Source organism: Enterococcus sp. BWB1-3 (genome assembly GCF_016745275.1).
In the GTDB taxonomy this organism is placed as follows: domain Bacteria; phylum Bacillota; class Bacilli; order Lactobacillales; family Enterococcaceae; genus Enterococcus_L.
Genome location: NZ_JADOEP010000002.1, coordinates 115,343 through 168,927 on the forward strand (window position 1 = coordinate 115,343; position 53,585 = coordinate 168,927).

Annotated in this window: 55 protein-coding genes (1 of these 55 cut by a window edge); 8 read left to right on the forward strand and 47 right to left on the reverse strand. The window is 37.0% G+C overall.

The genetic code is table 11. The annotated features are described in order from the left end of the window. Positions 1 to 997, reverse strand: the 5' portion of a protein-coding gene (locus IW492_RS02075; RefSeq protein ID WP_202064617.1) for a hypothetical protein. 395 nt of this gene lie to the left of the window's left edge; the window shows 997 of its 1,392 coding nt (coding positions 1-997); it begins with the start codon at positions 995 to 997; its stop codon lies beyond the left edge, outside the window. Positions 998 to 1,055: 58 nt separating this feature from the next. Here IW492_RS02075 and IW492_RS02080 point away from each other — a divergent pair, with 58 nt between their 5' ends. After that, on the forward strand, positions 1,056 to 1,940 hold the full coding sequence (locus IW492_RS02080; protein ID WP_202064618.1) for a DNA-methyltransferase: 885 nt from the start codon (positions 1,056 to 1,058) through the stop codon (positions 1,938 to 1,940). A 16-nt stretch (positions 1,941 to 1,956) separates the two neighbouring features. Here IW492_RS02080 and IW492_RS02085 read toward each other — a convergent pair whose 3' ends face one another. From IW492_RS02085 to IW492_RS02130, 11 genes are all read right to left on the reverse strand, one after another. Further along, positions 1,957 to 2,238: a helix-turn-helix domain-containing protein gene (locus tag IW492_RS02085; RefSeq protein WP_202064619.1), complete on the reverse strand. Its 282-nt coding sequence runs from the start codon at positions 2,236 to 2,238 to the stop codon at positions 1,957 to 1,959. Between the two features lie 304 nt (positions 2,239 to 2,542). Next, a complete protein-coding gene (locus tag IW492_RS18265) occupies positions 2,543 to 2,671 on the reverse strand; it encodes a hypothetical protein (protein WP_269160904.1) in 129 nt (42 codons plus the stop codon). 24 nt (positions 2,672 to 2,695) lie between these two features. Then, positions 2,696 to 2,860: a hypothetical protein gene (locus IW492_RS02090; RefSeq protein WP_202064621.1), complete on the reverse strand. Its 165-nt coding sequence runs from the start codon at positions 2,858 to 2,860 to the stop codon at positions 2,696 to 2,698. A gap of 544 nt (positions 2,861 to 3,404) precedes the next feature. After that, entirely contained in the window at positions 3,405 to 6,197 is a 2,793-nt protein-coding gene (locus IW492_RS02095; protein ID WP_202064622.1) for a MucBP domain-containing protein, read from the reverse strand. A 66-nt stretch (positions 6,198 to 6,263) separates the two neighbouring features. Continuing rightward, entirely contained in the window at positions 6,264 to 6,467 is a 204-nt protein-coding gene (locus IW492_RS02100; RefSeq protein WP_202064623.1) for a preprotein translocase, SecE subunit domain protein, read from the reverse strand. Positions 6,468 to 6,491: 24 nt separating this feature from the next. After that, positions 6,492 to 6,632 carry a hypothetical protein gene (locus IW492_RS02105; RefSeq protein ID WP_202064624.1) on the reverse strand — a complete coding sequence of 47 codons (141 nt, stop codon included), beginning with the start codon at positions 6,630 to 6,632 and terminating at the stop codon, positions 6,492 to 6,494. 67 nt (positions 6,633 to 6,699) lie between these two features. Then, the gene (locus IW492_RS02110) at positions 6,700 to 6,960 is read right to left on the reverse strand and encodes a hypothetical protein (RefSeq protein WP_202064625.1); all 261 of its coding nucleotides are present in this window, start codon (positions 6,958 to 6,960) and stop codon (positions 6,700 to 6,702) included. 288 nt (positions 6,961 to 7,248) lie between these two features. Beyond that, a complete protein-coding gene (locus IW492_RS02115) occupies positions 7,249 to 7,878 on the reverse strand; it encodes a recombinase family protein (protein WP_202064627.1) in 630 nt (209 codons plus the stop codon). A gap of 490 nt (positions 7,879 to 8,368) precedes the next feature. After that, on the reverse strand, positions 8,369 to 8,899 hold the full coding sequence (locus tag IW492_RS02120; protein WP_202064636.1) for a hypothetical protein: 531 nt from the start codon (positions 8,897 to 8,899) through the stop codon (positions 8,369 to 8,371). A gap of 680 nt (positions 8,900 to 9,579) precedes the next feature. Continuing rightward, entirely contained in the window at positions 9,580 to 10,746 is a 1,167-nt protein-coding gene (locus IW492_RS02125) for a spr1629 family repressor/antitoxin (RefSeq protein WP_202064638.1), read from the reverse strand. Between the two features lie 27 nt (positions 10,747 to 10,773). Further along, positions 10,774 to 11,496: a spr1630 family ClpXP-sensitive toxin gene (locus IW492_RS02130; RefSeq protein WP_202064640.1), complete on the reverse strand. Its 723-nt coding sequence runs from the start codon at positions 11,494 to 11,496 to the stop codon at positions 10,774 to 10,776. Positions 11,497 to 12,161: 665 nt separating this feature from the next. Here IW492_RS02130 and IW492_RS02135 point away from each other — a divergent pair. The 3 genes from IW492_RS02135 (at position 12,162) to IW492_RS02145 (ending at position 15,831) form a co-directional block, all read left to right on the forward strand. Further along, positions 12,162 to 13,562, forward strand: a complete 1,401-nt coding sequence (locus IW492_RS02135) for a TrkH family potassium uptake protein (protein WP_202064642.1) — start codon at positions 12,162 to 12,164, stop codon at positions 13,560 to 13,562. Positions 13,563 to 13,820: 258 nt separating this feature from the next. Further along, positions 13,821 to 15,173: a Mur ligase family protein gene (locus IW492_RS02140; protein ID WP_202064644.1), complete on the forward strand. Its 1,353-nt coding sequence runs from the start codon at positions 13,821 to 13,823 to the stop codon at positions 15,171 to 15,173. Beyond that, positions 15,166 to 15,831, forward strand: coding sequence for a type 1 glutamine amidotransferase (locus tag IW492_RS02145; protein WP_202064646.1), 666 nt, complete (start codon positions 15,166 to 15,168; stop codon positions 15,829 to 15,831). Before IW492_RS02140 ends, IW492_RS02145 begins: the two co-directional genes overlap by 8 nt. A 276-nt stretch (positions 15,832 to 16,107) precedes the next feature. On the opposite strand, the gene IW492_RS02150 is transcribed toward IW492_RS02145, so the two are convergent. From IW492_RS02150 to gnd, 8 genes are all read right to left on the reverse strand, one after another. Further along, positions 16,108 to 16,401 carry a hypothetical protein gene (locus tag IW492_RS02150; RefSeq protein ID WP_202064648.1) on the reverse strand — a complete coding sequence of 98 codons (294 nt, stop codon included), beginning with the start codon at positions 16,399 to 16,401 and terminating at the stop codon, positions 16,108 to 16,110. Between the two features lie 236 nt (positions 16,402 to 16,637). Continuing rightward, a complete protein-coding gene (gene manA, locus IW492_RS02155) occupies positions 16,638 to 17,606 on the reverse strand; it encodes a mannose-6-phosphate isomerase, class I (protein ID WP_202064650.1) in 969 nt (322 codons plus the stop codon). 62 nt (positions 17,607 to 17,668) lie between these two features. Next, entirely contained in the window at positions 17,669 to 18,682 is a 1,014-nt protein-coding gene (locus tag IW492_RS02160; protein WP_202064652.1) for a serine hydrolase domain-containing protein, read from the reverse strand. 24 nt (positions 18,683 to 18,706) lie between these two features. After that, complete coding sequence (locus IW492_RS02165; protein ID WP_202064655.1) at positions 18,707 to 19,516, reverse strand: VOC family protein; 810 nt, start codon at positions 19,514 to 19,516, stop codon at positions 18,707 to 18,709. Positions 19,517 to 20,761: 1,245 nt separating this feature from the next. Further along, the gene (locus IW492_RS02170; RefSeq protein WP_202064658.1) at positions 20,762 to 21,355 is read right to left on the reverse strand and encodes a guanylate kinase; all 594 of its coding nucleotides are present in this window, start codon (positions 21,353 to 21,355) and stop codon (positions 20,762 to 20,764) included. Positions 21,356 to 21,674: 319 nt separating this feature from the next. Further along, positions 21,675 to 21,857 carry a hypothetical protein gene (locus tag IW492_RS02175; RefSeq protein ID WP_202064660.1) on the reverse strand — a complete coding sequence of 61 codons (183 nt, stop codon included), beginning with the start codon at positions 21,855 to 21,857 and terminating at the stop codon, positions 21,675 to 21,677. Positions 21,858 to 21,935: 78 nt separating this feature from the next. Next, positions 21,936 to 22,109 (reverse strand): hypothetical protein, encoded by a 174-nt coding sequence (locus IW492_RS02180; protein WP_202064662.1) that lies wholly within the window; start codon positions 22,107 to 22,109, stop codon positions 21,936 to 21,938. A 423-nt stretch (positions 22,110 to 22,532) separates the two neighbouring features. After that, positions 22,533 to 23,432, reverse strand: coding sequence for a phosphogluconate dehydrogenase (NAD(+)-dependent, decarboxylating) (gnd, locus tag IW492_RS02185; protein ID WP_202064670.1), 900 nt, complete (start codon positions 23,430 to 23,432; stop codon positions 22,533 to 22,535). Between the two features lie 189 nt (positions 23,433 to 23,621). Here gnd and IW492_RS02190 point away from each other — a divergent pair, with 189 nt between their 5' ends. Continuing rightward, positions 23,622 to 24,431, forward strand: a complete 810-nt coding sequence (locus tag IW492_RS02190; protein ID WP_202065039.1) for a MurR/RpiR family transcriptional regulator — start codon at positions 23,622 to 23,624, stop codon at positions 24,429 to 24,431. Positions 24,432 to 24,666: 235 nt separating this feature from the next. Further along, positions 24,667 to 25,287 (forward strand): FMN-dependent NADH-azoreductase, encoded by a 621-nt coding sequence (locus tag IW492_RS02195; protein ID WP_202064672.1) that lies wholly within the window; start codon positions 24,667 to 24,669, stop codon positions 25,285 to 25,287. A gap of 272 nt (positions 25,288 to 25,559) precedes the next feature. On the opposite strand, the gene relB is transcribed toward IW492_RS02195, so the two are convergent. The 23 genes from relB to IW492_RS02310 form a co-directional block, all read right to left on the reverse strand. Next, positions 25,560 to 25,772 carry a type II toxin-antitoxin system RelB family antitoxin gene (gene relB / locus IW492_RS18490; RefSeq protein WP_202065041.1) on the reverse strand — a complete coding sequence of 71 codons (213 nt, stop codon included), beginning with the start codon at positions 25,770 to 25,772 and terminating at the stop codon, positions 25,560 to 25,562. A 345-nt stretch (positions 25,773 to 26,117) separates the two neighbouring features. Beyond that, positions 26,118 to 27,299 carry an AI-2E family transporter gene (locus tag IW492_RS02205; RefSeq protein WP_202064674.1) on the reverse strand — a complete coding sequence of 394 codons (1,182 nt, stop codon included), beginning with the start codon at positions 27,297 to 27,299 and terminating at the stop codon, positions 26,118 to 26,120. Between the two features lie 13 nt (positions 27,300 to 27,312). After that, a complete protein-coding gene (locus IW492_RS02210; RefSeq protein WP_202064676.1) occupies positions 27,313 to 27,666 on the reverse strand; it encodes a PTS glucitol/sorbitol transporter subunit IIA in 354 nt (117 codons plus the stop codon). Positions 27,667 to 28,226: 560 nt separating this feature from the next. Continuing rightward, positions 28,227 to 28,403, reverse strand: a complete 177-nt coding sequence (locus IW492_RS02215) for a DNA-directed RNA polymerase subunit beta (protein ID WP_202064678.1) — start codon at positions 28,401 to 28,403, stop codon at positions 28,227 to 28,229. A 17-nt stretch (positions 28,404 to 28,420) separates the two neighbouring features. Further along, complete coding sequence (murA, locus tag IW492_RS02220; RefSeq protein WP_202064682.1) at positions 28,421 to 29,719, reverse strand: UDP-N-acetylglucosamine 1-carboxyvinyltransferase; 1,299 nt, start codon at positions 29,717 to 29,719, stop codon at positions 28,421 to 28,423. Between the two features lie 102 nt (positions 29,720 to 29,821). Next, complete coding sequence (locus IW492_RS02225; RefSeq protein WP_202064683.1) at positions 29,822 to 30,058, reverse strand: DUF1146 family protein; 237 nt, start codon at positions 30,056 to 30,058, stop codon at positions 29,822 to 29,824. Positions 30,059 to 30,272: 214 nt separating this feature from the next. Continuing rightward, the gene (locus IW492_RS02230; protein ID WP_202064685.1) at positions 30,273 to 30,695 is read right to left on the reverse strand and encodes a F0F1 ATP synthase subunit epsilon; all 423 of its coding nucleotides are present in this window, start codon (positions 30,693 to 30,695) and stop codon (positions 30,273 to 30,275) included. A gap of 12 nt (positions 30,696 to 30,707) precedes the next feature. Further along, on the reverse strand, positions 30,708 to 32,114 hold the full coding sequence (gene atpD, locus IW492_RS02235) for a F0F1 ATP synthase subunit beta (RefSeq protein WP_202064686.1): 1,407 nt from the start codon (positions 32,112 to 32,114) through the stop codon (positions 30,708 to 30,710). A gap of 45 nt (positions 32,115 to 32,159) precedes the next feature. After that, positions 32,160 to 33,074, reverse strand: a complete 915-nt coding sequence (locus IW492_RS02240; RefSeq protein WP_202064687.1) for a F0F1 ATP synthase subunit gamma — start codon at positions 33,072 to 33,074, stop codon at positions 32,160 to 32,162. Positions 33,075 to 33,088: 14 nt separating this feature from the next. Next, the gene (atpA, locus tag IW492_RS02245) at positions 33,089 to 34,648 is read right to left on the reverse strand and encodes a F0F1 ATP synthase subunit alpha (RefSeq protein WP_202064688.1); all 1,560 of its coding nucleotides are present in this window, start codon (positions 34,646 to 34,648) and stop codon (positions 33,089 to 33,091) included. A 31-nt stretch (positions 34,649 to 34,679) separates the two neighbouring features. Then, entirely contained in the window at positions 34,680 to 35,222 is a 543-nt protein-coding gene (gene atpH / locus IW492_RS02250; protein WP_202064689.1) for an ATP synthase F1 subunit delta, read from the reverse strand. Next, the gene (atpF, locus tag IW492_RS02255) at positions 35,209 to 35,736 is read right to left on the reverse strand and encodes a F0F1 ATP synthase subunit B (protein WP_202064690.1); all 528 of its coding nucleotides are present in this window, start codon (positions 35,734 to 35,736) and stop codon (positions 35,209 to 35,211) included. The genes atpH and atpF overlap by 14 nt, the downstream gene beginning before the upstream one ends. Positions 35,737 to 36,270: 534 nt before the next feature. After that, a complete protein-coding gene (atpE, locus tag IW492_RS02260; RefSeq protein WP_202064692.1) occupies positions 36,271 to 36,492 on the reverse strand; it encodes a F0F1 ATP synthase subunit C in 222 nt (73 codons plus the stop codon). Positions 36,493 to 36,545: 53 nt separating this feature from the next. Beyond that, positions 36,546 to 37,265, reverse strand: a complete 720-nt coding sequence (gene atpB / locus IW492_RS02265; protein ID WP_202064693.1) for a F0F1 ATP synthase subunit A — start codon at positions 37,263 to 37,265, stop codon at positions 36,546 to 36,548. A gap of 443 nt (positions 37,266 to 37,708) precedes the next feature. Beyond that, the gene (gene smpB / locus IW492_RS02270; RefSeq protein WP_202064699.1) at positions 37,709 to 38,173 is read right to left on the reverse strand and encodes an SsrA-binding protein SmpB; all 465 of its coding nucleotides are present in this window, start codon (positions 38,171 to 38,173) and stop codon (positions 37,709 to 37,711) included. A 17-nt stretch (positions 38,174 to 38,190) separates the two neighbouring features. Next, the gene (gene rnr, locus IW492_RS02275; protein ID WP_202064707.1) at positions 38,191 to 40,575 is read right to left on the reverse strand and encodes a ribonuclease R; all 2,385 of its coding nucleotides are present in this window, start codon (positions 40,573 to 40,575) and stop codon (positions 38,191 to 38,193) included. Then, positions 40,572 to 41,321, reverse strand: a complete 750-nt coding sequence (locus IW492_RS02280; RefSeq protein ID WP_202065044.1) for an alpha/beta hydrolase — start codon at positions 41,319 to 41,321, stop codon at positions 40,572 to 40,574. Before IW492_RS02280 ends, rnr begins: the two co-directional genes overlap by 4 nt. 366 nt (positions 41,322 to 41,687) lie before the next feature. After that, positions 41,688 to 41,924, reverse strand: coding sequence for a preprotein translocase subunit SecG (secG, locus tag IW492_RS02285; protein WP_202064718.1), 237 nt, complete (start codon positions 41,922 to 41,924; stop codon positions 41,688 to 41,690). 847 nt (positions 41,925 to 42,771) lie between these two features. Further along, positions 42,772 to 43,047, reverse strand: a complete 276-nt coding sequence (locus IW492_RS02290) for a GNAT family N-acetyltransferase (protein WP_202064720.1) — start codon at positions 43,045 to 43,047, stop codon at positions 42,772 to 42,774. A 2-nt stretch (positions 43,048 to 43,049) separates the two neighbouring features. Next, a complete protein-coding gene (locus tag IW492_RS02295) occupies positions 43,050 to 43,322 on the reverse strand; it encodes a (4Fe-4S)-binding protein (RefSeq protein WP_202064722.1) in 273 nt (90 codons plus the stop codon). 355 nt (positions 43,323 to 43,677) lie between these two features. Then, entirely contained in the window at positions 43,678 to 44,505 is an 828-nt protein-coding gene (gene nadE, locus IW492_RS02300; RefSeq protein WP_202064731.1) for an ammonia-dependent NAD(+) synthetase, read from the reverse strand. A gap of 606 nt (positions 44,506 to 45,111) precedes the next feature. Then, a complete protein-coding gene (locus IW492_RS02305) occupies positions 45,112 to 46,584 on the reverse strand; it encodes a nicotinate phosphoribosyltransferase (RefSeq protein WP_202064733.1) in 1,473 nt (490 codons plus the stop codon). A gap of 328 nt (positions 46,585 to 46,912) precedes the next feature. Next, positions 46,913 to 47,323, reverse strand: a complete 411-nt coding sequence (locus IW492_RS02310; RefSeq protein WP_202064735.1) for a GtrA family protein — start codon at positions 47,321 to 47,323, stop codon at positions 46,913 to 46,915. Positions 47,324 to 47,533: 210 nt separating this feature from the next. On the opposite strand from IW492_RS02310, the gene IW492_RS02315 reads away from it, so the two are divergent. Next, entirely contained in the window at positions 47,534 to 48,292 is a 759-nt protein-coding gene (locus IW492_RS02315; RefSeq protein ID WP_202064737.1) for a MerR family transcriptional regulator, read from the forward strand. 226 nt (positions 48,293 to 48,518) lie between these two features. Here the strand turns inward: IW492_RS02315 and IW492_RS02320 are convergent, their stop codons facing one another. Beyond that, entirely contained in the window at positions 48,519 to 49,376 is an 858-nt protein-coding gene (locus tag IW492_RS02320; RefSeq protein ID WP_202064738.1) for a Cof-type HAD-IIB family hydrolase, read from the reverse strand. A gap of 517 nt (positions 49,377 to 49,893) precedes the next feature. Between IW492_RS02320 and IW492_RS02325 the strand changes: the two genes are divergently transcribed. Beyond that, positions 49,894 to 50,652, forward strand: coding sequence for a TraX family protein (locus tag IW492_RS02325; protein ID WP_202064739.1), 759 nt, complete (start codon positions 49,894 to 49,896; stop codon positions 50,650 to 50,652). 103 nt (positions 50,653 to 50,755) lie between these two features. Here the strand turns inward: IW492_RS02325 and IW492_RS02330 are convergent, their stop codons facing one another. The 3 genes from IW492_RS02330 to IW492_RS02340 all read right to left on the reverse strand — a co-directional run bounded on the left by IW492_RS02330 (position 50,756) and on the right by IW492_RS02340 (position 53,373). Next, a complete protein-coding gene (locus IW492_RS02330; RefSeq protein ID WP_202064741.1) occupies positions 50,756 to 51,721 on the reverse strand; it encodes a D-2-hydroxyacid dehydrogenase in 966 nt (321 codons plus the stop codon). Between the two features lie 5 nt (positions 51,722 to 51,726). Continuing rightward, a complete protein-coding gene (locus IW492_RS02335) occupies positions 51,727 to 53,040 on the reverse strand; it encodes an APC family permease (RefSeq protein ID WP_202064743.1) in 1,314 nt (437 codons plus the stop codon). Positions 53,041 to 53,166: 126 nt separating this feature from the next. Further along, positions 53,167 to 53,373 (reverse strand): hypothetical protein, encoded by a 207-nt coding sequence (locus tag IW492_RS02340; RefSeq protein WP_202064744.1) that lies wholly within the window; start codon positions 53,371 to 53,373, stop codon positions 53,167 to 53,169. Positions 53,374 to 53,585 lie beyond the last annotated feature (212 nt).

The window sequence follows — 53,585 nt, forward strand, 5'->3', positions numbered from 1 at the left end:
CTGCTTCCTTTAAACCTAAGAATTTTGATATTAGATTAGGGAAGAAGACAGTCAAACAATCAATTCTTTGAGCCTCTTTATTTGATAAACTACTTAACTTATTTTCAATTACTTCATATTCTAACATCCACTTACCTGCTTGTTTTATTGCATTTAGAATAGTTTTATCTTTACTATTTTCTGATGATTCAAGCACTGTAGTCACATAAAACAAATATAACTGATAATCTGATACGAAATGATTTTGATAGAGAACCAAATTTACTTCTTTTAACTTTTCTCCAAATTCTTCCACTATCATTGGATTATAAGGAATACCACTTACATTTTCTAAAATAGGAATTAAACGTTTTTCTTCTTGCTCTCTCCATAAAACAATATAATAAGTAATACTTAAATACGTTTGATACTTCTTCCATGCTTGTTCCAATTCTTTTCCTTCTTTATGGGCAATTGGAACCCTAAATTTATCTTCCAAATGTTGTAAATCTTGATTTAATAACAAAAGATATCCTTCTTTAGTAATCTCTTCTTGAACATTATCAACTTTGATTGTTTGATTACTCTTTTTAAAAAAGGTTCTTGTTGAATATGCTTTTCTGTAAAATCTTAATAACCGTTTTCTAACCTCATAATCTACATACCTCATAGATAATAATCCGAAAATATCATACAATTTATTTTTATCTGAAGTATCTAACCCTAAATACCTCATTGATAAATTTTGAATAGTATATGTATCTTCTACTTGATATCGAGATAAAAGAAAGGCAACATCCCAATTTTTTTGAACAGATTCTTCATCACTTATCCATATTTTTACTAATTCAATTGCTTCTTGTTTATCCTCTAATCCTTCAAATCTTAATTCAATTCTTTGTTCTACAGTTTGAATTGCATTATTTAGGTTTAAAATTCTTCCATTCACTTCTACTGCTGAACAAAATTTTATCAACTCATTAGTAATTTTTTCTGCTTTTATTTTTAATTCATCCATAACAATTCTCCATGTTATAATTCTTCTAAGACAAGTATATCAGAAAAGGAACTTACTTATGAAAAATCTCTTAAACACAATTACATATGGAAACTCTTTTGAGTTAATTCATCAAATAGATGACCACTCTATAGACTTAATCCTAACTGACCCTCCATATTTTCTTAACAGTTCTGGAGGTTTCAAGGGAAAAGAATGGGATTCTTCTAAAAGTTTGTTAGATGTTGAAACAACCAATAAAATTGAATATGGAACCCTGACTAAAAAGCAAGCAAGAGAAGAATATTTAAACGCAGTAGAAAACTATTTTATTCATATGACCAATGTTCTTCTCCCTAAATTAAAAGTAGATGGTACTTTAATTATTTTCAATAGAAAACATAATCTTGATACCATCAATAATGTTCTTCAAAAAGATACTTTCACACTAGAAGAATGGCAACGATTTCCACTTTCTAATCAACAATCTGAACCCAATTCACGATGGTATACTACTTATCTTGAGTGGAAAAAGACAAATCCTAACACTAAAATCCATAAAAGGGATTGGTCTGAATATGCATTGATTGCCAGTAATATGACTAAATCTAATCCAGAAAAAATTGCACAGATTCCACAGTATTGGGATGATAATCTTAATTCTGATAATCAATATTATGCAACGTCTCCTTATAAATCTAAAACGATATTTTATGAAAAATCAAACCATGTTTCTCCTAAACCTATCAGCTTATGGGCAGATTTAATTAAGCGTTTTACTAATCCAAATGATATAGTTCTTGATATATACTCTGGTTCTGGTACCACTGCAATGGTAGCAGAGGATTTAAATAGACAATATATTGCCTTTGAATATGAACAAGAACAAGTAGAACGCAGTTTAGACCGTTTGAAGAAATTTAAAGAGAATATGCCCCACTCGGTTTTTCCATTTAAAAATTAGATAATTTATTAAGGTATTAGTCTTCTAATGCCTTAAATCTTCTTCTAACTGTACGTTCACTGACTCCCCAATTGTCTGCAATTTCTTTCTGAGTTATTTTCTTTTGCTTCCATAGACTATAAGCACGATTCACCATTTCATCAGATATTTTTGTCGGTCTTCCTACATTCTTTAAAGAAGAATTTAGTCCTCGACTAATATTTTTATTCCTATTCACTATCTTATACATTTCTTGTAATTCCTTACCACTAATCCCGCTGAAAATAATTTTTGGTACATATTTTTGTTGTTCTTCCATTGATTCCTCCTTGAACCTTATGTCCTATTTTTAGACTCACAACTATTGACACTTTTTTGATTTTGAATAGGACATAACATTTATTTTTTGTTGATGACATTTTAAGAAAATATCACCATCTGAAATTTTTTCTTGATGATATTCACCCTATCTAACTCTAAAAATTTGAGGACAATCATCTGATTCTCTTCAAATTTTCTATTTTTATACTTCATAACCATTGACACTTTTTTATAAAATCAGGACATAAGGTTGTTCTGAAATTTTAATAATCTGATAAATCTTATGTCCGTTTTCAAATGAACTATCTATCCGCATTTTCCTTTAAAACTTTCTTTAGTAATTTAGTTATGTATGTATAAATAACGATATCTTGTTCATATTTTTCAATAATAAATTTTAAGTTCTTCTTATCTTGTTTATTTATTTTCATTCAAATCCCCCTCATTTTAAAATTTCAAACCTCCTCAAATGGAACAATATAGTCCATCTTTATTATCTTTTCAAAAATTATTGTTGCTTGGATATTAAAATCTACTTGACTCAACTCATCTAAATAGAAATTATTTTCCTTCATCAATTTAATCAACTTTTTCATAATTTCTTTTTCCCTCTTATTCATCTCATCCTCTCCTTTAATCTTATTATAAAAAAGAATCCTAATATCATTATCAGGATTCTACTCTATCATCATTCATATATCATGTTCTATGTATCAATCATTCATCTATGTATATAAAGATTCCCTTCAATGTTTATTTTTTGTTTTGTTTAATTATTTTTCTTTTTTTGTTATGTTTAACTCTTAATATAAGTATAGCATGCTGTCAATTTTATGTCCTCTTTTTCTTATCATCTTTCATAGAAATATTCCTATGATAGTATTTCAAGATGATTTTAATCAATAAAATATAAGTCTATTTTAATTATTAAGAATTCCTTAAGAAGTTGAAAAATAATTTATTGCTTGTTATTTAAACCTTGACTTTTTGACAGACTACGTTTTGATTCTATCACTAACCAGACACCTTGTGTGCCCTCTTAAACTAATTTTGGGATAGTTATACCCTAAATACCTTATATCCCCTTAAAAGCCCTCCCAGAGACATATCAAAAAAAGAGGTAGCAAGATTTCTCTCACTACCTACGGTATTTACTACAGAATACTAATTTAAATTATTGATTGCATTTTTTAAATTAGAAGTTGCTTCATCTACTTGTTGCTGAGTAGCATTTGAATCATCAAATACTTGCTTCACTTCTGCTTTAACCAAGATGAAATGGTTCCAAGACTCTACACTATAAGTTTCTTCTGATAATGTATTTGAAGTATTATATATTTCAATCAAAACTAATTTATCAACAGTTTCTGGTTGTTCAACCACTGCACTTTCTTCTGTTGGTTCCACTTCTGATTCAGCCTCACTTGTTTCAAGTGTTGCTTCAATAGTTGATTTTACTGTCACTTCTGGTGTTAAACTGCGTGCATTCTTTGTTACTTTTTTTCGATATACAATCGTAATATCTACATTTTCACCTTCATTTGTTAAATCTACTGTTGGAATACTTACTGGTTCAATTTCTACCCAGTTATCTCCTTCCCAAAATCCATCTACCAATTTATCTTCTGTTGGTGTATAACTATCCCCAAATCCTTTGGCATAACTATCTCCTAAATATGTTCCATCTTCTAATTCATGACGCATATTAATTTCTCGTCCACCTACTGGTTTACTTTCATCTAACCCTCCAATAAAGGCAAAGTATAGATTATAACTTCCATCCGCATTCTTTGTAATATATGCTCCAACAGCTCCTTCATTAATTCCACTGTTTAACATATTGTTGGCATGTCCAGTTGAGTTAATCCAAGCGTTTACTAATTGAGTTGCACCATCTGATTTAATCCATTCCAAACTTGTATTTTCAAATTTACCAATATTTTCATTTACTGCAAATCCTTGATATCCAGCTTCATATACTGCACTATCAAAATCTGAACCATTTGGTCGGCTATGGTCATATAAAGTAGCAATTTCTACCGCACGAGTTGTTGTCCCACTTTGTAATGCTCCATTTGGAACTAAATCTAACAATCCTGGTTCTACTGATTTACGGTAGGCATTCACATTTCCTAATGCACTTCCTGCAATTTGGTTAGCAATTGCTTGCAAATCTTCGGTTGGTGGTGTTACTTCATTTTTCGTATAATTAAACGTAATTGTTGCATCTGTAGTTACTGTAATCGTTTGGATAGCATTTCCTTCTAAGGTATAGCCATTAAATTCTTTAGCATTGGCAGTAAATGATTGCCCCTCTTCTACTTGAATGACAGGTTCCGTTTCTAAAGTAGTTCCATCTGACCCTAAATGTTGTACTGTTATATTATATTTTACAATTGGAGCAACCTCTTCTTTTTGATAAACAAAAGTAATCGTAGTATCCGCTGTTACTGTAATTGTTTGACTATTATTTCCTTGAAGAGTATAACCACTAAATTCTTTAGAAATAGCCGTAAAAGTTTTACCTTGTTCAACTTCAACAGCCAATTCAGCTTCTAAAATATTTCCATCTGTGTCTTTATGTTCAACAGTTACTTTATATTTTGTAATTGGTTCTGCATCTTTAACATAAGTAAATGTAATAGTAGAATTTCCATTTACTGTAATTGTTTGGGTAGTTGAACCTTTAAGAGTATAACCATTAAAAGTTTTGGCTGTTGCGGTAAATACTTGTCCTTTTTCAACTTCTATCGCATCATCTTTATCTAAAACTGTTCCATCTTCTGCTTTATATTCAACAGAAATCTTGAATTTTTCTACTGGTGCTGTATTTTTAGTATAAGTAAAAACAATATCTGTATTTGAATCAACAGTTACTGTTTGAGTGGCTTCTCCATCTAAACTGTAACCTTCTACAGTTTTAGCAGTTGCTGTATAGCTTTCGCCTTTTTCTACTTTTACAGTATCTGCAGTTGCTAGTTCATTTCCTTCTGTATCTAAATATTTAATAACTATATCAAATTTTTCAACTTCAGGAGTTGGATTTTCATTTTTCTTATAGGTAAATATAATTACTTTATCTGAATCCACTTTTACTTCTTGAGTAGCAGTTCCCTCTAAAGTATAACCATCAAATGATTTTGCTTCTGCGGTAAATGTAGCATTTTCATCTACTTTAACATCAGATTCCTTTAATAAAATATTTCCTTCTTCATCTTGGTGTAAAACAGAAACAGTATATTGCTTTGCTTCTGGTGTAACAGGTGTTTCTGGTTCTGCTGGTTTTTCTTCATTGTTGTTATTATCATTTCCATTAGGTTTTTCCGTATTGGTTCCACCATTATTATCATTGTTGGCATTGCTATTTGAATTATTTCCATTTAAATTATTACTATTATTTGTATCACTGTTGGCTCCATTATTGCCACTTGAGTTAGTATTTCCAATTACATTTCCATTATTATCTGATTGAACTGGAATTTTTGGAGTATCAGAATTTTGTCCTGCTACTGGTTTAGATGGGTCTACTTTATCCTCATCTCTAATTACTACATCTGATACTGTATTTCCTTCTGTATCTTTAACTGTTACATGATTTCCATCCCAATGAACCACATGACCCACTGGAATAGTATATTGGTCTCCATCTGACAAACCATTCATTTCCATTAATTTAAACGGTTTAATATTTAATACTTGAGCCAATTCCCAATAAGTATCCCCTTCAATAAAAGTATAACTTCCGCTATTCACATCCAAACGAGTTGCAATTTCTTCTGCTGTATTTGGAACCCAAGTATCTGCATGTACCTCTGTTGTATTACTTAATCCTATAATACCTAAACCCATTGCAACTGTAGCACCAGCTACTACCCACTGTTTTTTAGCTTTGTACATCTGTTTCTTATTGGTTACTTCTCCCTTAAATAGTTGATTTTGCTTGTTTGTTTTGCTCAATTAAAATTCTCCTTTCAGCTGTAGCAGTTAAAGCTGATCGCTTTAACCAATGTTCTGTAGTGCTTTTTAGTTCAATAAATGTTTAATTAGTTTTATAGCTATCCAAATCCCTAAAATAGTCAGCAATATAGGAACCCAGTACTGTAAAATAAGCATCCCTATAAAAATAATTACTCCAATTCCCAACAACCAAGCAATACATCCGCACCCACTCGGTTCATCTGGAACACTTACCGCTTCAATAAAAACTCTTCCAGTTTCTCTTAACACAAAAATTTGAACCTCCTAAACCGATTAAATATATTCTTGAATGCCTTCAAAAATTGCTTGATAAATTTCATTCATTTTTACAAATTCAATATTTGGTGCTTTAATATCTGTTTTTAATCCATTCTTCTCAATGGTAATAACAACAGATTTAGCATTTTTAAACATTGTATATCCAATCCAAGCAATTAAAACTAGGATTAGAATTAGTAATATCACCATAATCTTCTCACTTTCATAGAAATCTAATAATAATCATCAAAAGAAATAATACAGAAAAAATTGCTCCACCTAAAAAAAATATCAACCCAAAGACATATAAAAAGAAATTTGTTCTTCTACTTATTTTGACATTGCTAATATTTTGAATTGGGATGTTCTCCACCACATCCCCTCCTGAAAACATGCCTGCATCGGGAATATCAATTTTTACAAATTTTTCTGTTACTTCTATTTTCCCTTTCCTCTTAGGAAATAGGCTTGATATAAACTCCATTTTGACCTCCTACAATATTTTTTATGACCTCATAAAACTTCTAACGATATTTTTCTAAGTGTGAAACTTCCTCTCACTCTATATATCATTTGAAAAATAGACTAAGTAAAAAGGCATAAAAAAAGAAGCTCATAAAAATTGGAAACCCAACTTTTACAAGCTTTGTATGTAGATTATATTTTTTTGTTGAACTAATCTATAAATCAAATGATATATAGATGATTGGTGCGCTTCTACTATTTAACACTACTTAATTTTACCATGTTATAAAATATCCTCAAGTCTTTTTTAGCGTCTTCTTTGTATATTTGCCATTTTTAAGTATTTATAGGCTGTAGAAGTTTTCATATTGCATTTTTTAGCAATCTCTTCCACAGATAAAGAATTTAATTGGTATAGTCTAATCAACTTATTCTTTTGAGATTTTGTAACAGAAGGTCTTCCTAGTATTTTCCCTTTTTCACGGGCTCTCTCAAGACCAATTTTTACACGTTCACGAGTGTTGCTGACTTCATATTCATTAAAACTTGATAGTATTTGGAAGAACATCTTTCCTCCAATGCTTGAAGTATCGATATGGTCAATTAAACTAATGTAATTTACACCCAATTCCATTAAATCTTCAATTGTATTTACTAAAGTTCTAAATTTTCTGCTTAGCCTATCATTTTTAAATACAATCAAATAAACAGTGTTTTTTTCATCATTTGCCAATTTCTTGATATGCTTTAACATCTTTTGGAACTCTATCCTTTTGTCATTCCTACCACTTCCATGCTCACTATATACATGATTACAATTTTGTTGCTCCATCATTTTAATTTGATTTTCCAAAGACATTTCTTGCTTATCATCCGTTGAAACTCGACAATACCCAATCTTAATAATTTTCTTTTCTAAATTCTCTTTCTTAACCATATTGAACCTCCTAATCATTGATATCTTCTATTGTATCTTTCAATGATTATTCAGTTTCAATCTATCCTATGCTCTACTGTATATATTTTTTGCTTTAATTTTTATTTTTCTTTCAAAGTAATTGTACCATCCTATTCTTAATCATGTTGCATTTTATTATCATCTTTCAAAATTAGACAGTTATTTTATTTTGTGCAATCATTTCAGTATGTTTTCATTTCAAAGAATAAGGCTTTTGACAAAGTATAGATTCATCAGTAACGCTTTTTACAAATGAATACCGATGGTTTACCAGTAATGCTTTTTGCAAAATTTTTATAAAATAACTTGAACCTATTTATCCTCTCATTTATATAAGAAATTTTTAATTCACAACCATTGACAGTTTTACCCATTTCCACACCCTAAAACACATTCTGGGAGCTTTAAAAGAGGATGATATAAATTTATACACGCCTCTTCCAAAACCAACCAGGGCGAAAACCTGACCTTATTCTAATTTCTCAACTTTTGAATCATCTAATTTTGAACTTTCCCCCTCATCCACTTCCTTTTCACTGCTTTTAATAATTTTTTGTTCTTCAATTTTACTTGCCAACTTTTCTAATGAAGCATTTGTATTCTCTAATTCCTTTAATGCTTTTTCAAACTTATTGATGATTGTTTGCTCTCCTTTTGTAAAAGTATAGTCTTTCACTTCTAATTTTATTTTTGTAGCTTCTTTTAAATATTTCTCCGTTACGCTTGTTAGATAACTTAAATTGTTATTATTCAGAATGAACACATTTTTCCCATCCGCATTCTTAATTATTTTAATTCCCTCTACTGACTTACCCCCTTTTTTAATCCGAGTTTGTAATCCTACCACAATTCCTTCTCGTCTTTGCCCATCATAAATTAATTCTTTAGCCAATTCCTTATCTTCAAATAGATAATCCCAAAAATCACTCACTGTAATTCCTTCACTTTTTTCCCCTAATACATAATACAATTTTTTTAACACTTTACTTGTTGTTGACATTACTACCACACCTTTCTTTTAGTGTGTGTGATGTTAACTCTGTTCCCAGCTGTAGTCAAATCTTTCCTTATAAAAATTTCCATACCTGCACGATTTTGCCTGCATTGGTATTATCCCCTGTCTCTTCCACACTCTCACCATAAATTCTCTTTTTTCAAAAACTTATTTTATCAGCGGTAATGCTCTGTCCTACTCTTATGCTTTATCAGCCAATCGAAATTACTATATTTCCGAAGTTTTTTATAGTAGTAAATTTGCGCATTGTGCATTAAGGGCTTCTTAGAGAGGAAATTTTTCATGCCTGCTCCTTTTTGGGAGTATAGAAAAAGGATAATCATCCCACCTTAACTAGTGGAACAATTATCTCATTTGCTTTATTGGCTATTTTTATCAGATGACTAAAACTTACATTTTTATAATTATTTGATTTGTCAAATTAAGCCAGACAATTGTTTCTCATTTATGTAACTCAAATAGACTTCAAAGGAGTACTTTGAGTAAAAATATTGGATGAAGATGCATGCTTCACTATAAACTATTACTCTTCTAACTGTAGGTGCCCAAATTTAAGTACATGCTATACTACACGCAGAAAAAAATTTCAACTTTCCATTATCAATTTTTAACTCACATATTTTATACACTGGTTATTCTCCAAATATTAAATTTTGTATTATTTTCTATAGTGAGCCAAAATTGGCTCTCAACACATTATTAAAGTCGGTAAAGTTATCTTGCTTTTCATATGGACTGAAGAACTCTGGTTCAATTGAAAACATTTCTTCTATTAGTCGCCTCTCCATCTTAAAATGGTCTTCAATACTTCGCAAATCTGTAATTTGGTTAGTTAAAATTAGATTAAAAATGCTTCGAATTTTTCCAGGTCGTTTTAAAGCAATCTCTTTATCCAAAGGTTCTTCCAATCTATAACCTTTTATAGAAATTTGACGATAAAAATAACTATGCTGCTTTGGTGTAAGAAAACCTAATTTATAGGCTCTCATTTCAAGAGCTTGAACTGAAACATTGTACTTTGCTTTTAATGGGATATAGCTGTCCGGATTGGAAATTTTTTTGATTGCTTTAAATTCAGTTCTTAATAATTGTTCAGGTAAAAGAAGGCATGAAGCGAAGTAATCAGCTTCTCGTTCAATTTGTTGACGCTCATTTTTTTCTAGTCCCAAAAAATCAATATGCGAATGTAATAACAAATGTCCCAATTCATGAGCCAAATCAAAATTCCTTCTTACAGCTGACTTTTTAATTCCAAGTACAATTATTGGAATATCCTCAGTAGACCAAGCACTGTATGCATCTGCTTTACCACCTACATTTTTCTCTAAAACATGAATGCCGGATTTTTCTAAAGCCAACAAAAGATTGGCATTGTTTTGTTGAATAACTAAAAAATCACGAGTGATGGCAGCAGCAGCTTCGATTTTTTCATTCGTTAATTCCCCAATCAATTCTTTCCCTATTATGGTTCTCAATGCTATCAAAGTATTCTTGGGCGCATTTAAGTAACCTTCTAAATAATGAATCACCTCCGAAACAACGTTCAAATAAACAACTTCACTATTCGTTTTTTTTCTAGATGAACTATCAGCTTTACGATAAGCCACATTAGTTTCAGAAAAGGTTTTTGAAATACTAAATGGTTCAAAGAAGAAAGCTGTTTTCACTTGTAAAATTTCTCTTAATTGTAAAATGTTCTCAAAGGATGGCTCTATCATATCTTTTTCAAACTGCCATATCGATTGCTCAGATACATTTAATTTATCTCCAAGCTCTTTTCGAGAAAGACCATGTAGCATTCGGACTATCTGCAGATTTTTCCCATAAAACATCGCTTTCTTCCTTTCTTAATTATGTGACTATTCATTAGAAGTTTCTTTGTCCTCCTCTGGTACAGTGTAATCGTAGTCATAAACCTCTACAATCTCTTCTCTTTCTCCAACAACAGCCGAATATTCCTCATCTTCGATCGTGATGCTAGTTGTTTGCAGATAAGGTGATAAATCCTGAATCATATGCAGTACTCGTGTTTCATCATCAGGTAAAACAAGTAATACAGATTCAATCACTTTGGAAATATCTGTTTTATAAACAACAATATAAAAGTTTTCATACTTCGATAATTCTTCTTCTGAAATAAATGGTTCATCAATTGACAACTCTAATTGAATGGAAACATTGGGTACTTTTCTCTGACCTCTACGAACCAAATCTAAAGTAGATTTATTAATTTTTGCATAATTAGATAAGTATCGGCTCGTTTTTTTCTTCTTATCCTTTGAAAAAGTCTGTTGCAAGCGATAATCATTTTTGATAATAAAAAGAGAAGGTTTACTTTCACCAAAAGAAAATTCAAGATACTCCCAACTTTCACCAGCTTTTTCTAATTTATAATCCATAAAAGAAGTAGTATTTTTGGCAACTCCATCATCAATAAAATTCCCCTTTGCAAAGGCAAATCCAGCTGAAACTTTTAGTTTCTTCTGCATCTCTTTACGAAGATCCAAATACTCCTTATAACCAATCAATAAACCATCAACTACTAGTTGCGCCTGTTCATCTTTTAAAACATCTCTTTCCATTAATTGCGCTCCAATCCATTCATATTTCTTTTCATTATATACTATATCTCATAAATTTTGAATCAAAACATACAATATCCCGTTTTTTTTAAAGTAGAAACTCTCGTTGAATTGAAATATTTGAAAATGCTGCTCATGTTCACTATTTTTATTAATCGATCTCATGCGGATATTCGTACATTTGGCAGCTTCTTTAAAATCATTCCTCTTTAAAAAGAATACCTAGCGAAGGTGCCCATGTAAAGGGGAACAAAAAAAGTTCAGGGTATTATCTTGAGAAATACATACATTTGGCTCCGGCACTGAACTTTTTTCTGTTCCGTATTCTGTATTTTCTGCTATACTTTACTTATTGAAAACCAACTCAAAAGAATCTATGAAAAAAATGCAGGATGCTGCCCAGCCCCCTTGACAACGAGCCGCCATCATTCGGTGTTCTGCCGATAAAAATGCTCAGCAAGAAAGAACGCCAGGATAACGATTATAACCGAATGATGCGCATTATCAAATGTTCGCAAAGCCGCTTCAACAGGCAGCTTTAAAAAAAGATACTCGCTCTGAGGAAAGACGCTGAAAAAAATGCTTGTATTTCAATCATACCAATGTTTAGAGTCTGTCTTTGATCATATATTTTGAATTACCTATTGAAATTCAGGAGGCATTTTATGACCTACAGTCGTTTTCTTTGGCGTGCTCAGAGAAAAATTCGCCATTATATTATGGATCACTTTTCATCTATTCAAATTATTGTTTCATATTATATTCTCATGACAGTGATTTCACTGTTCTTATTCTATCTGCCGGTCTTCAGAGTCCCGGGATCAAAAGTTCCTTTCATGGACATGCTCTTTATGGCGATCAGTACGGTTAGTGTAACCGGATTGACTACTTTTGATATTCATACAGTGTTTAACGACAGAGGAATTATTTTGCTGGAAGTTCTTTTTCAGGTTGGAGGTTTAGGTATCATGATGATCTCCACTGCCTTTTTTATCCTGTCAAAGCGTCGGATTACGTTGAAGCAAAGACAGCTGATTATGACTGATATGAATCAGCCTAAGCTGAGCGGAATTGTTCGTCTGATTCGAATCACCTTCTCCATTATCTTGTGGTTCCAACTGCTGTTCGGTGCATTCTTTTCCATTTATTTTCATGCTGCCGGCTATTATGACAATTGGCGGGATGCGATTTTTTACGGTTTCTATCAGTCGATTTCTGCTGTCACGAATTCGGGCTTTGACGTTACAGGCGATTCCATTATCCCTTTTGCAAACGACTATCTCTTTTTGATTGTAATCATGTTTTTAATCTTCATAGGAGGGATTGGTTTCCCAGTCTTGATGGAGATTCGTGAATGGTTTTTCTTTAAAAAGAAAAAAAGAGGTCTGCCGTTTCGCTTCTCTCTTTTCAGCAAGCTGGCACTGCTTTCATTTGTCTTTTTATTTATCGGCGGAACAGCTATCATCTATCTGCTGGAAAGGAATCACTTGTTTACAGATATGACAGAAGTAAATCGCTGGATCACTTCCATGTTCTATTCAATAACTACCAGAAATGCCGGACTGCAGATTAATCAGCTGGGTGATTTTCAGGTTACTACACTGATTATCTTTTCCATGCTGATGTTTATCGGCTGCAGCCCCAGCTCCGTGGGCGGCGGGGTCCGGACAACAACCGTCATGATTCTTGGCTTGTACCTGTATGCATTTATTAAAAGTGAAGACAATGTCAATGTTTTTGGTCGCAGAATTGATGACGATGATGTTAAAAAATCAGTCGTAGTTTTCATGCTCTCTTTACTGATGTGCTTCTTCTCCGTCATTCTTTTATCAGCCACGGAGGAGCATTCGCTGATTGCGATTATTGTCGAAGTTGCTTCTGCATTTGGGACAACAGGGCTATCGCTGGGTATTACAGATAATTTAAGCGGTATTGGCAAAATCATGATTTCATTGCTGATGTTTATCGGACGGATTGGCATGTTGTATACACTGATGCTGTTTATTCCAAAAGAAACTCGTGATTTGGGTTATGAATATCCTACCGAGAAAATTATTATTGGTTAACAGCTTTGTTAAAACCACAGGAAGACCGGATTGGACTGACAGCCCGGTCTTTTTAATTTTTCGCAGCTTTAAACAGACTGCACGCATCATAAGCTGTAGAGCTCAGGCGAAATCTTCTTCCTTTCCAAGTATTCCTTCCATTTGTTTAAGAACACCGAAAAATCAGAGAAAATAAATTAAACTTTCTTTTTAATTATGGTATGATAGGTTGAGTTTACAGAGATCAAACTTATTATTTACATAGATGGAGGAAACCATATGAGTGTTAGAAGTCAACTTGCTATTGCAGCTGGAAAAACCTCACAATGGGTTTTGCAGACCTTTTTCAAAGGGGGCAGCAGCTACCCCGGGCAGCTTGCGTTAAAAATAGATCCGAATATTTTGGATACTCTGGCAAAGGATTATGAGATTGTCGTAGTAACTGGAACAAACGGAAAAACTCTGACAACTGCTTTAACTGTCAATATTCTGAGACAGGAATTTGATCATGTGCTGACCAATCCAACCGGCGCCAATATGGTTCAGGGAATTGTTTCGACCTTTCTATCGGCTAAACAAAAAAAGAACCAGAAGAAATTTGCTGTTCTGGAAATTGATGAGGCCAGCCTAAGTAAAGTGACGGAATATATTAAACCAAAGCTGTTTCTTTTTACCAATATCTTCAGGGATCAAATGGACCGATACGGAGAAATCTATACAACCTATCGTATGATTGTCGAAGGAGCAGCAGCTTCTCCTGAAGCTCCGATTCTCTGCAACGGCGATTCACCTATCTTTAATTCTGTTGATACAGTAAATCCCCGGAAATATTACGGCTTCAATCACTTGCCTGATCTGGAACAGCTAGCTCACTACAATACAGATGGTATTCTTTGTCCAAAATGTCATCATATCCTGCATTACAAAATGATTACGTACGCAAATCTTGGAAAATACTACTGCCCAAACTGTGATTTTCGCAGACCTGAATTAGACGTTCAGCTTACTGAAATGGTTCACATGGATAATGTTTCGGCTGAATTTATCATTGATGGAAATACTTATGATATTTCAGTCGGCGGCATGTATAACGTGTACAATGCGCTGGCTGCGACAGCAGTTGCAGAGCATTACGGCGTAGCCGGAGACAAAATCAAAGCCGGGTTAAGCTATGATGAAAAAGTATTCGGTCGTCAGGAAGTGATTCAAATCGGCGACAAACGTTGTACACTAGTGCTTGTTAAGAACCCTGTAGGACTGAATCAGGTTGTTGATATGATTAATCTGGCTCCTTATCCGTTTTCTTTGGTCTCTCTGCTTAATGCAAATTATGCAGATGGCATTGACGTCAGCTGGATTTGGGACGGGAATCATGAAGCATTCGCTGAAATGGATATCCCTGCTGTTATTGCTGGAGGCGATCGTCATAAGGATATGGCCCTGCGTTTAAAAGTGGCTGGAATCCCTGAAGATAAGCTGAGCGAAATTAAAAATCTTGACGAAGTAATACAGGCAATCAAAAGCCTGCCGACTGAAAATGTTTATATACTAGCCACTTATACGGCTGTTCTGCAGTTGAGAAAAGCTTTAACTGCTCAAGGCTATATTCAAGGAGGGATGAACGGTGTCTAAAGAACTGCACGTCTGTCACCTTTATGGAAATTTGTTAAATACCTATGGGGATAACGGAAATATGCTGATGCTGAAATATCTGGCTGAAAAAGACGGAATTGCGTTTCACTCCGAGATAGTCAGCATTTATGAACCCTTTGATCCTGATAAATATGACTTAGTCTTTTTCGGAGGCGGGCAAGACTTTGAACAGGTGATTGTCTCCCATGATATCCAATCGAAAAAAGACGATCTGACTGCCTACATCGAGAATGATGGCGTGATGCTGGCTATCTGCGGCGGATTTCAGCTGTTGGGTCATTACTATATCGGTGCAGATGGTGAAAAAATCAAAGGCATCAGCGCACTGGATCATTACACGCTGAGTCAAGAAAACAGCCGTTACATCGGCGATATTGTCATCCATAACGAAGAGTTTGACGAAACTTATTATGGATTTGAAAACCACAATGGACGAACGTTTCTTGGAGAAGGAGAAAAACCTTTAGGGAAGGTCATCGAAGGAAAAGGAAACAATGCGGAGGACGGCACTGAAGGTGTCCATTACAAAAATGTATTTGGTTCTTATTTTCATGGGCCTATTCTTTCCCGCAATGAAAATCTGGGCAAACGTTTGATTTATACAGCGCTTGAACGGAAATACGGAGAAAACAGCTGACAGCTGGGAACAAATAATAAAAAAATAAACTGTAGACCACATGATCGAAAAGAACAGGTGTCTGCAGTTTTTTATTCGAAACAGCTTTTCATTAATCAGACGCCCATTGAAGTTCTAAAAATAATTATGCTATTTCAGTTCTAAAGTTTCAGATTTTTATCAGATCAACCTTATCTCAAAAGTATGCTCTTTTAAGATAATCAGTGGGATTGATTTTTTAGAATAAAAAAATTGCTACGTTCAATTACCACAAATTTTTCATCATTTACTTCTGTTTCATTCTCCCATAGAAAAACTTATAAATACATTAAATGAGGGTAAAAATACAACTCTGCCAGTATAATAAAGACAAGTATAGTCCAAAACCTTTTTATACGATAACAGCTCTATTGTATGTGCTCCTCTTTGAAAAATAATCCACCCTTTGGAAGTATTAAGTCTCACCTGAAACTGACTTAAATCTGTCCCACTATCATTAAACAGATATAATAAAAATTTAATAAAGAGCATTGGAGCAAGCAGCACTGCCCAAAAGATTGTACTTTTATTAAAATAGGTCTTTCGTGTCATAAAAACAACCCCCTCTTTTTCAATTCGAATACTTATATCATATTCAAAATTTCCAGTTTTATATGACTATTCTTCCCTCTATCTCTTTTTATCCCATTACACTAATGTTTCTCATCCTCCTTTCAAAATCAAGGAACCAGACAGGTATTTACTCATTTATTCTGAAATAAAAAAACTTGCAGACAAGAACCATTCGGCTTTGTCTGCAGGCTAATACTGGGTAAAATAGTCCCTTTTTACGCTCCAGGTTCTGAAGCTATAATCAGCAAGTCCCCTTCAATTCGCCATTTTTCCACACCATCAGGAAGAATGAAGCTTGTACCCTTTTTCAGTTCGTAGGACTCATTTTGGGTGGGCAGTTCTTTTTCAATAATCAGCGTACCGATACCCTCGATCACTGTAGCCAACGTATAAGGAGCCTCCTTTTTCAACTGCAGACTCCCTTTTACCAGCCATTCATACACATTGAAAAATTCTGTTTTAAGATACGTAGTCACGCTTGACTGTCCCTGATTATGCTGTTGAATCTTCAGTGCAGGCTCTTTAGCCGGAACTGTTGTCACATCAATAGACTGCTCAAGATGCAGTTCTCTCGGCAGACCTTTGTCGTCTTTCCGATCATAGTCATATACACGATAGGTTGTATCACTACTTTGCTGCGTTTCAAGAATCATAATTCCTTTACCGATGGCATGAATAGTGCCGCTTGGAACATAGAAAAAATCACCTTTTTTTACAGGAACCTTTTTCAGCAGAGTATCCCATTTCCCATCATGAATCATTTCAGCCAGCTCTTCCCTTGTCTTTGCGTGATGACCATAAATAATTGAAGCTCCCGGTTCTGCATCAATAATATACCAGCATTCAGTCTTTCCAAGTTCTCCCTCGTGCTTCAAGCCATACGCATCATCAGGATGAACCTGTACAGATAGATCATCTTCTGCATCTAAAATTTTCACCAGCAGCGGGAATACATCTCCAGAGACATCGCCGAATAATTCTCGATGATCGGACCAAAGCTCATCCAGCTTCTTGCCGGCAAATTTTCCATTTACTACAGTACTTACACCATGAGGATGTGCGCTGATTGCCCAGTCCTCTCCTATTTTTTCGTTAGGTAAATCGAAACCAAAAGCTGTATGCAGTCGATTGCCCCCCCAGATTTTCTCTTGAAAAACAGGTTCTAAAAATAACGGTTGATTCATAGTATTTGACTCCTCCTGCTGTTTTTTCTGAATTTAAACTTGCCACACTTACCTACATAATTTTAGCTGTCTTTCTCTTCCAAGTAAAGCTGTAACAGCTGATCTCTTTTTGCAATATACTCTTCCCGTCTATCTGAGGGATGAACCCTGTTGGATAAAAAAATAAATGCTTCTTTTTTTAAGATATCCATCAGTATAAATGTACCAGTATAGCCGGTGTGAAAAAGATAAGGCGTCTGCTCCCGGCTCCATTTCAAATCCCAGCCCAGCGAACGTTTGTGATTCTCAACAAAGGAATGATCTTGAAGTAATTCCAAGATGGTTTCTTCCTTTAACATTCTTTTTCCATTATAAACTCCCCGATTCAAGTACATGCTGACAAATTTTTCCAGATCTTCCAGATTGGTAAAAAGACCAGCATTCCCGCTATGCTCAGCTAATACAAAAGCTTTGGGGTCATGCACCTGTCCTCGAATCAGTCCTCTAACAGGATGATCCTCTGTCGGCACTGTTTTGAACGGATCATCAGGCAAGAAGCAGCTGTTCGTCATTTGAAGCGGAAGCAAGACACGCTCCTTAAATATCTCGATAGCTGGCTTCCCCAGCAGTTCTTCCAGCATAAATCCCAGTAATATCGTTCCAGCATCTGTATATTTTGATTCTTTGCCCAATTTTTCACCAGATTGAATCCTAGTGTATGCCTCTATCAATTCCTTTTGAGAAAGCTGATCCCGATTTGGTATAAATGTGTTGATATCGCTGGTATGTGTCAATAAATGCCGAATAGTCAGTCTGCCATCCTGAAAAAACGGATAGTATTTTTTCAGAGTTTCATCAATACAGAGCTTCTTTTCCTCAACAAGCTGTAATACGACCGTAGTTGTACAAATTACTTTGGTGAGTGAAGCCACATCAAAAAGCAGAGCTGCAGTCAGTTTTTCTCTTACAGGAAAAATCTGTGCAGCTCCAATTGTCGTTTCTTCAATACTTTCTCCCCGAATAAATGCAAATGAAGCTCCGGGAAAAACCCCTTCATCCAAATAATGACTAATTAATTTCTTCGTCCGCTCATACATCGCACTCAATCCTTAATACGCAGATTATTTTACTGTAAACCACCATTCAATACCATTTGTATCAAAGATTGAAAGAATGGTATGTTTGTTATCTACAAAAAAGACCTTCTCTTCTTTTTCCAGATGCTTCTTTAACTTTTCAATTTCTTCTGAACTTTTCACATTGATCGAAATGAAACTCCATCCTAAATCAGTCACACTCCCATTCACTTCCTGCTCACACAGGAAAAGAACCAAATTTCCATTACTTAAACCAAATTGATTTTCTCCAAGAGCCTCTAATCCTAAAATCTTTTCATAAAAAATTTTACTTTCTTCTTTATTCCACGTATTCACACAGAATTGAATAACTTTGCATGTTTCCGTCAATTTATTGGAATAGTCAATTGGCAGAACCTCTAAGTCATCCTCATCGACAGCTTTTTTTATTGGGACAACACTCTCCGGCTCTACCTCTGCTGTGACAAGCAGATTTTCTCTAATAAACAGTTCTACTTTGTTTTCTTCAGGATCTGTAAAAACAATACCTTTCTCTTTCTTTTCAAACGGATAGTCATGATCTGTAAAGCGTTTTACAGCTTTTTTCAGCTCTTCTTCGGATGGCAGCCCCACAGAAAAATGAACATTAGGATGCTTTACTTTTATTTCGGTTTCTTCCAGGACCAGCTGTTGATTTTTTAGCTTGGCCGTTCCGAAATAAGACAGTCCATTTTCTTCACTTTTTAAAACAAATCCAACAATATTCTTATAAAAGTTGACCATTTCATGGTTGTCGCTGATCTTAAATGCAATCGTCTTCAAAGATGCGTTAGCTGTTAACTGAAAATTTCCCACAAATTTTCCTCCATTTCGCAATAACGTTTCCTCTATATTGTATCATTTGTTTCAAATTGAGCAACTGATATAGTAAATACTGAAGCATTAATAACATAACAAAACGAATCTGTTTATCACTTTTAAAAATCTTTGTTTTTATTGTATGAAAAAAGATATTTAAAATTGATAAAAAAAATAAATAACAGCTATTATATCAATATTTCTTAAAACCTTCTTTGAAATTGCCAGTCCTGCTTTGTCAGTTTCACTTGTGTAGGAACATCTGGTGAAATGATATGCGTAGCCTCGATAAGTATTCCTTGAAGAGAGGCTAGCTCATCTAGGAGCATTAGCAGGATGGTATGCGTACTGAATATAAGATTGATTTTATAAAATAGAATCAATACATTAAATTGAAGTAGCCGCCAGTCCTGCTTTGTCAGTTTCACTTGTGTAGGAACATCCGGTGAAATGATATGCGTAGCCTCGATAAGTATTCCTTGAATAGAGGTTAGCTCATCTAGAGGCACTAGGCATACAAAAAGAACTTGCTCCTACGCTTCTTTGAATGCTCGTCGCATGTCTTATGGCTCTTTTTACACAACTTGCTCCTACACTTCTTTGAATGCCCGTCGCATGTCTTATGGCTTTTTTTTACGCAACTTGCTCCTACACTTCTTTGAATGCTCGTCGCATGTCTTATGGCTTTTTTTTACGCAACTTGCTCCTACACTTCTTTGAATGCTCGTTGCATGTCTTATAGCTTTTTTTACACAACTTGCTCCTACGCTTCTTTGAATGCTCGTCGCATGTCTTATGGCTTTTTTTTACGCAACTTGCTCCTACACTTCTTCAAATGCTCGTCGCATGTCTTATGGCTTTTTTTTACACAACTTGCTCCTACGCTTCTTTGAATGCTCGTCGCATGTCTTATAGCTTTTTTTACACAGCTTGCTCCTACGCTTCTCTTCAAATGCTCGTCGCATACCGGATAGTCATGCTCCTATCTTCTGTCGAATGTTCATCGATGTTGGGACAAAAGCGGTCAGCTCCGAGAATTAAGAAGGAATATCCGAAAATTGTCAAGGAACACTATTCATAGAATGACTGGCTGTGAATTGATACTTACCTGGAGCTACTCATATTTTCAGGATCGTTCAGCTTAATTCCGAAGGAGTTGCTCCTGCGGTTACTCGTCGCAAAAAGAATTTTTGCTTTTGTACCGCCGTTTATTCGGAGGTAGATACGAAGAGAGTATGGAACTTATTTCTGTCCCACACTCTCTTCTATCACTGACTGGATGATTTTCTTCATTTCAGCAACTACTTTATTGATACCTTGATTCCCGTCAATCTCATGAAAATTCGCATAGCTTTCCAGCACTTCTTTTATCCTCATATCTTTTTCATAAATTGCTGCTCTGTTTTTAATTGTTTGAGCATCCTCATTCCTCTTTTTCAAGCGTTTCATAATATTCTCTTTTGAAACATTCAGAAAAATCGGAATCACTTTATCTCCAAACCTCTGCTCAGCTATCTGGAACCCTTTTAATGTCAAAACATTATAGGCAAATTGCTCTTTTGTTTTCTCAATTATTTCTGCTTCACCAATTCCATAAAGATTTCCCGCATATGTATCATGTTCAACCAGCTGATCATCTCCAATCAGCCGTTCAAATTGGTCTTTGCTCACGAAATAATAATCAACGCCTTCCTGCTCCATTCTTCTTTTTTGTCTGGTCGTAAAAGAAACCAACTTACTGCCTTTGGGAAATGCCAGCTCCGTGATTTTTGTCTTCCCTGATCCACTGGGGCCCATAATGACAAATAATGGATTATTCAGTGCTGTTATCTTCATTTCGATCACCCTATCCGTTTATTTCCATTATTATACCTTGACAAATACATGATTCCCACTATTTACTATGTACTAAAGAAGCAACAGTCGGTTTTCTCAAATGATCATACTTCTTCTAAATACAAAGAAAGAACGAGAGTGAAACAGAAAAAAAGTTCCGCTCTCTCTTTGTATCTACCTCCGAATAAACGGCGGTACAAAAGCAAAAATTCTTTTTGCGACGAGTAACCGCAGGAGCAACTCCTTCGGAATTAAGCTGAACGATCCTGAAAATATGAGAACCTCCAGGTCCTTCACTGAGTAGGTAACAGGACTTCATCTACTCTGCCAAAGCAGTCCTAGTGAAGCCTGTCAATGTCGGCAGACCTTTCGGCGGATAGACAACAGCTAATTTAGCCACCTCCACAGCATGCTTCAAGCTATCCTCTTTACCAATCAGTTCAAATATTTGCTCATCCTTCTGTTCAATTTTTTCCAGAAAGGTCTCACTAAGCTGATTCACAGTATCGTGATATACTTTTTTGAGAAAATAGACGAAAAAATTTCTGTCGCTAAAAACAGAACCTGTTTCCCTTTTATTTTAAGCGCTTTCTTTAACTAGCGGATTCAGTTCTTTACTCGCATTCGCAGAGGTAATCTTTAAATGGTCAGCAATTTCCTTTGCAGTGATACCGGAAAGATTCTCCTTACGCATTTCATACTGATCTCTCGTCAACTGCAAAAGGAGATGGAGTACCCGATCTTTTCGCAGCATTCTCATGTTACCGCCTCACCCTATATTTGAGGTCATTATGCCACGTAAAAACTTATTGATGTTATCTTTTTAAGGACACTGAAGTCCAAGTGAACTGTTACAGACAAAGAGAATGTAAATCTCAACTTAGAGTGTATTCCTACAATTACTCATCACATGTCTGAGAGTCGCATATTTCCAAATAGGCACGTTTATATCGGTAGAGACGAGGATTTTCTACTGAAATAGAAACTTTTATCAGGATGGCATACGAAGCTCAAATGAGGATAAATTTTTCAGAATTTATTCCATATACAAAGAGATAGCTACTCGCAGAGGTATGGAGGAGCTTTAGAATACCATTTATTTGATTTTAGAAAGCAGGATATACTAATGTCTCCCCCAATGTTATTATATATATTTTTCCCCGGAAAGGATCAATGATTATTTTTCAACAACAGCATGTCCGCCGAAGCCGTTTCTCAGAGCTGAAACAACTTTTCCAGAAAAGCTGTCTTCCTCTTGAGAACGATTGCGCATCATGAGACTCAATGCAATAACAGGTACAGGTACTTCCATATCCAACGCTGTTTCCACCGTCCATTTAGCTTCTCCAGATGCTGAAACAATTCCCCGGTAATTTTCCAACCCAGGGCTTTCCTCAAACGCATTTTGTGCCAACTCCATCAACCAGCTTCGAATGACTGATCCATGATTCCAGACTTTTGCTACTTTAGCCAAGTCAAAATCGTAGTCGCTGGCTTCCACTAGCTGGAAGCCTTCTCCTATTGCCTGCATCATGCCATACTCAATCCCATTATGAATCATCTTAAGAAAATGTCCGCTTCCAGACTTGCCAGCATATAGAAATCCATTTTCAACTGTTACATCTTTGAAAACCTGTTCCATTGCATAAACAGCTTCGACAGCACCTCCAACCATTAGACAGGCATCGTTTCGTGCACCAGAAATTCCTCCTGAAGTTCCGCAATCCAGATAATAGACCCCTTCTTCAGCAAATTTTTCAGCCCGTCTAATTGAATCCTTATAATTGGAATTTCCGCCTTCAATCACAATATCATATCGACCCAGTTGTGGAAGCAATTCATTCAGCACTGCTTCTGTTGGTTCACCTGAAGGCAGCATCAGCCAAATGATTTTTCGTTCCTGCTCAAAAGATCCTATCAGAGCTTCACTTTTTTCGTAAACAGTGATATTATTCTTCTCCGCCTCTTTTACAACAGCTTCAGAAAGATCCACTCCACGAACATCGTACCCATGATCCTTTAAATTAAATGCCAGATTCATGCCCATCTTACCTAATCCAATAATTCCTATCTTCATTCTCTGCATCCTCCTGTTCTATTAACTCTATTATACAAAAAAATATTTTTTTGTAAACCATAAAAACAAAAATATTTTTTCTTTTGATTTTTTCTTTCTCAAAGTATAAGCTATTACTATATAGATAAAGAAGGAAACGGAGGCGATTTTTTGGAGAATATCCCGATTCGTTTAAGTATAAAAACCCTTATGCCTAATTTAAGCCAAAAAGAGCAGACAATTGCTCAATACATTTTAGATCACCCAGAAAAAGTCAGTCACAGCAGTATCAGCGACCTGTCTAAGGAACTAAATATTGCAGATTCCACTTTTTTCCAGTTCACAAAAAAGCTGGGCTTTTCCGGCTTCAAAAATTTTAAGCTTGCTTTATTAATGCAGGAAAGTGATTCAACCATTCTCTCAATTCATGAAACGATTGAACAGAATGATAATGAGCTGACAATGAGTCAAAAAGTTTTCGATTCAAATATTCAGGCGTTAAAAGATACTCGTCAGCTGCTGGTAGAAACAGACTTAGTTAAGGCAGCGGATTTATTCACCCAAGCTCATAAAGTTTCTTTTTTTGGAATCGGCGGTTCAAATGTTGTAGCACAGGATGCCTTTCATAAATTTCTAAGATCTCCTATCTCTGTCAGCCAATACTCTGATTACCATATCCAATTGATGGAAGCTTCTTTGCTGAATAAAACAGACTGCGCATTTGTCATTTCACATTCCGGACAGACAAAAGAAACAATCAAGCTGGCAGAGGTCGTAAAAAAATCAGGAGCTGCATTAATTGTTCTGACCAGTCGTCCAAATTCTAAACTGGCAGAAATGGCCGATCTGACCTTCCTTTCCATTGCAGAGGAAATCGAATTTCGTTCTGAGGCTCTTTCTTCGAGAATCTCTCAATTAAGTATTATTGACTGTCTCTTCGTTATTTGTATGTTTAGAGAAAAAGAAGCATCTCAAAAATCTATTCAACGTGTACGCAATACAATTTCTCCAACTAAATAACTGATGAAAAAGTCTTGGTCTTCTATTTTTTCAATCTCAGAAAAAAACAGAAATTTTATCAGGCAAATAAATTGATTCTCTTACTTTTTATTAGTAAAATGATACTGTTATATTTTTCACTACTATGTTTAAAACGAAAATCAGGTTCTGCAGAAGCACTGACTCATTAGATTTCTTTTTAGAAATAGCTATTCCGTCCTGTCTGTTGTCGAGCCTAAAGAAGAGGAGAAACTACATGTCAAAATTATTAGTTGTTAAAGCCCATCCGCTAACAAAAGAGGAATCACGTTCAGTACGTGCGTTGGACTCATTCTTAGAAAGTTATAAATCAGCAAATACAAATGATGAAATTGAAGTGCTTGATGTTTACAATGATTTCATTCCCGAAATTGATGAAGAACTATTGTCTGGCTGGAATGCATTGCGTGCCGGTGCAGAATTCACAAGTCTGAATGAATCTCAACAACAAAAAATTGCCCGTTTTAATGATCTTACAGAGCAATTTATTGATTCAGATAAGGTTGTAATTGCCAATGCTTTATGGAATTTGAACGTACCGACTCGTTTGAAAGCATGGATTGATACAATCAATGTTGCCGGAAAAACATTCAAATATACTGAAGAAGGACCTAAAGGCTTAGCTGCCGGAAAAGATGTTTTGCATATTCAGTCAAATGGGGGAGTTTACGAAGGCAATGACTTCTCTTCTCAATATGTAAAAGGGATTTTAAACTTTATTGGAATTGAAAATGTACAGCAGTTATTTATTGAAGGCATTGATTATGCACCTGAGCGTGAGGAGGAATTGATGAACCAAGCACTGACAAAAGCAGCTGATTTTGGCAAAAACTTCTAAAAATTACAGTAATGGGATTGTGACATAAGATTGAGAAGAGAAGTCATTGCCAGTGAGCTGATTCATGTTATAATTTGTATGCATGATTTTGATCCTTTCGGGGATTGAATGATTTAGAGTACGGTGGCTACCGTACTCTTTTACTTTACCCAAAAAACTCCAGAAAGGAGCGGTTTCCCGTCATTTCTGGAGTTTTTTTCATAGACTTATGTCACAACCTCATTTATTTTACAAAAAAACATCAATGCAGAAACTAAAGGATATTCAGCCCATTAGTGTTCAAGTATAGTAGTATGTGAAGTATTTCCATCTTTTTCATTATGCTGTGCCATTAATTTTTTATAAGTGTAGAAATCAATCTGATTTTCAGCAGATGCCAAAACTTTCTCTTTAACAAACTCAGAAATTGTCTTGTTATTGAACTTAGCAACCTTTTTCAGGAAATCTTTTTCTTCCTCTGTCACTCTAAATGTAATAGTAGCTATTTCACTTCCCCCCTCTTCTTTAAAACAATTGGTTTACGAAAAATAGTTTAGCACACTTCTACTTGTTCATACAAGAAGTCATTCTCTTCTAAAGCATCCTCTCTAATGAGCAAAAAAATATTCATCTATACAATATTTATCATTGTAAGCAGAGTTCTACCTTTATTAAACAGCCCAATTGCTGTTAAAGATAGACAGACTGAAAATAAGCAGTGTTTTACAAAAAAACACCAATGGAGCAAACTTTTCCAGCTCATTCATTGGTGTTTTTAGATTGTGTAATATTATTTTTTTATTAATTGAAACGTTCAGCATTCGGCTATTTAACTAAGAATCATTTTTTAATCAGGTTTCAATATCATTTTCTTTTTCATCATAATATAAGCTTGAAACTTCTTTATACCATTCAAAAATATTTTTAATCAATACTTTTGCTGCAGCATAGACAGGAATACCTAAAATTACTCCTGTAATACCAAACAGTTTTCCTGAAGTCAGAAGAACCAGCAAGATCGTCACTGGATGAACATCCAGCCGACTTCCCAAAACAAGCGGCGACACAACTCGTCCTTCAATTGTCTGCTCCAATACAAAGACAATTAATACTTTGATCAGTAATACAGGTCCTCCAACAATCCCCAAGAAGACTGCAGGAACCATCGCAAGAAACGATCCCAGATAAGGAATCAGGTTCAAAAAACCAGCTATAATTCCCAAAGTGATCGAATATTCCAGTCCTATTATTGAAAACCCAATAATAAACATCATCGCTACAGCAAATGCCACTGTCAACTGTCCACGGATATAAGAAGAAACCTGACTATGCATTTCTGACAGAACACTTAACGTTGGCTTGCGCATTTTGTTTGGCAGGAACTTTATATAGAACGGTGCAAGCTGTTTACCGTCTTTCAGCAGATAAAATAAAATAAACGGCATAGTGAATACTGCTACCACAACAGAAGCTACAGCCCCAAAAAAGTTTCCAAGTCCCTGAACAGTTGAGGATGAAACATTCTTAATGATATCACCAATTGAATTAGTCAGCCTATCTCCCATATCTTCTAGCGGCTGCCTCAATTGACCAAAAAGCGGATCACTTAAAATCTCCTGCATTTTGCTGTCAATCGTATCAACATATTTGGGAAAATTATTGGTAAAGCTGACGACCTGACTTTGTATTTCAGGAACAATTACAATAACACCCCAGACGATGAGTGCCATAACAACAACAAACAATCCAAAAATGCTCCAGACTCGAGGAATTTGCTTTTTTTCCAAATAATCTACAATTGGATTAAGTAAATAATATAAAATTGTTGCCATGATAATAGGCAGTCCGACAACACCGACAAACTGCCACAAAGGTGTAAATAGATGAGACACCTTCGTAAACAATAATAGTATCAGCAGGATCAGCAGGACAATCAGCAAGGCAGTTACAACCTGACTGTTTAAAAACCAACGCCAAAACCATGAAAAACGGCTTCCTGTCTTTTCCTTTTTTATTTGCGGGTCTTTCGACATTCAATCACCTTCCTCAACAAATATATTCTATAACAGAACCTACATGTATTTTTGGAAATTCAGTTGGTGACAGATAAAGACCGTTGACCACAGCATCTTCTTCCGGAATTTCATCAAAAACCAGTGTTACATGGGCAATACTATTTAGATTTGCATTGGCAAACGGCCCAACCTGTTTTACTGTATAAACAGCTTTATCAATTTTTAACTGGTCCCCATCCTTAATGGTTAGTTCTTTAGTGCCCTCAAATTTTTGAATAACAGAATGTTCACGTAAACTTTCTGTTGCACCTTCACCAAAAAGAATAATCATTCGCTCTTTTTCATCAAGTGCCTGTGCTCCTACCTCGGTAACAATTGCTTTCATCAATATCTCGCTCCTTTTCATTAGTAATGAAAACCAAGAAATCACTCCCAGTTTCTTTCATTTGGTCTGATTCAGATACAATAAGCAATTAACAACTATTGCCCAGTTTTGTTAAAAAATAAATAACAAATTACTCTGTTTATATCTAAATCTCTCTGCCATTCACTCACAGATGATCTTAATTTAAAACCCAGCATAGAATAAACAGCAGTATTTTCGTGTTTATTACCATTTACAATTATATCATAGAAAAAATTTTTCCTCTGAGAATTTCTCTTTCAAATAAAAAAGCTCTAAAATATTATAGAAAAGTTAAACACCATTGATTAACTATGAACCACAGACAGGTATTAATAAGTACATAAACAATTCGCAGCCGCTGAAACTTTCATATACTATTCAGTTTAAATCAAAAAAGAATTTTCATAAAACTTTATCTATTCTTTATTTATATACTATTTCATTAGGCTGTTATAGAAAAAGCTGGAATGACGATCGCCATTCCAGCTTTGCTATCTAATAACAAACTATTTACTGTATACTTCAATTCATAAGAAGCCCTACTTAAAAAAGTCCAGAATATGAGTCCATACTTCCTTATTAAAAACATCTTTCGGATCTCCGCCGCCAACAATCCCATAGCCGATCATTGTGCCGGTGATAAAAAGAATAAGAACCAATGAAATAACAACTAAAATTTTCAACAAGGTCACTACAATATAGCGCGTTGAACTCATAACTAACTACCCCTATCTTAACGAACTGCTGCTGTTTCCTTTGTTTCGACAGTATCTTCATTTATACGTTCTACTTTTGCACCCAGTTTTTGAAGCTTTTTATGGAATTCATAGTAGCCGCGATCCAAATATTTAAGATGAGAAACACGTGTGATTCCATTTGCACGCAGACCAAGCAGAATTAATGCTGCAGCGGCTCTTAAATCTGTCGCATTCACAGAAGCCCCCTGAAGCTCGTTACCACCGTTAATTACAGCAATATTCCCATCAATCTGAACATCTGCATTCATATTCATCATTTCCTCTAAATGCTGGAAACGATTTTCAAATACAGTTTCAGTAACAATGCTGGAGCCTTTTGCTAAAACCTGCATTGCAGTTACCTGTGCCTGCATATCTGTCGGAAATCCCGGATGAGGTAATGTCTTGATATCTGTTGGTTTAATTTCTTTTGGACCAATGACACGAATACCTTTATCTTCTTCCTTAATAACAGCACCCATTTCTGTTAATTTAGAAATTAACGGGCGATTATGTTCAATAATTGCTTCTTCAATTAAAACATCACCTTCTGTCATTGCAGCGGCAACCATAAACGTACCAGCCTCAATACGATCCTGAACAACCGAATGTTCAACAGCGTGCAGTTTCTGCACTCCTTCAATACGCATCATTTCTGTACCGGCACCATAAACCTGTGCACCCATTTTATTCAATACATTAGCCAAATCAACAATTTCAGGCTCTCTGGCAACATTCTCAATAATCGTTGTCCCTTTTGCCAAAACTGCAGCCATCATAATATTCTGTGTTGCTCCCACACTTGGGAAATCAAGATAGATTCTACTGCCCTTTAATTCTTTTGCAACAGCTTCAATATAACCGTTCTTTTGAATAATTTCAGCTCCCAAAGCTTGAAATCCTTTCAAATGCAAATCAATTGGTCGTTTACCAATTGCACAACCGCCTGGCATCGCAACTTTTGCATGACCATTACGAGCCAGTAATGGTCCCATAACAACAATTGAAGCTCTCATTTGGCTTACATACTCATAATTTGCTTCAATTCCCAACGGTTTTGTTGCATCAATAATTACTTCATTCTCTTTTTCGTTAAAGTCTATATCTACATTTAAGTGTTTGATTACCTGATTCATTGTGAACACATCTGAAAGGATTGGTACATTCTTTAAAACAGTAGTCCCTTCTTCTGCTAAAAGTGTTGCTGCCAGAATCGGCAACACCGCATTTTTTGCTCCTTCAATCTTTACAGTTCCTTTTAATTGGTTACCGCCATGAACAATGATCTGTTCCATTTCGTTCCCTCCAAAAATAAGAATAGGTCTTTCCTACTCAAAATCTTTTCTATTATACCACTCTTTAATGTAAATTTGTACAATTACTTCATAAATAACTGTTTATGAAAAGAAAGATATAAAGATATTACGACATAATGCAATAAATTCCAAAAAGAATGCACTTGACGTATATCCCAGAACAATAGAAAATAGAATAATCAAAACCCTAATTTGTGCAACATGGAGAGATTTAAAAAACTGATCAATTCTAACAGCCTGAAATGCCCAAAAACTCAGATATATAAATAATACATGAGAAGCAATTCGAATAATCGCATCAATCCCATAAAACTGCATAATGATTCTCCTTCTATCAGTAGTTCTCTTTCTTTTATTTGTAAAAGACAATACACGAATAGTTTATCACAAAAAAAGGAAAAATTATAAAAAAAATACCTTTTATTCATATGTATTTAATAATCTATGGCAAAAAATTGGAAATATACATCCTATTATGAAAAAAACAGCCACAAATAAGCCGCTCTCTTTGTGACTGCCTTCTTCTTTATTTTTACGTATGTTTGGCTACATTGATCCGGTTAATGGCCCTGTGCAGTGCCACATTCGCCCGTTTAAATTCATCAATATTATCATTTTGCCTAGCTTCCTGAATCATCTTCTCAGCACGCTGTTTTGCACGCTCTGCTCTGGAAACATCGATATCGCGTTCTCTTTCAGCACTGTCAGCAATGATTGAGACAATATTGTCACGAACTTCCAGAATACCGCCGTTTACTGCAATCCAATCTACATGTGTATCTGCATCTGTTCTTTTAATCCGAACCTCGTCAATTGCCAAAGGAACGATGATCGGCGCATGTTTGGGAAGAATCCCAATTTCGCCGTCTGTCGTCCTTGCAACGACAATGCGGGCACGATGGTCATAAACCAGACCATCTGGAGTCATTACATTAACAGTTAACACATTATCCATCATGTACGCCTCCTAGTAGTTCAATGACTTCGCTTTTTCTATAACATCTTCAATTTGCCCTACACTTCTAAACGCTTCTTCAGGCAGGTCATCATATTTTCCTTCAAGAATTTCTTTAAAGCCTCTAACGGTTTCAGCAACCGGCACATAAGAACCAGGCTGACCTGTAAACTGTTCTGCAACATTAAAGTTTTGAGACAAGAAGAACTGAATTCTACGAGCTCTCCCTACAAGAATTTTTTCATCATCGGACAATTCGTCCATCCCCAGAATAGCAATAATGTCCTGCAGCTCTCGATATCGTTGAAGTACATGTTGAACCTCAGTTGCCACATGGTAGTGCTCCTCGCCAACAATTTCAGGTGTCAATGCACTGGAAGAAGAAGCAAGCGGATCAACCGCCGGATAAATTCCCTGCTCAGTCAGACGTCGTTCCAGATTAGTTGTTGCGTCCAGATGGGCAAAGGCAGTAGCCGGAGCAGGATCAGTATAATCATCAGCCGGTACATAAATTGCCTGAATAGAAGTAATTGATCCTTTTTTCGTTGAAGTAATCCGTTCCTGCAGCTGGCCCATTTCAGTTGCCAGAGTAGGCTGATAGCCCACTGCAGAAGGCATCCGTCCAAGCAGAGCTGAAACTTCTGAACCCGCCTGTGTAAAGCGGAAAATATTGTCGATAAACAACAGAACATCCTGTCCTTCTTCATCACGGAAATGTTCTGCAATCGTTAAACCGGTCAAAGCAACGCGCATACGAGCGCCTGGCGGTTCATTCATTTGTCCAAATACCATGGCAGTTTTTTCGATAACCCCTGAATCTTTCATTTCATAGTAGAGATCGTTCCCCTCACGTGTCCGTTCTCCTACACCGGTAAATACAGAGATTCCGCCATGTTCCTGTGCAATATTATGAATAAGCTCCTGAATCAGTACCGTTTTCCCGACACCCGCACCCCCAAAAAGTCCGACTTTTCCCCCTTTTAAGTAAGGAGCAAGCAAGTCAATGACCTTAATTCCGGTTTCAAGAATTTCACTGCTGGTGCTTAACTCATCAAAAGTCGGTGCTTTTTTATGGATACCGCTTCTTTTGGCATCTTCCGGAAATGGTTCCTCCAGATCAATGGTGTTGCCGAGTACATTAAATACCCGTCCAAGCGTTTCCTTACCAACAGGAACAGAAATTGGTTTGCCTGTATCAATAACTTCCATTCCTCTTTGCAGTCCATCCGTTGATTCCATGGAGATTGAACGAATAACACCATCTCCAAGCTCCAACGCAACTTCCAGTACTACTTTTTGTTTATCTTTGCCGTTTTTATATACAACTAATGCATTATTTATGTCAGGCAGCGGCTGATCCAAAGAAAACTCAACATCAACAACCGGGCCAATGACTTCAATAATTTTTCCTGAACTCATGTTTCTTCCTCCAGTCTTCCTAAGTCTTATCTTTCAGACCTTTGTTTATTCCAGTGCAGCGGCTCCCGCTACGATTTCTGTAATTTCCTGAGTAATAGCTCCTTGTCGGGCACGATTATAGGAAATCGTCAGATCATTAATAATTGTTTTCGCATTATCCGTTGCTGTCTTCATCGCTGTCATTCCAGCGGCATGCTCTGCAGTCTTGGCATCAATGATCGCCCCGTAAATCAGACTCTCTGCATATTGAGGCAGCAAATGATCTAAAATTGCTTCTTCTGAAGGTTCCAAAATGTATTCCTGTTCATAGGCTGCATCCTCATCGGGATCCAAGTCAGAAATCGGGAGCATTTTTTCAACACGGAACTGACTGGTCAGAGAGTTAATATGATGATTGTAACAAACATACAGTTCATCAAATACTTCACTGCTGTACATTGAAGTCGCTGTAGAAACGATTTTCCTGACTTCATCAAAAGAGGGCTGATCTGTCAGACCTCTCAGTTCATAGGCAATATCATATCCCCTTGTCTTAAAAAAATCTGCGCCGACTCCGCCAATCGTAATCAAAACATATTCATTTTGATGGTCATGATCATTCTGAAGCATGCTCATTGTCTGTTTAAGAATTGAACTGTTATATCCGCCAACTAATCCTTTATCCGAAGTAATCACAATATACCCGGTTTTCTTGACTAGTCTGGTAGCCAGCATAGCATGATAGCCATTCAAATCCGAATCAGCCGAATCATCATTTAATTCTTCCAGATCACTGAGCTGGGAAGCCACAAGATGAGTAACAATCGAACGAATCTTGGCAGCATATTCCTGAAAGTTTTTTGAAGCAGCCTCTGATTTGGTTAGCTTAGCTGCTGAAACCATCTGCATAGCCTTAGTGATTTGACTGGTTTTTTTTGTTGAAGCGATACGTTGTTTGATTTCATTCAATGAAGCGCCCATTTCCACTCACCTCTCTATGCGTTGGTCATTTTCTCTTTTAATTCTTCAACTGCTGATTTTCCTGTATTATTTGAAGAATTGAAAACGTCCTTGAATTCTAAGATTGCTGCTTTCAGCTCTTCCTCATCCGGAAGGTCTTTTGTAGCTCGAATTATTTCAAACAGTTGTGGATATTTTCCATCAATATAATTGAACAGCTCTTCTTCAAAATTCAAGATTTTTTCTACGCTGATACTATCCAGCATTCCTCGAGTCAATGCAAACAAAATAACTACCTGCTTTTCAACTGATAAAGGAGCATGAAGCTTCTGTTTCAAAATCTCAACCGTTCTGCGGCCGCGATTTAGTTTTGCCTGTGTAGCTGAATCTAAATCTGAGCCAAATTGAGTGAAGGCTTCCAGCTCACGATAGCTTGCCAAGTCCAGACGAAGTGTGCCCGCAACCTTTTTCATAGCTTTAATCTGAGCAGAGCCGCCGACACGTGAAACAGATAACCCTGCATCCACAGAAGGTCGAATTCCGGAATAGAACAAATCACTTTCCAGGAAAATCTGACCATCTGTAATTGAAATAACGTTTGTTGGGATATACGCTGAAATATCTCCAGCCTGAGTTTCTACAAACGGCAATGCAGTCATCGAACCGCCGCCAAGTTCATCACTCAGTTTCGCTGCCCGTTCAAGCAGACGAGAATGAAGATAGAATACATCTCCCGGATAGGCTTCACGACCTGGAGGTCTGCGCAGCAGTAAAGATAATTCACGATAAGCAACTGCCTGTTTTGACAAATCATCATAAATGATCAAAACATGCTTGCCGTTATACATAAATTCTTCACCCATGGCTGCTCCTGCATAAGGCGCAATATAAAGCATCGGCGCAGGCTGAGAAGCACTTGCTGTTACTACAATTGTATATTCCAGCGCACCAAATTTACGCAGTGTTTCCACCTGCGAGCGAACTGTTGATTCCTTTTGTCCAATTGCAACATAAATACAAATAACATCCTGACCTTTTTGATTAATAATCGTATCAATTGCAATAGATGTTTTTCCTGTTTTTCTATCGCCGATAATCAGTTCACGCTGACCTCTACCAATAGGAACCAGTGCATCAATAGCTTTCAGACCGGTTTGCATTGGTTCATTTACTGACTTCCTCTGCATCACTCCCGGTGCCGCAGCTTCGACTGGTCGGAATTTGTTTGTTTTGATTTCTCCCAAACCGTCAACGGGCTGTCCCAGCGGATTGACAACGCGGCCAATCAGAGCTTCTCCAACCGGAACTTCCATAATCTTGCCGGTCCGTTTGATCTTATCACCTTCACGAATCGATTCAAACTCACCCAAAATGATAATTCCGACATCATTTGATTCTAAATTTTGCGCCATTCCGTAGGCTCCATTTGAAAATTCCAGAAGCTCACCGCTCATTGCATTTTCCAAACCATGGGCGCGGGCAATTCCATCCCCTACATAAGTTACTGTTCCCACTTCTTCAACTGCTAATGCCTGTTGATAATGTTCTATTTGTTCTTTTATTAAAGCACTGATTTCTTCTGCTTTGATGGACATTTGCGTCACCTCTTTATTCTCTGTTAAAAGTCTATCTCAACAATTGCTCTTCTATTTGCTGCAGCTGTCTTCTAAGACTGCCGTCAATCACTTTGTAATTGGCTCCAATAATTGCACCGCCTAAAATTTTAGGTTCGATTAAATTAATTAAATTTGCTTCTTCATATCCCAGCAGATTTGCTGCTTTCGCTTCAATCTGACGATGCTGTTCTCTGTTCAAAGGTACTGCGGTAATTACTGTCCCCAAAATCAGACTTTTATGATCATCATATCTTCGTTCATATTCATCAATCATCAGCAGCATGTCATTCATGCGGCTGTAACTATGAACAACTTGAAGAAAGCTTTCCACAGTCCCAGAAAATCCCTTCAGAAGCTGTTCCATAATCTCATTTTTTTCTGTAGGCTCCAGCCGAGCATCACTAAGGATATCTCCAATTCCCGGAACAAGATGATAGACTTCTCTCAATTTTAATAATTGTTGATAAACATCATCGGCCTCCTGCTTTTCCAACGCCAGTTCGAACAGTGCTTTGCCGTAACGCTTACCTACCATGTATTTATCGAGTTTCATCAAGTTGACCTAAATTATCAATATAAGAATTGATTAATGCTTCATGAGCATCTGGTGTCAATTCTTTTGTTAATAGTTTTTCTGCAATCTGGATAGATAAAGATGCGACTTCCTCTTTAATTGCTGCAATTGCCTGATCATGCTCCTGTTCAATGTCATTTTTTGCTTTTTCTTTTAAGCGTGACACTTCTTCAGTTGTTTCTGCCAAAGTTTTTCTGTAGTTTTGATCGCCGCTTTCTTTGGCATTCTTAATGATCTCAGCAGCTTCTGTTTTAGAAGCCAGCAGTTCTTCCTGGCGTTGTTGTTCCATTTTAGCAGCCGAAATTCGAGACTGCTCTGCAGAATCCAAATTATTTGCAATTTTATCTTCACGTTGTTTTAATATATCGGTAATTGCGCCCCATGCAAATTTTTTAATCAGCAGCATTAAAATTAGAAATGCTCCGGTAACAACAATAATGGTACCCAATGTTGTACTGGGCGCTGCTTCACCTAAAATAAACTGTGTAAGCATGAAGTTTCGCCATCCTTTCTTTGCATTCTTAAAGGTATTCTATCAGAATTTTACAGTGAGCTTCCATTTATTCCTTCACCAAAAATTTAGTTGGTTTGTGAATATTCTCCTGTAAAAATCATTCTACAGAGTTCATGACGAAATATATCATGACTCTTAATAATTTATAAATGGTGTTCCAGTCTTTATATGCCTCTGCGATCAGCTATCTCCTATTTAAGCTTGAATGTCTACACAATCAGCAGATCATCGTTTCGCATACCCTCTTCACTAGATGTTTCTGCACTAGCAGAAAATCCCTGTATCTACGACTCTCACATTGTTCGCTTCTCAATACAAATGCGCCTGCTTGAAAAAGCATTGGCATGTCTTGTATGATCCTCAAACACGCGACGAACATTCGAAAAAGCGTAGAAGCAAGTCCTTGCATGCTCCCTCAGACAAACAAAAAGTTGTCACACACTCTCTTTTGTATAAATAGAAGAAAGCAGTGACGGTAGGTTTTACCAACAGCGTCCTGCCTTCTATAGTAAATTATCTCAGCACCAACAATAATGCAATAACTACACCCAGAATAGGAACTGCTTCGATCAGGGCTACCCCGATAAACATTGTTGTTCTTAACTGACCGGCCATTTCAGGCTGACGTGTCATTGATTCAAGAGTCTTGGAAATCACTTTCCCATTTCCGTATGCTGCTCCTACTGCTGCTCCAAATACTGCGATCGCTGCTGCGATATAATTTAATCCGTCCATTTTCTATTCCTCCTGAAATGTTGATAGTTAACTACCGTTTTTACTTTTAACTACTACTCTTCTTCAACTTCAACTTTGTGAGCCATGTAAACCATTGATAAAGTCACAAAAATGAAAGCTTGAATCCCGCCAATAAACAATGAGAAGGCCAACCAGATCATTTCCAGCGGTATTGCCAGCGGAATGACCCAAAACCCTACTCCAGAAACCAAACCTGCAATCAATCCCAACAACACTTCACCTGCATAAATATTTCCATACAGACGCAAAGCAAGTGTCAGCAGATTCGTAAACTCCTCCATAAACTTGATCGGCAGTAGAAAACCTACTGGCTTCAAAAAGCTATTCTTGAAATACCCTGCTACTCCAAATCGATTAATACTGAATACATGCGTCAATATAATCATAATCAGCGCCAGTGTAAGCGTAACAATCGGATCGGCTGTCGGACTCTTCCAGTAGGAAGTTTCACCAACCGTAATTTTCGTAACCAAGCCAATGGTATTTGCAACGAGAACAAATAGAAAAAGAGTGAAGGATAATAAGTGAAAATTTGTTACTTCTTTACCAGGCATGTTGTCTGTAATAATTCCGCGAACAAAATCAATTATCCATTCAATCACATTCTGTTTTCCTTTTGGCTTCAGCTGCAAATTTCTTGTGCAGAGATAGACTATGGCAAAAACGATCACACAAGTTAATAAAACCATGATACAAATTGTCTTATCAAACCATATGGGACCAATATTGAAGAGGGGTGTTTTCTCTTCCATTTTTTTCACCTCTTTTCCGCTCAACTACATGATAATTTTTAAAGTTGTTTTCAACCACAACGTATAATACCACCAACGATCGCGAATTACAAAGTATTTTCATGAAAATTCGACACTCTATTTAAAGTGACAAAATATTCTTTTCATTTCTTCTTCATTCCACCATTATCCGAGGCATAAAAACGAACGCAGCCAACTCTTAAATAAAAACGATGGCAGACCATCAGTTTCTTCTACACTCTAACAAATTTTTCAAGGAAGATAAAGAAAAGAAGCGAAATATGCGAAAAAGAATATATAACAAATTAAATATGATTTAAGACGATTTTTTTCTTTTAGAAATACATGAAAAGTTTTTGAAAAATTAATTTTTCCGCCCAGCTTCTCATAATCAAAATAAACAGGCGGAGAAACGGTATTCTCCGGCACTGCCTCGTTAATAGTTATCTTAAGCTGTTTTTTAGTGTTCGGCTGATTTGCCGATCTGCTTCTTTACGTTTCAAATCTTCACGTTTATCGTATTGCTTCTTCCCTTTTGCAAGACCAATTAAGACTTTGGCAAAGCCGTTTTTAATGTAAACTTTCAAAGGGACCAGTGTAACTCCAGTATTTTTTGTTTCACCGATCAGCTTACTGATTTGCTTTTTATGCAGCAGCAGCTTTCTTGTCCTTAAAGGATCATGATTAAAAATATTTCCCTGCTCATACGGGCTGATATGAACATTGTAAAGATAGGCTTCACCGTTTCTGATTCGGGCAAAACCATCCTTTAAATTAATTCGTCCATTACGAATAGATTTAATTTCCGTTCCCTGCAATACAACCCCTGCTTCCACTGTGTCAATGATGGTATAGTCATGTCTTGCTTTTCTATTTTGAGCAACTAATTTTCCTTCTCCTTTAGGCATCACAAACTCCTCCGTTGTTATTTTTTCTTTTTGTTCTTCATTTTATTTTTGCCTATTTGTTTATAAAACGGCTTTTTCCCATTTTTCTTTCCTTTAGAAGCTTTCTTACCAGAAGATGCCTGCTTTCCCTGTTTATAATCAGGATTTTTCGTTTTTCCTCTTCCCTTGCCGTGGTCTGTTCTCCTGCGGCTTCTTCTATTTTCTGATCTTGGCTTGTTTATTTCCAGACGCTCTAATTCTTCTGCTTCGATTAATTCAAAATCAATTTCCCTTGTTTCCGGCTCCGATTTTTCAACCCTGATTCGAACCTTCTGACCGATTTTTAATGTTAATCCTGTCCGTTCACCCACAAGAGCCAGATGTTTTTCAACAAAATGGAAATAATCCTGCTTCAGCGAATTGACATGTACAAGTCCTTCTATAGTATTTGGCAGCTCAACAAAAATACCAAATTTTGTCACTGAGCTGATAATTCCCTCATACTCTTCACCAATCTTGTCTGCCATAAATTCAGCTTTCTTCATGCTTTCCACTTCACGTTCAGCTTCCACTGCCCGACGTTCCATTTTTGAACTGTGATCGGCAATATCCGGCAGGTGTGCAGCCCATTTTTCCTGCATTTTTTCTGATTTATCTGTTCCATAGCTGCGAATCAGACGATGAACGATTAAATCCGGATAACGACGAATCGGAGAAGTAAAATGTGTATAATATTCCGCTGCCAGACCATAGTGTCCATAGTTGTCCTCTGAATAGCGAGCCTGCTGCATACTGCGCAGCAGCATAGTGTTGATGACAGGCTCTTCCGGCTTACCTTCGATTTGAGTCAGCACACGCTGTAAATCTTTAGGTGTGATATCTGCCTTTGTTCCTTTGACCAGAATACCCAGCATCGCAGCAAAATCAAAGAAACGCTGCATTTTTTCCTCTTTGGGCTGTTCATGGATTCGATAGATAAATGGCAGATTTAATTTAGAGTAGTGCCGCGCCACTGTTTCATTGGCTGCAAGCATAAATGATTCTATCAGACGCTCGCCCAAACCACGTTGCCGAAGCAGAATATCTTGGGGATGTCCCTCTTCATTAACCAGAACCTTTGCTTCATTGTCTTCAAATGAAATCGCACCTCGCTGTTCTCTCATTTTTTCCAAAATAGCATGAAGCTCAGCCATTTCCCGAAACATCGGTACCAGCTGCTGGTATCTTTCTATCGTTTCAGCATTCTGTTCTTCCAAAATTTCATTTACAGCAGTATAAGTCATTCGTTCAGTGGTCTGAATCACACTTTGAAAGATCTCATGCTTGATGACAGTCCCCTCAGGTGAAATCTCCATCTCACAGCTCATTGTCAGACGGGGAACTTTAGGATTCAACGAACAAATACCGTTAGACAGCCGTTGCGGCAGCATTGGAACCACTCGATCGGTTAGATAAACACTAGTTCCCCGGTCATAGGCTTCTCTGTCCATTTCATTTCCTTCTGTCACGTAATAGGAAACATCTGCAATATGAACGCCCAAAAAGTAATTCCCGTTTTCCAGTTTCTTCACAGTAACTGCATCATCCAAGTCCTTTGCATCTTCGCCATCAATCGTGACAATCATAGAGTTGCGCAAATCTCTGCGGTCTTTTATATCCTCTTCTGAAATAGTATCCGGTACTTTATCAGCTGCTGCAAGGACTTCATCCGAAAAGGAAGTTGGAATCCCATGAGCGACAATAATGGACAAAATATCCATTCCCGGATCATTCTTATGACCAATGACTTTTTTTACGATTCCCTCTAAACTCGCAGCATACCCTTTTTCAGGATAGTGTGTCACTTCTATAATCACCACGCTGCCATCCACTGGTTTAATTCCCTCAGCTGCTGCATAGACCGTCAGGCGGCTCAGCTTTTTATCTTTAGGTATAATGTAGCCGTATAAATCAGTCTCAGCAGACTCTTCTTCATCATAAGCGGAAAATTCTCCAACGATTTGTGTGATGGCCCTTTTTTGAATCGAAAGAACAGCTCCTTCTGCTACTCTTTCAGAAAAAGGATCTGCCGGCTGTAAAATATCAACTATAACGGTATCTCCATCCATAGCATAATTAGTATGTTCCTTTGAAATATATACATCCGGCTCCTCCTCGTCAATTGTAACAAAGCCGAATCCACGTTCATTGGCCCGAAAAATACCTTCAACGGAAATTCCTTTTTCCGGCAATTTAATTTTGCCCTTTTTTGTAAACTCGATTAGGTTTTCACGCTCCAAAGCAGCAGCAGTTTGTACAAGCAGCTTAAAATCTGAGCCTTTTTGCAGATTCAAGCCTTCTGCCAGCTCCTCCATTGAAAAGCTCTTCTTTTTTTGTCCTTCCATATAAGAAAGGATTGTTTCCTTAATTGTTTGTTTTGTCATTTGTTCTCCTTATCCCAAGGCAGTGTCTCCAAAAAATTGGCAACATCCTGCTCTAATTCTTTATGACCGGGACCCACAGTCAGAACATGTCCGCTGTTCGGATACCAGTTGAATGTAAGTTTCGTAGTTGTCAGTGCTTCAATTGTTTTAAATACACCTTTTGCATCAATCATTTCGTCCTGCCCGGCCTGAGCTGCGAAAACTGGGACAGAGATTTTCCCCAAATTCTCCGCAGTTGCTGAAGCATATTGTTCAATTTGCTCCAGCTGCTGAACAGCCCGCTGCTTGATGCTTATCATTCTTTTTTCTATTTCCTCCGCCTCTGCTCCGGAAATCTTTAAAACATTTTCTGCATAAACAGCAAAATTTTCTGGCACATGGGTCTTTACCGGGAAAATAGGTGAACAGAAGAAGCCACCGCCAACGATTTCATCAAATGTTTGAGTCAGCAGGTTCACTGCAAAAACACCGCCCATTGATAATCCCAGCACTGCTATTTGCTCATACCCATGTTCTTTTAGAAACGCAACAGCCTGCAGCGTATCGTTTTCCCAGTCGTTCACCGTCTTATTTAAAATATCTTCTGGAGCCATCGTAGCATGTCCCGAAAATATGGGAGTATAAACTGTATAATTCTCTTTTTCCAAATACCGGCAAAGCATACGAACATCATTGCTGCTTCCGGAATAAGCATGAAGTAAGAGAATTGCTTTTGGACCCTGTTCCACAAACAGGGGTTTAGGCATAACTAGTTTTCTTTTCACATATATTCACCTCAGTTTTATTCTATCACATTATTACAGGAAAACCTTACAGAAGAAGTCTTGTCGAGAGAGGCATTACGCATACTGTTCCCCGTCTTCAACTCTTCTGGCTGCTTACTAAAATTCAGTTTGTTCAAAAACAGTCACAAAATATTTTTAGAGAATTATTTCATTCCCGTTGCAGAAGACTTAGGCAAAAAAAAAGTCTGAAACACTACTCTTAAGCGAGCATGTCCAGACCAAAAAATTTAACACCATTGTCTGCATAAACTATTTTCAAGCTTAAAACATCTAAATATGCTACCAGCTGAAAATATGTATGCATTCGTTCATTTCTTAAAGTGCAGCTTATTTAGATGACAAGATTGATAAAACAAATAACAAAATCATCCAGGTTGCACCAATTACAGTAGTTGCACGCTGCATTACAGCTTCAAATCCGCGGGCTTTCTGTTTTCCAAACAATTTATCTGCTCCGCCGGTGAATGCACTTGCTGCACTGTTTTGTTTACTTGGCTGCATTAAAATTGAAATTACCATAACTACTGAAAGAATAATTACAACAGTTAAAATAAAATTATACATCTATTCATACTCCCTTATTCTACAAAATTACACATTTAACATCTTAGCACAAATTTCACTTAAATACTAGCGATAATTTTTTACTGCACAACAAACTGCTTACTTTCAACCATTTTATAAATTCCCATAACTAAGGAAAGATCCTGCTTTGGTTTCCAGTAAAAAGTACTGTTGTAAATCAACCACAAAAGAACGCTTTCATACCACAATAAATACGAAACTATAGGTCTGTGCCATTAGTATGTTCAAAACCCTTAAAACCGATTAAACGGTGCTCCAGTCTTTGTATGATTCAAGCATTCGCAAGAAGCGTAGGAGCAAGTTCTTACATGCCCCTCAGACATGCTCCGAGGATCGGAACGAAGTCCTTTATTTCTAAATGGCAAAGCCATTTAGAAATTGTTGAGATCGAAACGAAGTGTAGTGTAGTGAGACTCGTAGATACAAGGCTTTCCCACTATTGCAGGAACAGCAGGCAGAATAGCATGCAAAGCTCTGATGGAGATAAATTTGGCAAAATTTATTCCATATACAAAGAGATAGCTGTATATATAACGACAATTCGATGAATTTACAAGATTCATTCATTAACAAGAGTGAACGATCGCAGGCAGCATCTCGAAAATAAGCCGAATACTCTCAAAAATATAGAAAGCTTCAGGTAAGTACACAGTCAAAGCGTAATGTTTTGTTTTCTCGTGCAAGCACTCGTCACAGTTTAGATCTTATAAGTGCAAAAAGTAATCGCAGGAACACTTGCATGATCTTAACTGCAACGAAGTAACCGCAAGAGCAATTACTGTATGCGACGAGTAATCACAGGAACATGGAGAAGCTTTGTCACAACCTATTTTCTTAATACATCTCCATATTCTGGCTTCATATCAAATTCTTTTTTTGCAAACGGGCATAAAGGAATAATCTTTTTTTCTTCACGACGTGCTTTCTCGACCCCTTTTGCCACCAGCTGTTCAGCTAAATGCTGACCTCTGTATTCCGGATCTACAAAGGTATGATCAATAATTATCATTTTTTCGCCTGCGACAGACCAGGTCATCTCACCAATTTCTTTCTTTTCATCATTATAAAGTGCAAAACGGTCTTGTTCTTCTCTGATTTCCAAGATTACTGCTCCTCTCTTCTAATATATTTAAGCGCTCCGCTTGGACAACTGTCAACCACACGAATATTCTCTTCCAAACTGCCATTGTCAGCAATGATCCATGGTCGTCTTCCTACTTCAAACACTTCTGGGTTTCCACGAACACAATTACCGATATGTGCACAGATATCTTTATTGTAGTAAATATCCAGCTCAGCTCCAATATATTTTCTATATCCCTGCGCTGTAAGTATTTCTTCGGTAACCGGCACACCATTTATTCTACTTCCATCCATTCAAATGACCTCCCTGTTTTCGACAGTCGATTCCTGCTGTCAATCTATATTTCGATTTTAACAACTAATGATTTATAGCACAAATATTTATTCTTTTGAGACAATCAGACTTCCCTTATTTTCTTTTTTAAACGATTTAATTTTTGAGATGATAGGATTTAGGACATATCTGAAGACCCCAATGATGAATATGTTCCAAAAATAGATATGAGCTGATTTCGCTAATTAACGACTGAAAAATAAATCTAAACGAGTCAAAAAACGACTGGAATTTTATGACTTTCCCAAAAGTTAGATCAACTATCCAACTCCAGAGTCCAGTTCATTTTCCAGTCGTTTATCACAGTATTGTTCTTTATTTCCAGAAATCATCAAATATTGAGATTGGCAAATGGCGCTTGTGCTGCGTTTTTTTATACCAGCCTTCTATCGTCCCAGCTGCCTGCTCCTTAATTTCTTTTCCTTCCAGATAATCATCAATATCATCATAGCTGACACCCAATGCCGCTTCATCAGCAACCAGCGGTTTATCATCTTCCAAATCAGCTGTAGGAACTTTTAAATACAATGATGAATCAGCTCCCAAAGCTTTTAAAAGTTCTTTTCCCTGACGTTTGTTTAAACGAAACAACGGTAAGATATCCGCTCCTCCGTCACCGAATTTTGTAAAAAATCCAGTAATATTTTCTGCCGCATGATCCGTGCCGATAACCGCCCCGGACTTTTCTCCTGCCACAGCGTACTGAACAATCATTCGTTGACGTGCTTTCATATTCCCCTTATTAAAATCACTGATTACCGTTCCGCCCTCTTCCAAGGATTGAACACAGGCATCAACCGCCGGACGGATATTCACCCGTAAAGAAACGTCTGGCTGAATAAAGCCGAGCGCTTTTTGGGCATCTGCTTCATCCACCTGTTCTCCATAGGGCAGCCGAATGGCGATAAACTTGTACCCATTATCTCCTGTTTCTTTTCTCATTTCTTCGATCGTCAGTTGAGCTAGTCGTCCTGCTAAAGTGGAGTCCTGCCCTCCGCTGATCCCTAATACCAGAGATTTCAAAAAAGGATGCTTGTAAAGATAGGCTTTCATGAAATCAATGCTTTTCCGAATTTCGTCCTGCGGATTAATCGATGGCTTCGTTCCCAATTCTTCAATAATCGCTTTTTGTAATGGCTTCATAAAAAATCCTCCTGTGATCAGTTCTAGCTAAAACCTATGATAAACTCAAATTTTCCAGACACGCCCTAAGACCTGTTTAAAAATTTCAGTGGCGAATGTTTCCGGAAAAATAGATATGGGCTAGTTTCATTAAAAAAAAGAAATGCTACCCAATTCTCCACATTGTCATACACATACCTTCTCACTAGTTTATTTATCTTAATGAGAGTGCCCATTTCCTAGATGTTTCTACACAAGTGGAAAATCCTTGTATCTACGAGTCTCATCCTATTCGATTTTTGATACAAACCTATCTATTTGGAAACGCACCGGCATGTCTCATATATCCACCAGACATATGACAAACATTCAAAGAAGCGTAGAAGCAAGTCCTTGCATGAGACCCTCAGACATGCGACGAGCATTCGTAGAAGCTTAGGAGCAAGTTCTCTTTCGATTCAGTGAATTGATTTTACGACCACAAAATCAAGTTCATTCTCAGTTCGCATACCATTCTACTAAAAGTTCCTGCATAAATAGGACTGGCAACTCATCATCATTGTTTTTTCCTTGATCTCCGCTAAAAGCCCTGAAAAAGCTGTTTCCTCAATAGTTTCCAGTCACACTCTAATTATTTTCGCTCAATGCATTGACATCTTTTCTCACTTTTTCCAGCAGACGCATTTTATGATTCCAGCACTCTGTTGACAAGTCCACTGGATATTTCTGCGGATTTAAATCCCGTTTGTATTCTTCCCATAGAGAATCCAGGTTTTCTTTGCAGTACTGCTTAATCTCTTCCAGAGACGGTAGTTCATACACTCGCTTTCCTTCAACAAAGATCTCTCTCAAAACCGGTCTTGCATCAAAGTTTCGAACCGTTTTATTGATGAAGGTATGAACCGGATGAAACATAAAAATCTCTTCTTCTTCACGCGGATCTTCTTCCCATAAGGTTACGTAGTCTCCTTCAGATTTATTATCTGACTTGCGGGTAATTCGCCAAACTTGTTTTTTCCCGGGAGTTGTTACTTTTTCTGCATTGCTTGATAATTTGATTGTATCCTGCATCACGCCCTGCTCATCCTCAATGGAAACAAGCTTGAAAACAGCCCCCAAAGCCGGCTGGTTATAAGCCGTAATTAATTTTGTCCCTACTCCCCAGACATCAATCTTTGCTTTTTGCATTTTCAGACTGAGAATTGTATTTTCATCTAAATCATTGGATGCATATATTTTTGCTCCAGTATATCCGGCTTCATCTAATTGTTCTCTGACTCTTTTAGAAATATAGGCCATGTCGCCGCTGTCAATTCGAACACCAAGAAAATTGATCTTTTCTCCCATTTCATTGGCAACACGAATAGCATTTGGCACTCCTGATTTCAACGTATCATACGTATCAACCAGAAATACACAATCTTTATGCGTTTTAGCATATGCCAAAAATGCTTCATAATCATTTCCGTAAGACTGCACCAGTGAATGCGCATGCGTCCCGCTGACTGGAATACCAAAGACTTTTCCAGCACGGATATTACTTGTTGCATCAGCGCCTCCTATATAAGCCGCACGTGTTCCCCACACCGCAGCATCCAATTCCTGCGCCCGTCGAGTCCCAAATTCCATCAAAGGATCGTCGCCAATGACTGATTTGATTTTAGCTGCCTTGGTTGCAATCAGTGTTTGGAAATTCACCATATTCAAAAGAGCTGTCTCTACCAGCTGGCACTGGGCAAGTGGACCTTCAATCTGAATCAGAGGTTCATTATTGAAAACAAGATCTCCTTCCAAAGCAGAACGTACAGTACAAGAGAATTTGAATTCTTTAAGATAAGCTAGAAATTCTTCCGGATAATTCTCAACCTCTCTTAGGTAGGCGATATCTGTTTCTGAAAATGTCAGATTTTCAAGATAATCAACTAATCTTTCCAACCCGGCAAAAATTGCGTACCCATGATTGAACGGCATCTCTCTAAAATAACATTCAAATACTGCATTCAGATCTGCCCGTCCCAGTTCCCAGTATGTCTGCATCATATTAATCTGATACAGATCTGTGTGTAGAGTCAAACTGTCGTCCTGATAAACTTTTTCCATTTCGAAACCTCGATCCTTTATTTGGTAGTTCAAAAGTTACTAACTAAAATTATCCAATCCCCTGCTGTTACTGGGGTTCCGATACTTTTCGGCTCTCCCCCCTCTAAGCATCAGTAGTGACTGTTATCTTAGGGGGCGAAGCAAACACCTTACAATGAGCAGCATTGAGCTAAAACCGCTGCTCTGACGCACTTTCTTCCTGTGCTTTTTAACGTCAGAACGCTCAATGATGGCGGCTCGTTGTCAAGTGCTCCGGTTATTTAGCTATTTTTTCATAGATTTTTTTGAACTCCCCTTTATTTTTAGCAGCCGGAATGGTTTAAACCACTTACTGTGCTTCGTTCCTAAAGATTAAAAACTTGCTGAAAAAATAATTAAGTACAACTACAATCACCTGAGTAACCAGCTTTGCGAAAAAATTCGGAGCATGAATTACCTCAATTAGAAGCAGCATAACACCCATATCAATTACAAATGATAAGATACGATACCAGTAAAAAAGAAACATCTCTTTCCAAAACAATTGTCTGCTTCCAACTAAACTTTGGAAAACAAAATATTTATTCGTAAAGAATGCAAATAGTACAGATAAAAACCAACTGATCACATTACTCAATTTATAATCAAGTAATAATAGATCTGTACAAATGAAATATACAACCAAATTAATTACTGTAGTTGCTACGCCAAAAAACAAATATGCAACAACTTCCTTATATTTCTGAAACAATCCCTTCATATTTTCATCGATCCTTTCATTTATTTATTCTATCAAAAAAGGAGCAGAAAACCCAATATTTTTGAACAGTTTACTGCTAAATCCTTTTGCAGCAGTATGTTTCCTGCTTTCCAACTCATTTTCTATTTATTTTATCTATTTTTTTATATAATAAGCTTGACTATGACGTTACGTAAACGTTTATGATAAGAAATGTCAGGAGGAAAACAAATGGAATATACAATTAATAAACTGGCCCTGCTTTCCGGTGTCAGTACTCGTACGCTTCGTTATTATGATGAAATTGATTTATTAAAACCTGCGCGGGTAAATTCATCAGGCTATCGTATATACGGGAAAAAAGAGGTCGATCGGCTCCAGCAAATTCTTTTTTATCGTTCACTGGACATGAAACTGGAGGCAATCAAAAATAGTTTAGACAAACCTGACTTTGACTTTGAAACAGCATTGGAGAAGCACTATCAGGAACTTCTCAAAAAAAGAGACCAGATTGACTTGCTCCTTCTGACTGTGGAAAAGACATTACACTACCATAAGGGGGATATACAAATGAAAGATACAGAAAAATTCAATGCATTTAAGCAACAAAAATTAGTGGAAAATGAAGAAAAATACGGAGAAGAAATCCGTGAGAAATATGGCAAGGAGACAGTTGAAGCCTCCAACAAAAAGTGGGAGAATATGAGTGAAGAAGCTTTTCAGGCAATGAACGCTTTGGAAGACCAGCTGTTTGATGCTCTGGCAGAATTGTCTGAGACAAAAGATCTCGACTCTGAAACAGCGGAAACAGTTTACACACTTCATAAAAAATGGCTGAGCTACTCTTGGGCAAACTATTCAGCAGAAGCTCACTGTGGTTTGGCTGATATGTACCTGGCAGACGAACGATTTGCCGAATACTACAACAAGCGCGGAGGCGCAGAAACAACAGAATTACTCTCTCAGGCAATTAAAAAATACGCAAAATAGAAAGTTTAGGACAGAATCAAAGTTCCAAACTCTCTTCATATCTAAACCCGAATAAACGGCGGTACAAACTCCACATCATTAGGCGACTATTTTGTCTCTGCTGCACCTAGTCGCTATGACTGGACACTGAAAAAGATCAGGAAACAGAAAAAAAGTCTGTGATAAAAAACCGGTATCCAGCGAAACAGATTGTTTCGCCGAATACCGGTTTTATTAATCTGGTTTTCTAGTTGCTGGTAATCAAATGATCAAAGATAAACTTTCCAACACCGCCATTCGCACAATGATCCGTAATTATCCTGGCCTTTGCTTTAACTGCTTCTGATGCATTTTCCACCGCAACAGGAACGTCAACAGCATCAAGCATGGCCAGATCATTTTCACCATCTCCAATACCATAACTTCGCCCCCCAGGAAATTCCGTCATAAAGTGACGAACTGCATGACCTTTGCTGCTAAGCGGATTAACCACTTCCAAACATTGATAATAAGAAGAAAATACATGGGTTGTCTCGCTATTTAACATGTTTCTCAAGTATTCCAGTTCTTCATCGTCTGCTTCCATTATCTCGATTTTCAGAATTTTTAATTCGGAGTTTTCACTTAAGTATTGAACCGGATCATCCACATGCTGACATTCTTCTGCAAAAAATTTTTCCTTAAAGTCCATAATCCTCGTACCTGTTTCACCCATCGGCTTAAGCCGCTTTCTCAAAGCTGAGTAATGCGCTCTATAGAGTCGATCAGATTTCATAATTATTCCATTATCCGTATGAATAAAATAGAAAATATTCCGTTCTTCCACTACCGAAACGATTTCCCTGCATATACCTAAAGAAAGCCAGGATCTGTAGACAGGCTCTTCTCCCCTTAAGCGATATCCCGCACCATTACTGAAAATAACATCACAGTCATTTGTTAGCTGAGAAAGCAGCTCACGAAGCTGATCATAGCCTCTTCCACTAATAAAAACAAAATGATCTCCCTGATTTTGCAACGCATCTATTCCATCAAAATTTATTTTAGGTATCTCTCCGCCAATATCCTGAAAGGTACCATCAATATCACAAAAAACTACATTCATTTTCTTTCCTCTCTTTCAATTTTTCAAGTATAGCATGTTTATTAATATTTTTTCTTAATCTTAAAAAATTAACTATGGTAAAATATTTGGTATACTGTTTTATAGATGTAACAGGCAGCTTTTCAAAAGAAGCATTGCTATTAAACAGATATACAGAGGTTGCTGAATTTCTAAGAATGCAGTTTTATAACGAAATAAAGTCAGTCTCCCCATGAATGGCTTTACAATAAAGCAGCTCGAAACAATCTATGAAAGCTCTGTGCTAAATAACCGGTGCACTTGACAGCGAACCGCCAACATTGAGTACTCTGACACTCAAAAATACAGAAAAAATGCATCAGAACAGCAATTTTAGTTCAATGACGCTCACTGTAAAGTGTTCGCTTCATCACCTTAGACAACAGCTTTGGCACAAGCGGGAAACGTAACAACAAGCGGAACCCGCACTATTGTTAATTTTTCAGAGCATTTTTTAGACTATATTTTGAAATACGTATAATAAACAAGGAGTTATTTTATGAATAAAAAAGGTTATTTTTCCGGCAGTACACTGAAATGGATTGCCATTATCACTATGTTTATGGATCATTCAGCTAAACTGCTTTACTTACCTCAGTCAATTATTGAGCAGCTGCCGCCTGCTATGGAAACCTTTTACACAGCTCTAATTAAGATTTTTGATATTTTTCTTATTTTAGGAAGATTATCCTTTCCGCTTTTTTGTTTTTTGCTGGTGGAAGGCTTTGTGCATACCTCCAATGTAAAAAAATATTTTAGCCGTTTACTGATTTTCGCGCTTATATCAGAGGTGCCCTACGATCTGGCATTCAGAAATTCATTTTTTACACTGGAAAAACAAAATGTATTCTTTACTCTGCTGATTGGTCTGGTCGTTCTTATGGGACTGGAGAAAGTCAAGGAACGTACACCACTGAACATCATCCTCTCCCTTGGCATTGTTTTTGCCGGTATTTTTACAGCTGAGTTTCTTCAAACCGATTATGGCGGTTGGATTGGTGTTTTACTGATTTCTGTGCTGTACTATCTGAGAGAATATCCATTAGTAAAATGTCTTGCCGGCGGCTTGGTCATTCTTCAAAACAGTATCAGCGGATTATTTTCATTTATCTTTATTTATTTTTATAACGGACAAAGAGGGCGACAATGGAAATATCTGTTTTACTGGTTTTATCCAGCTCATTTGCTGGTGCTGATTGGTATTCAGCAATATATCCTTCTGCCTTATATTCGAATGATTTTTTCTACAATCCCTTAAAAAAAGCATGTCTGCTTTTCAAATCCGTAACGGTTTAAAAAGTAGACATGCTTATTTTTTAGAAATGATTTCCGGACAGATTCCCTCAAATAATTATCGACAGCTAAAGATTCACTACATTTTTTGGTTGTCCGTCTAAAAATTGACATAAATTATCAACAGCAATCTCCATCAGACGCTGCCTTGTTTCTACCGGAGCCCAGGCAATATGGGGAGTCAAATAACAATTAGGTGCTTTCAATAAAGGATTATCCTCCTCGATTGGCTCAACGGATACTACATCAGCCCCTAATGCTGCAAGCTTTCCAGTATTCAACGCCAAGGCAACTGCCTGTTCATCCAAGAGACCGCCCCGTGAGGTATTAAGTAAAACTGCGCCCTCTTTCATTTTTTGAACAGCTTCGTGATTGATCATTTTTTCTGTTTCAGGAAACAGCGGCAAATGAAGACTCACAATATCTGCTTTGTCATAAAGCTCATCTAACGAAACCTGTTCAGCCCAACTATCCTGCGACTGCTTCGGTCGATAATTATAATAAATAACTGTCATCTTAAATGCATGGGCAATTTCCGCTACTCTTTGAGCGATTTTCCCGTAACCGACCAATCCAATGGTTTTCCCTGAAAGCTCAGTCAAAGGCAGCTTCCAATAGCAAAAATCTTCACTTCTCTGCCATTCGCCGGAATGTACCGATACATTATGAAGTCCAACCTGACTGAAAATCTCCAACAACAAAGCAAATGTAAACTGCGCTACTGCATCTGTACTGTAATCAGGGATATTCGTCACTGGAATCCCTTTCTGACGGGCTGCTTCAACATCGATCACATTATAGCCGGTTGCCAGTGCACCGATATATTGAACGCTAGGGCAAGCAGCCAATATCTCTTTCGTAATCGGCGTCTTGTTTGTTAAGACTACCTGGGCAGAACCAATTCGTTCAATGATCTCAGTATGGTCGGTGTAAGAGGTTCGATCGTACCTCCTTACATCTCCCAACTTCTCCAGGCCCTGCCAGCTCAAGTCTCCCGGGTTCAGCGTATAACCATCTAAAATTACAATTTCCATTTCACTCAGCCTTTCTTTTGCTGATAATAAAACACCGGAATGCCCACACAGGTCATTCCTATCCCAACAAGTGCCAGCATAGGAGTAGTAACGGCTGTCATAACCAAGATAAAGCCGCCTCCAACCATGGCAATCAACGGTACAATCGGGTACAAAGGAACTTTATAGGGACGTTTCAGCTCAGGCTCTGTTTTTCGTAAACGAAGTACCCCCCAGAATAACAGAAGACTGAAAAACCACATGACAAAAACCAGCATATCAGTCAGTAAATCAAAATTTCCTAAAGTAATCATAACACAGGCGATTCCCAATTGAACATAGGCAGCGATAAAAGGAGCATTTGTTCGTTTTGACAGTTTCCCAAATGCTGTACTAAATGGCAGCTGATTTTCCAGTGCCATTGCATAAGGGACACGCAAGCCTGTCATTGTATAGCCATTTAAAGCACCATAAACTGAAATTAAAATACCAATAGTCACAAGCTTGCCGCCAAATTCTCCAAAGATAACCATTGCAGTTTCCGAAGCACTGTTCAAATTCCCTGCAATTGAAGAGATCGGCAGTGTTTTTAAAAAGACCAGATTGATTAAAACATAGACAATTGTTACGAAGCTTAAACCTAAAATAATTGCTTTGGGTAAATCTTTTTCCGGATGTTTCATTTCTCCTGCAATATTTCCTACACCCAGCCAGCCGTCATAAGCAAAAAGAGTGGCTAAAAGTGCACCGCTAACTCCCACCGCCCAAGAATTTCCTTGCCCAGAAGACATTGTGAAGAGCGAAACATCAACTTTCCCAGGCGTAAAAAGACCGACAATAATAATTAAGGTAATAGGGATCAATTTAACTGAAAGAGTAAGCGACTGCACTCCTGCTGCAGTTTTTGTCCCCAATAAATTAATTCCTGTAACGCTGACTGCCGTACAAAAAGCCAACGGCAGCAAATTGCCTGCTGACAGATGAAACAGATTAACCAGCTGCGTAGCAAAAATAATACTCAACGCAGCAATATTGGCAGGAAAATAAATGATACTCTGTGCCCATCCTAATAAAAAAGAAGGAAGCTTACCATAAATCCTTTCAATATAGCGAATAGGTCCGCCAGTTTCAGGGATTGCTGTAGCAAGCTCTGCCACTGTCAACCCACCACAAATAGTTAAAAATCCAGCCAACAGCCAGACAACTAACGTCAAACCAGTTGCCTGTGTTTTCTCTACCACTGCAGCAGCTTTAAAAAAGACTCCTGCTCCGATTACCGTACCCATAACCGTTGATAACGCCCCAAAAAAAGAAATTTCCCGTTTTAATTCATTTTTCACTTAGTCACTTCCTCCATTTAACAATAATGAAAGTATACTGGAAGAGACCTCAGGTTGCCACTGAAAAATGACTATTTTCAGGAAATAATCTAAATTAAAATAAAATACGCAGAATTTCTCTACTAATTAAATATCTAGAGTTAGAATAGTCTTTTTCTCTTGTAACTCTCTTTCTCCAAGTTCTTGGTAACGGGATGCATCGGAAAACATCCGATAAATAATTCGTACCATCAAATATACGGTCGCTACGACCACTTTTTGTGTCCGATATTCCTTCTTATCTGAAAGAAAAACACCTGTATTCGATTGGGTTTCCCATGAAAAAATGTACAAAAGGAGCTATTCTGCTTAAAATAGAAGCGATTTATTCTTATACGCAGGTTCTGTGACCTAATGATTGGTGCATAGCTTTTTATGCGATGAGTAATCGCAGGAGCAAGCTTTTTATGCGACGAGTAATCGCAGGAGCAAGCTTTTTATGCGACGAGTAATCGCAGGAGCAAGCTTTTTATGCGACGAGTAATCGCAGGAGCAAGCTTTTTATG

Excerpts from the sequence above, each read along its gene's own strand:
- atpE (WP_202064692.1), bottom strand. The coding sequence starts at position 36,492 with ATGGACGGATTAAATTATATCGCAGCAGCGATCGCAGTATTTGGAGCA.
- IW492_RS02305 (WP_202064733.1), bottom strand. The coding sequence starts at position 46,584 with ATGGAAAAAGTTTATCAGGACGACAGTTTGACTCTACACACAGATCTG.
- smpB (WP_202064699.1), bottom strand. The coding sequence starts at position 38,173 with ATGCCTAAAGGAGAAGGAAAATTAGTTGCTCAAAATAGAAAAGCAAGA.
- IW492_RS02310 (WP_202064735.1), bottom strand. The coding sequence starts at position 47,323 with ATGAAGGGATTGTTTCAGAAATATAAGGAAGTTGTTGCATATTTGTTT.
- IW492_RS02120 (WP_202064636.1), bottom strand. The coding sequence starts at position 8,899 with ATGTCAACAACAAGTAAAGTGTTAAAAAAATTGTATTATGTATTAGGG.
- IW492_RS02135 (WP_202064642.1), top strand. The coding sequence starts at position 12,162 with ATGACCTACAGTCGTTTTCTTTGGCGTGCTCAGAGAAAAATTCGCCAT.
- secG (WP_202064718.1), bottom strand. The coding sequence starts at position 41,924 with ATGTATAATTTTATTTTAACTGTTGTAATTATTCTTTCAGTAGTTATG.
- IW492_RS02280 (WP_202065044.1), bottom strand. The coding sequence starts at position 41,321 with ATGCCTAAACCCCTGTTTGTGGAACAGGGTCCAAAAGCAATTCTCTTA.
- IW492_RS02215 (WP_202064678.1), bottom strand. The coding sequence starts at position 28,403 with ATGAGTTCAACGCGCTATATTGTAGTGACCTTGTTGAAAATTTTAGTT.
- IW492_RS02150 (WP_202064648.1), bottom strand. The coding sequence starts at position 16,401 with ATGACACGAAAGACCTATTTTAATAAAAGTACAATCTTTTGGGCAGTG.
- IW492_RS02210 (WP_202064676.1), bottom strand. The coding sequence starts at position 27,666 with ATGAAAGCAATTGTTACCGAGGTAGGAGCACAGGCACTTGATGAAAAA.
- IW492_RS02160 (WP_202064652.1), bottom strand. The coding sequence starts at position 18,682 with ATGTATGAGCGGACGAAGAAATTAATTAGTCATTATTTGGATGAAGGG.
- IW492_RS02190 (WP_202065039.1), top strand. The coding sequence starts at position 23,622 with ATGCCTAATTTAAGCCAAAAAGAGCAGACAATTGCTCAATACATTTTA.
- IW492_RS02225 (WP_202064683.1), bottom strand. The coding sequence starts at position 30,058 with ATGCAGTTTTATGGGATTGATGCGATTATTCGAATTGCTTCTCATGTA.
- atpH (WP_202064689.1), bottom strand. The coding sequence starts at position 35,222 with ATGAAACTCGATAAATACATGGTAGGTAAGCGTTACGGCAAAGCACTG.
- IW492_RS02330 (WP_202064741.1), bottom strand. The coding sequence starts at position 51,721 with ATGGAAATTGTAATTTTAGATGGTTATACGCTGAACCCGGGAGACTTG.
- rnr (WP_202064707.1), bottom strand. The coding sequence starts at position 40,575 with ATGACAAAACAAACAATTAAGGAAACAATCCTTTCTTATATGGAAGGA.
- IW492_RS02180 (WP_202064662.1), bottom strand. The coding sequence starts at position 22,109 with ATGCTGCGAAAAGATCGGGTACTCCATCTCCTTTTGCAGTTGACGAGA.
- IW492_RS02240 (WP_202064687.1), bottom strand. The coding sequence starts at position 33,074 with ATGGGCGCTTCATTGAATGAAATCAAACAACGTATCGCTTCAACAAAA.
- gnd (WP_202064670.1), bottom strand. The coding sequence starts at position 23,432 with ATGAAGATAGGAATTATTGGATTAGGTAAGATGGGCATGAATCTGGCA.
- IW492_RS02080 (WP_202064618.1), top strand. The coding sequence starts at position 1,056 with ATGAAAAATCTCTTAAACACAATTACATATGGAAACTCTTTTGAGTTA.
- IW492_RS02230 (WP_202064685.1), bottom strand. The coding sequence starts at position 30,695 with ATGGATAATGTGTTAACTGTTAATGTAATGACTCCAGATGGTCTGGTT.
- IW492_RS02140 (WP_202064644.1), top strand. The coding sequence starts at position 13,821 with ATGAGTGTTAGAAGTCAACTTGCTATTGCAGCTGGAAAAACCTCACAA.
- IW492_RS02090 (WP_202064621.1), bottom strand. The coding sequence starts at position 2,860 with ATGAATAAGAGGGAAAAAGAAATTATGAAAAAGTTGATTAAATTGATG.
- atpA (WP_202064688.1), bottom strand. The coding sequence starts at position 34,648 with ATGTCCATCAAAGCAGAAGAAATCAGTGCTTTAATAAAAGAACAAATA.
- IW492_RS02295 (WP_202064722.1), bottom strand. The coding sequence starts at position 43,322 with ATGGATGGAAGTAGAATAAATGGTGTGCCGGTTACCGAAGAAATACTT.
- IW492_RS02085 (WP_202064619.1), bottom strand. The coding sequence starts at position 2,238 with ATGGAAGAACAACAAAAATATGTACCAAAAATTATTTTCAGCGGGATT.
- atpF (WP_202064690.1), bottom strand. The coding sequence starts at position 35,736 with ATGCTTACACAGTTTATTTTAGGTGAAGCAGCGCCCAGTACAACATTG.
- IW492_RS02130 (WP_202064640.1), bottom strand. The coding sequence starts at position 11,496 with ATGGAAAGAGATGTTTTAAAAGATGAACAGGCGCAACTAGTAGTTGAT.
- atpD (WP_202064686.1), bottom strand. The coding sequence starts at position 32,114 with ATGAGTTCAGGAAAAATTATTGAAGTCATTGGCCCGGTTGTTGATGTT.
- manA (WP_202064650.1), bottom strand. The coding sequence starts at position 17,606 with ATGAATCAACCGTTATTTTTAGAACCTGTTTTTCAAGAGAAAATCTGG.
- IW492_RS02105 (WP_202064624.1), bottom strand. The coding sequence starts at position 6,632 with ATGTTTAAAAATGCTAAATCTGTTGTTATTACCATTGAGAAGAATGGA.
- IW492_RS02325 (WP_202064739.1), top strand. The coding sequence starts at position 49,894 with ATGAATAAAAAAGGTTATTTTTCCGGCAGTACACTGAAATGGATTGCC.
- murA (WP_202064682.1), bottom strand. The coding sequence starts at position 29,719 with ATGGAACAGATCATTGTTCATGGCGGTAACCAATTAAAAGGAACTGTA.
- IW492_RS02115 (WP_202064627.1), bottom strand. The coding sequence starts at position 7,878 with ATGGTTAAGAAAGAGAATTTAGAAAAGAAAATTATTAAGATTGGGTAT.
- IW492_RS02170 (WP_202064658.1), bottom strand. The coding sequence starts at position 21,355 with ATGAAGATAACAGCACTGAATAATCCATTATTTGTCATTATGGGCCCC.
- IW492_RS02320 (WP_202064738.1), bottom strand. The coding sequence starts at position 49,376 with ATGAATGTAGTTTTTTGTGATATTGATGGTACCTTTCAGGATATTGGC.
- IW492_RS02125 (WP_202064638.1), bottom strand. The coding sequence starts at position 10,746 with ATGTTTTATGGGAAAAATCTGCAGATAGTCCGAATGCTACATGGTCTT.
- IW492_RS02195 (WP_202064672.1), top strand. The coding sequence starts at position 24,667 with ATGTCAAAATTATTAGTTGTTAAAGCCCATCCGCTAACAAAAGAGGAA.
- IW492_RS02315 (WP_202064737.1), top strand. The coding sequence starts at position 47,534 with ATGGAATATACAATTAATAAACTGGCCCTGCTTTCCGGTGTCAGTACT.
- IW492_RS18265 (WP_269160904.1), bottom strand. The coding sequence starts at position 2,671 with ATGAAAATAAATAAACAAGATAAGAAGAACTTAAAATTTATTATTGAA.
- atpB (WP_202064693.1), bottom strand. The coding sequence starts at position 37,265 with ATGGAAGAGAAAACACCCCTCTTCAATATTGGTCCCATATGGTTTGAT.
- nadE (WP_202064731.1), bottom strand. The coding sequence starts at position 44,505 with ATGAAGCCATTACAAAAAGCGATTATTGAAGAATTGGGAACGAAGCCA.
- IW492_RS02110 (WP_202064625.1), bottom strand. The coding sequence starts at position 6,960 with ATGGAGTTTATATCAAGCCTATTTCCTAAGAGGAAAGGGAAAATAGAA.
- IW492_RS02205 (WP_202064674.1), bottom strand. The coding sequence starts at position 27,299 with ATGTCGAAAGACCCGCAAATAAAAAAGGAAAAGACAGGAAGCCGTTTT.